Source organism: Microbispora sitophila, assembly GCF_014892245.1.
In the GTDB taxonomy this organism is placed as follows: Bacteria; Actinomycetota; Actinomycetes; order Streptosporangiales; family Streptosporangiaceae; genus Microbispora; species Microbispora siamensis.
This window is the reverse complement of record NZ_JADBGC010000029.1, coordinates 57,471-114,493: the sequence shown is the minus strand read 5'-3', so window position 1 is coordinate 114,493 and position 57,023 is coordinate 57,471. Positions and strand designations below refer to the sequence as shown.

The 57,023-nt window shown below is 72.2% G+C and carries 50 protein-coding genes and 1 pseudogene (2 of these 51 cut by a window edge); 26 read left to right on the top strand and 25 right to left on the bottom strand.

Going from position 1 to position 57,023, the window contains the following annotated elements; genetic code table 11:
- A protein-coding gene (locus tag IL992_RS38375) for a PucR family transcriptional regulator (protein WP_193208206.1) crosses the window boundary here: on the top strand, window positions 1–994 show its 3' portion. The gene continues 59 nt to the left of window position 1, outside the view; the window shows 994 of its 1,053 coding nt (coding positions 60–1,053); the start codon falls outside the window, past its left edge; the stop codon is at window positions 992–994.
- A gap of 177 nt (window positions 995–1,171) precedes the next feature.
- Window positions 1,172–2,383 carry a glycosyltransferase gene (locus IL992_RS48715; protein ID WP_193208205.1) on the top strand — a complete coding sequence of 404 codons (1,212 nt, stop codon included), beginning with the start codon at window positions 1,172–1,174 and terminating at the stop codon, window positions 2,381–2,383.
- Window positions 2,384–2,430: 47 nt separating this feature from the next.
- On the opposite strand, the gene IL992_RS38365 is transcribed toward IL992_RS48715, so the two are convergent.
- From IL992_RS38365 to IL992_RS38330, 8 genes are all read right to left on the bottom strand, one after another.
- Window positions 2,431–3,393 (bottom strand): quinone oxidoreductase family protein, encoded by a 963-nt coding sequence (locus IL992_RS38365; RefSeq protein ID WP_193208204.1) that lies wholly within the window; start codon window positions 3,391–3,393, stop codon window positions 2,431–2,433.
- Window positions 3,394–3,475: 82 nt separating this feature from the next.
- Window positions 3,476–4,510 carry a zinc-binding alcohol dehydrogenase family protein gene (locus IL992_RS38360; protein ID WP_226874561.1) on the bottom strand — a complete coding sequence of 345 codons (1,035 nt, stop codon included), beginning with the start codon at window positions 4,508–4,510 and terminating at the stop codon, window positions 3,476–3,478.
- A gap of 136 nt (window positions 4,511–4,646) precedes the next feature.
- The gene (locus tag IL992_RS38355) at window positions 4,647–5,018 is read right to left on the bottom strand and encodes a winged helix-turn-helix transcriptional regulator (RefSeq protein ID WP_226874560.1); all 372 of its coding nucleotides are present in this window, start codon (window positions 5,016–5,018) and stop codon (window positions 4,647–4,649) included.
- 78 nt (window positions 5,019–5,096) lie between these two features.
- Window positions 5,097–5,765 (bottom strand): HAD family hydrolase, encoded by a 669-nt coding sequence (locus IL992_RS38350; RefSeq protein WP_193208203.1) that lies wholly within the window; start codon window positions 5,763–5,765, stop codon window positions 5,097–5,099.
- Entirely contained in the window at window positions 5,755–6,837 is a 1,083-nt protein-coding gene (locus IL992_RS38345; RefSeq protein ID WP_193208202.1) for an ABC transporter ATP-binding protein, read from the bottom strand. The genes IL992_RS38350 and IL992_RS38345 overlap by 11 nt, the downstream gene beginning before the upstream one ends.
- On the bottom strand, window positions 6,834–7,727 hold the full coding sequence (locus tag IL992_RS38340) for an ABC transporter permease (protein ID WP_193208201.1): 894 nt from the start codon (window positions 7,725–7,727) through the stop codon (window positions 6,834–6,836). The genes IL992_RS38345 and IL992_RS38340 overlap by 4 nt, the downstream gene beginning before the upstream one ends.
- Window positions 7,715–8,551 carry an ABC transporter permease gene (locus IL992_RS38335; protein ID WP_319019089.1) on the bottom strand — a complete coding sequence of 279 codons (837 nt, stop codon included), beginning with the start codon at window positions 8,549–8,551 and terminating at the stop codon, window positions 7,715–7,717. Before IL992_RS38335 ends, IL992_RS38340 begins: the two co-directional genes overlap by 13 nt.
- A gap of 4 nt (window positions 8,552–8,555) precedes the next feature.
- Window positions 8,556–9,707 (bottom strand): ABC transporter substrate-binding protein, encoded by a 1,152-nt coding sequence (locus IL992_RS38330; protein WP_226874559.1) that lies wholly within the window; start codon window positions 9,705–9,707, stop codon window positions 8,556–8,558.
- 112 nt (window positions 9,708–9,819) lie between these two features.
- On the opposite strand from IL992_RS38330, the gene IL992_RS38325 reads away from it, so the two are divergent.
- On the top strand, window positions 9,820–10,557 hold the full coding sequence (locus IL992_RS38325; protein ID WP_193208199.1) for a GntR family transcriptional regulator: 738 nt from the start codon (window positions 9,820–9,822) through the stop codon (window positions 10,555–10,557).
- Window positions 10,558–10,568: 11 nt separating this feature from the next.
- Here IL992_RS38325 and IL992_RS38320 read toward each other — a convergent pair whose 3' ends face one another.
- The 5 genes from IL992_RS38320 to IL992_RS38300 are packed head-to-tail and all read right to left on the bottom strand — an operon-like array spanning window position 10,569 to window position 14,919.
- Window positions 10,569–11,354 carry a putative hydro-lyase gene (locus IL992_RS38320; RefSeq protein ID WP_226874558.1) on the bottom strand — a complete coding sequence of 262 codons (786 nt, stop codon included), beginning with the start codon at window positions 11,352–11,354 and terminating at the stop codon, window positions 10,569–10,571.
- Window positions 11,354–12,286, bottom strand: coding sequence for a 5-oxoprolinase subunit C family protein (locus IL992_RS38315; RefSeq protein WP_193208198.1), 933 nt, complete (start codon window positions 12,284–12,286; stop codon window positions 11,354–11,356). The genes IL992_RS38320 and IL992_RS38315 overlap by 1 nt, the downstream gene beginning before the upstream one ends.
- The gene (locus IL992_RS38310) at window positions 12,283–12,897 is read right to left on the bottom strand and encodes a 5-oxoprolinase subunit B family protein (RefSeq protein ID WP_193208197.1); all 615 of its coding nucleotides are present in this window, start codon (window positions 12,895–12,897) and stop codon (window positions 12,283–12,285) included. Before IL992_RS38310 ends, IL992_RS38315 begins: the two co-directional genes overlap by 4 nt.
- The gene (locus tag IL992_RS38305; RefSeq protein ID WP_193208223.1) at window positions 12,894–13,661 is read right to left on the bottom strand and encodes a LamB/YcsF family protein; all 768 of its coding nucleotides are present in this window, start codon (window positions 13,659–13,661) and stop codon (window positions 12,894–12,896) included. The genes IL992_RS38310 and IL992_RS38305 overlap by 4 nt, the downstream gene beginning before the upstream one ends.
- Window positions 13,662–13,677: 16 nt before the next feature.
- A complete protein-coding gene (locus IL992_RS38300; protein ID WP_193208196.1) occupies window positions 13,678–14,919 on the bottom strand; it encodes an NRAMP family divalent metal transporter in 1,242 nt (413 codons plus the stop codon).
- A gap of 188 nt (window positions 14,920–15,107) precedes the next feature.
- On the opposite strand from IL992_RS38300, the gene IL992_RS38295 reads away from it, so the two are divergent.
- Window positions 15,108–15,806, top strand: coding sequence for a GntR family transcriptional regulator (locus IL992_RS38295; RefSeq protein WP_193208195.1), 699 nt, complete (start codon window positions 15,108–15,110; stop codon window positions 15,804–15,806).
- 88 nt (window positions 15,807–15,894) lie between these two features.
- Here IL992_RS38295 and IL992_RS38290 read toward each other — a convergent pair whose 3' ends face one another.
- Entirely contained in the window at window positions 15,895–17,010 is a 1,116-nt protein-coding gene (locus IL992_RS38290) for a glycosyltransferase family 4 protein (RefSeq protein ID WP_193208194.1), read from the bottom strand.
- A gap of 193 nt (window positions 17,011–17,203) precedes the next feature.
- Between IL992_RS38290 and IL992_RS38285 the strand changes: the two genes are divergently transcribed.
- The 3 genes from IL992_RS38285 to IL992_RS38275 all read left to right on the top strand — a co-directional run bounded on the left by IL992_RS38285 (window position 17,204) and on the right by IL992_RS38275 (window position 22,480).
- Window positions 17,204–18,433 (top strand): hypothetical protein, encoded by a 1,230-nt coding sequence (locus IL992_RS38285; protein ID WP_193208193.1) that lies wholly within the window; start codon window positions 17,204–17,206, stop codon window positions 18,431–18,433.
- A gap of 161 nt (window positions 18,434–18,594) precedes the next feature.
- Entirely contained in the window at window positions 18,595–18,861 is a 267-nt protein-coding gene (locus IL992_RS38280) for a DUF6504 family protein (RefSeq protein ID WP_079314666.1), read from the top strand.
- Window positions 18,862–18,940: 79 nt separating this feature from the next.
- A complete protein-coding gene (locus tag IL992_RS38275) occupies window positions 18,941–22,480 on the top strand; it encodes a DNA polymerase III subunit alpha (RefSeq protein ID WP_193208192.1) in 3,540 nt (1,179 codons plus the stop codon).
- A 931-nt stretch (window positions 22,481–23,411) separates the two neighbouring features.
- On the opposite strand, the gene IL992_RS38270 is transcribed toward IL992_RS38275, so the two are convergent.
- Window positions 23,412–23,657: a hypothetical protein gene (locus IL992_RS38270; protein ID WP_193208191.1), complete on the bottom strand. Its 246-nt coding sequence runs from the start codon at window positions 23,655–23,657 to the stop codon at window positions 23,412–23,414.
- 27 nt (window positions 23,658–23,684) lie between these two features.
- Between IL992_RS38270 and IL992_RS38265 the strand changes: the two genes are divergently transcribed.
- The gene (locus IL992_RS38265; protein WP_226874557.1) at window positions 23,685–24,257 is read left to right on the top strand and encodes a hypothetical protein; all 573 of its coding nucleotides are present in this window, start codon (window positions 23,685–23,687) and stop codon (window positions 24,255–24,257) included.
- On the opposite strand, the gene IL992_RS38260 is transcribed toward IL992_RS38265, so the two are convergent.
- Window positions 24,244–26,487 carry a GDSL-type esterase/lipase family protein gene (locus IL992_RS38260; protein WP_193208190.1) on the bottom strand — a complete coding sequence of 748 codons (2,244 nt, stop codon included), beginning with the start codon at window positions 26,485–26,487 and terminating at the stop codon, window positions 24,244–24,246. The two genes, IL992_RS38265 and IL992_RS38260, sit on opposite strands and share 14 nt — an antisense overlap.
- A gap of 250 nt (window positions 26,488–26,737) precedes the next feature.
- Window positions 26,738–27,580: a LysR family transcriptional regulator gene (locus IL992_RS38255; RefSeq protein ID WP_193208189.1), complete on the bottom strand. Its 843-nt coding sequence runs from the start codon at window positions 27,578–27,580 to the stop codon at window positions 26,738–26,740.
- A 75-nt stretch (window positions 27,581–27,655) separates the two neighbouring features.
- On the opposite strand from IL992_RS38255, the gene IL992_RS38250 reads away from it, so the two are divergent.
- Window positions 27,656–28,366, top strand: coding sequence for a CTP synthase C-terminal region-related (seleno)protein (locus IL992_RS38250; RefSeq protein ID WP_226874556.1), 711 nt, complete (start codon window positions 27,656–27,658; stop codon window positions 28,364–28,366).
- Here IL992_RS38250 and IL992_RS38245 read toward each other — a convergent pair.
- Window positions 28,335–29,348, bottom strand: a complete 1,014-nt coding sequence (locus IL992_RS38245) for an LLM class F420-dependent oxidoreductase (RefSeq protein ID WP_193208187.1) — start codon at window positions 29,346–29,348, stop codon at window positions 28,335–28,337. The two genes, IL992_RS38250 and IL992_RS38245, sit on opposite strands and share 32 nt — an antisense overlap.
- Window positions 29,349–29,368: 20 nt before the next feature.
- Window positions 29,369–30,154, bottom strand: a complete 786-nt coding sequence (locus tag IL992_RS38240) for a FadR/GntR family transcriptional regulator (RefSeq protein ID WP_193208186.1) — start codon at window positions 30,152–30,154, stop codon at window positions 29,369–29,371.
- 92 nt (window positions 30,155–30,246) lie between these two features.
- On the opposite strand from IL992_RS38240, the gene IL992_RS38235 reads away from it, so the two are divergent.
- The 3 genes from IL992_RS38235 to IL992_RS38225 are packed head-to-tail and all read left to right on the top strand — an operon-like array spanning window position 30,247 to window position 33,004.
- Window positions 30,247–30,984 carry a (Fe-S)-binding protein gene (locus IL992_RS38235; protein WP_193208185.1) on the top strand — a complete coding sequence of 246 codons (738 nt, stop codon included), beginning with the start codon at window positions 30,247–30,249 and terminating at the stop codon, window positions 30,982–30,984.
- Entirely contained in the window at window positions 30,981–32,396 is a 1,416-nt protein-coding gene (locus IL992_RS38230) for a lactate utilization protein B (protein ID WP_193208184.1), read from the top strand. Before IL992_RS38235 ends, IL992_RS38230 begins: the two co-directional genes overlap by 4 nt.
- Window positions 32,393–33,004: a LutC/YkgG family protein gene (locus IL992_RS38225; protein ID WP_193208183.1), complete on the top strand. Its 612-nt coding sequence runs from the start codon at window positions 32,393–32,395 to the stop codon at window positions 33,002–33,004. The genes IL992_RS38230 and IL992_RS38225 overlap by 4 nt, the downstream gene beginning before the upstream one ends.
- 9 nt (window positions 33,005–33,013) lie before the next feature.
- On the opposite strand, the gene IL992_RS38220 is transcribed toward IL992_RS38225, so the two are convergent.
- Both IL992_RS38220 and IL992_RS38215 read right to left on the bottom strand, forming a co-directional pair.
- Window positions 33,014–34,087, bottom strand: a complete 1,074-nt coding sequence (locus tag IL992_RS38220) for a baeRF2 domain-containing protein (RefSeq protein WP_193208182.1) — start codon at window positions 34,085–34,087, stop codon at window positions 33,014–33,016.
- Between the two features lie 9 nt (window positions 34,088–34,096).
- Window positions 34,097–34,516 (bottom strand): DUF2795 domain-containing protein, encoded by a 420-nt coding sequence (locus IL992_RS38215; RefSeq protein WP_193208181.1) that lies wholly within the window; start codon window positions 34,514–34,516, stop codon window positions 34,097–34,099.
- 134 nt (window positions 34,517–34,650) lie between these two features.
- Here IL992_RS38215 and IL992_RS38210 point away from each other — a divergent pair, with 134 nt between their 5' ends.
- The 11 genes from IL992_RS38210 to IL992_RS38160 all read left to right on the top strand — a co-directional run bounded on the left by IL992_RS38210 (window position 34,651) and on the right by IL992_RS38160 (window position 49,096).
- Window positions 34,651–35,739, top strand: coding sequence for a GNAT family N-acetyltransferase (locus IL992_RS38210; protein WP_193208180.1), 1,089 nt, complete (start codon window positions 34,651–34,653; stop codon window positions 35,737–35,739).
- 218 nt (window positions 35,740–35,957) lie between these two features.
- Window positions 35,958–37,199: a sirohydrochlorin chelatase gene (locus IL992_RS47065; RefSeq protein WP_226874555.1), complete on the top strand. Its 1,242-nt coding sequence runs from the start codon at window positions 35,958–35,960 to the stop codon at window positions 37,197–37,199.
- A 42-nt stretch (window positions 37,200–37,241) separates the two neighbouring features.
- Window positions 37,242–38,327, top strand: coding sequence for a nicotinate-nucleotide--dimethylbenzimidazole phosphoribosyltransferase (gene cobT, locus IL992_RS38200; RefSeq protein ID WP_193208179.1), 1,086 nt, complete (start codon window positions 37,242–37,244; stop codon window positions 38,325–38,327).
- A 127-nt stretch (window positions 38,328–38,454) separates the two neighbouring features.
- Complete coding sequence (gene cobA, locus IL992_RS38195) at window positions 38,455–39,687, top strand: uroporphyrinogen-III C-methyltransferase (protein ID WP_193208178.1); 1,233 nt, start codon at window positions 38,455–38,457, stop codon at window positions 39,685–39,687.
- A complete protein-coding gene (locus IL992_RS38190; RefSeq protein ID WP_319019088.1) occupies window positions 39,684–41,819 on the top strand; it encodes a dynamin family protein in 2,136 nt (711 codons plus the stop codon). Before cobA ends, IL992_RS38190 begins: the two co-directional genes overlap by 4 nt.
- 58 nt (window positions 41,820–41,877) lie before the next feature.
- The gene (locus IL992_RS38185) at window positions 41,878–43,509 is read left to right on the top strand and encodes a GTPase (RefSeq protein WP_193208177.1); all 1,632 of its coding nucleotides are present in this window, start codon (window positions 41,878–41,880) and stop codon (window positions 43,507–43,509) included.
- Between the two features lie 227 nt (window positions 43,510–43,736).
- Window positions 43,737–44,507, top strand: coding sequence for a single-stranded DNA-binding protein (locus IL992_RS38180; protein ID WP_193208176.1), 771 nt, complete (start codon window positions 43,737–43,739; stop codon window positions 44,505–44,507).
- 287 nt (window positions 44,508–44,794) lie between these two features.
- Complete coding sequence (locus tag IL992_RS38175; RefSeq protein ID WP_193208175.1) at window positions 44,795–45,388, top strand: pyridoxamine 5'-phosphate oxidase family protein; 594 nt, start codon at window positions 44,795–44,797, stop codon at window positions 45,386–45,388.
- A 218-nt stretch (window positions 45,389–45,606) separates the two neighbouring features.
- The gene (locus tag IL992_RS38170) at window positions 45,607–46,908 is read left to right on the top strand and encodes a GGDEF domain-containing protein (RefSeq protein ID WP_193208174.1); all 1,302 of its coding nucleotides are present in this window, start codon (window positions 45,607–45,609) and stop codon (window positions 46,906–46,908) included.
- A gap of 10 nt (window positions 46,909–46,918) precedes the next feature.
- A complete protein-coding gene (gene ettA / locus IL992_RS38165; protein ID WP_193208173.1) occupies window positions 46,919–48,583 on the top strand; it encodes an energy-dependent translational throttle protein EttA in 1,665 nt (554 codons plus the stop codon).
- 78 nt (window positions 48,584–48,661) lie between these two features.
- Window positions 48,662–49,096, top strand: a complete 435-nt coding sequence (locus IL992_RS38160; protein ID WP_319019087.1) for an acyl-CoA thioesterase — start codon at window positions 48,662–48,664, stop codon at window positions 49,094–49,096.
- Between the two features lie 49 nt (window positions 49,097–49,145).
- Here the strand turns inward: IL992_RS38160 and IL992_RS38155 are convergent, their stop codons facing one another.
- The 4 genes and pseudogenes from IL992_RS38155 to IL992_RS38140 all read right to left on the bottom strand — a co-directional run bounded on the left by IL992_RS38155 (window position 49,146) and on the right by IL992_RS38140 (window position 52,885).
- Complete coding sequence (locus tag IL992_RS38155; RefSeq protein WP_193208172.1) at window positions 49,146–50,696, bottom strand: glycoside hydrolase family 13 protein; 1,551 nt, start codon at window positions 50,694–50,696, stop codon at window positions 49,146–49,148.
- Window positions 50,697–50,732: 36 nt separating this feature from the next.
- A pseudogene (locus IL992_RS38150) lies at window positions 50,733–51,092 on the bottom strand (globin); the annotation flags it as partial.
- A 52-nt stretch (window positions 51,093–51,144) separates the two neighbouring features.
- Window positions 51,145–52,155, bottom strand: coding sequence for a mechanosensitive ion channel family protein (locus IL992_RS38145; RefSeq protein WP_319019086.1), 1,011 nt, complete (start codon window positions 52,153–52,155; stop codon window positions 51,145–51,147).
- 469 nt (window positions 52,156–52,624) lie between these two features.
- Entirely contained in the window at window positions 52,625–52,885 is a 261-nt protein-coding gene (locus tag IL992_RS38140; RefSeq protein WP_030509616.1) for a hypothetical protein, read from the bottom strand.
- Between the two features lie 335 nt (window positions 52,886–53,220).
- On the opposite strand from IL992_RS38140, the gene IL992_RS38135 reads away from it, so the two are divergent.
- From IL992_RS38135 to IL992_RS38125, 3 genes are all read left to right on the top strand, one after another.
- Complete coding sequence (locus IL992_RS38135; RefSeq protein ID WP_193208171.1) at window positions 53,221–54,810, top strand: helix-turn-helix transcriptional regulator; 1,590 nt, start codon at window positions 53,221–53,223, stop codon at window positions 54,808–54,810.
- A gap of 21 nt (window positions 54,811–54,831) precedes the next feature.
- Complete coding sequence (locus IL992_RS38130; protein ID WP_319019085.1) at window positions 54,832–55,398, top strand: GNAT family N-acetyltransferase; 567 nt, start codon at window positions 54,832–54,834, stop codon at window positions 55,396–55,398.
- A gap of 247 nt (window positions 55,399–55,645) precedes the next feature.
- Window positions 55,646–57,023: the 5' portion of a tetratricopeptide repeat protein gene (locus IL992_RS38125; protein WP_226874554.1), read on the top strand. Its footprint extends 548 nt past the window's final position; 1,378 of the gene's 1,926 nt are visible here — the first part of the coding sequence; it begins with the start codon at window positions 55,646–55,648; its stop codon lies off the right edge, out of view.

Genomic DNA, 57,023 nt, shown 5'->3' with positions numbered 1-57,023 from the left:
CGGGTTCCTGTCGGTTCTGGCCGCGTCGGCCGCCACCGGCAGGCTGCCCGGCCGCGCCGACATGGACGGCCTGCGCGAGTGCGGCGCCCTCGCCGCCGAGCGCGGCATCCCGTTGCGGGTGCTCGCCGACGCCTGCCTGCACGCCGCCGAGATCACCGCCGGCGGTGCCTTCGGCGCCGTACGCCGCGGGATGGCCGCCTACATCGAGGGATACGAGGAGGCCCAGCGGGCCGCCCTCCGGCAGGAGGAGGAGGCCCGGCGCATGTTCGTCGACGACCTGCTGCAGGGCAGGGCGGACGCCGAGCGGGCCGAGCACTTCGGCCTGCGGCTCGCGGGGGCGTACGTCGTGACCGTGGCCAGGCCGGACACCCCGGTGGCGGCGGGCGACCCGCTGGCCGGGAGGATCGAGCAGGCGCTGGTGGCGAGGTTCGGGTCGCACAACATCCTGGTCGCCGTCCGCGACGGGCTGCTGGTGTGCGTGTCCCCCGGCGCGCTGACCGCCGCGAGCGGCGAGTTCACCCACCACGTACGCTCCGTGCTCACGGACTGGCGAGTGGGGGTGGGCCGCCCCCACCAGGGCCCCGGCGGCATCGTCACCTCCTATCGGGAAGCGGTCAACGCGATCGACCTCGGCGAGCGGCTGGGCCTGCGGGCCCAGGTGCTGAAGGCGGCCGACCTGCTGGTCTTCCCGGTGCTGCTGCGGGACAGGGAGGCGATCGTGGACCTCGTCTCCACCGTGCTCGGGCCGCTGACCTCCGCCCGCGGCGGGCCGGAGCCGCTGCTGGAGACGCTGGAGGCGGTCTTCGCCTCCCAGGGCAACCACACGGCGGCGGCGCGCAGGCTCGGCGTGAGCACCCGGGCGATCACCTACCGGCTGGAGCGGATCAGGAGGCTGACCGGCTTCTCGCCGAGCGACCCCACGCAGCGGTTCACGCTGGAGACGGCCGTGCTCGGGGCCCGCCTCCTGGAGTGGCCGGCCCACCCTCTGGCCTGATCGAGGCTTCCCGCCACTTTCACCGTACAGGCGGCGGGGGGACTTGCGGCAAGGCCCCGGTGACGGCGCACAATCGGGGGCCGTGAGCCGGACCGGTCCGCGGCGGACGCCGTACCGAGCCGCGAGCACGCTCACGGTCGCCGTGCCGTCACAAGGGGCCGACACAGGGGAGTGCACATGCGCGTGCTGTTGTCCACGATCGGAACGCGAGGGGAAGTCCAGCCGATGGTGGCGCTGGCCTTGGAGCTGCGGGAACTCGGCCATGAGGCCCGCCTGTGCGTGCCTCCCGACTTCCGCGACCGGATCGAGCGCCTCGGATTCCCCGTCGTGCCCATCGGGCCAGAGCTGCGCCCGACCGCGTCGGCCGCCCCACGGGTCCAGGCCCCGCCCACGCCCGAGCAACGCCGGCGGATGATCGAGGGCACGGTCGCGGTCCAGTTCGCCACGATCCCCGCGGCGGCCGAGGGCTGCGACGTCATCGTGGGTGGCGGAGCCATGTCGATGGCCGCGCACTCGGTGGCGGAGCGGCTGGGGATCGGCTACGTGTACGTGAGCTACTGTCCGGTCACGCTGCCGTCGCCGCATCACGCGCCCGTGCCCGTCTGGGGGCAGGCGCCGGCGGACGGCACGGCCGGCAACCGCGCGCTCTGGGACGAGGACGCGCGGCGCTGGAACGGCGCCGTCGGCGCCGCGCTCAACGCCCACCGGGCCTCGGCCGGCCTGGCCGCGGTGGCGGACACGCGTGGTCACATGTTCACCGACCGGCCGTGGCTGGCCGCAGACCCGACGCTTGCGCCCTGGCCCGAGCCCGCCGACCTCGGCGTCGTGCAGACGGGCGCCTGGATCCTGCCGGATCGGCGCCCGCTGTCACCGGAACTGGAGAGGTTCCTCGACGACGGCGAGCCGCCCGTCTGCGTCGGCTTCGGCAGCGTTCGCGCTCCCCGGGACATCGCCCGGACGACGGTCGACGCGGGCCGCGCGCTCGGACGTCGCGTCATCGTGCTCCGCGGCTGGGCCGGCCTGTCCCCGGCGGACGACGAACCCGATTGCCTGTCGATCGACGAGGTCAACCAGCAGGCGCTCTTCCCCCGGGTCGCCGCCGTCGTCCACCACGGCGGCGCGGGCACCACGACCGTCGCGGCGCTGGCCGGGGCGCCGCAGGTCGTCCTGCCGCAGCACTACGACCAGCACTACTGGGCGGGGCGGGTCGGCGACCTCGGGATCGGGATCGCGCACCCGCCCGCCGCGCCGAGCGCCGAGTCGCTGACCGCGGCTCTCGGCCGGGTCCTCCACCCCGATGTGGCCGCCCGTGCCGCGGCCGTCGCGAGCGAGGTGCGCACCGACGGCGCCGCGGTGGCCGCGCGGCGGCTGATCGCCATGGCGGCCTGAGGCCGGTTCCCCGCGGTTCAGGGATCAGCAGTTAGGGGATCAGCGGTTCAGGGGATCAGCAGCAACTTGCCGGTCGTCCGCCTGCCCTCCAGGTCGTCATGGGCGCGCCGGGCCTCGGCGAGCGGGTAGCGCTGGGAGACGTGCACCTTCAGCGCGCCGGAGGCGACCCAGCCGAGCAGGTCGTTCGCCCGCGACAGCAGCTCCTCCCGGGTGGCCGTGTAGTGCGCGAGCGTGGGCCGGGTCAGGAACAGCGAGCCGCCCGAGTTGAGCCGCTGCGGGTCGAACGGCGGGACGGGGCCGCTGGCCGCGCCGTACAGCGCCATCATGCCGCGCGGCCGCAGCGACGCGAGCGACCCGTCGAACGTCGCGGCGCCGACGCCGTCGTAGACGACGTGCACGCCGGCGCCGTCGGTGATCTCCTTGACGGCCTCGGGGAAGCCCTCGTAGCCGACGACCTCGTCGGCGCCCGCCTGCCGGGCGAGCTTCTCCTTCTCGGCGCTGGAGACCGTGCCGATCACGCGGGCGCCGCGGAGCTTGGCCATCTGGACGAGCAGCAGGCCCATGCCGCCGGCCGCCGCGTGCACGAGCACGTCGTCGCCCGACCGGATCGCGTACGTGGAGTGGGTCAGGTAGTGCGCCGTCAGCCCCTGGAGCAGCACCGCCGCGGCGAGGTCGGGTGACAGCCCGTCGGGCAGCCGGACCGCCCTCTCCGCCGGGACCACGACCTTGGTCGCGTACGAGCCCATGACGCTGGCCCAGGCGACCCGGTCGCCGGGCACGACGTCGGTCACGCCGGGCCCGACTGCCGTGACCGTGCCTGCGCCCTCGTTGCCGGGCACCAGCGGGAGCGGCATCGGGTAGCGGCCCTCGCGATGGTAGACGTCGATGAAGTTGACGCCCGTCGCCGCCACCTCGACCAGCACCTCACCGGGGCCGGGCTCGGGGTCGGGCCGCTCGGCGTACTCCAGCACCGAGGAATCACCGTAAGCGGGGACGACGATGGCATGCATGCGCAACTCCTGTCTTCGGGCTCGGTTCCTGTGGTCCCCAACCGGCCGGGCCTTGTCCGTTGTTCCCGTCGGAAAGGGTTGTTCAGAAGCCCGTAAGGGTGATCTTGCCGATCGCGGTGCCCGATTCGAGGATCCGGTGGGCCTCGCGGAGGTTGGCGGCGTTGACCGGGCCGAGGTCGCGGTTGGCGGTGGTGGTGACGACCCCCGCGTCCACGAGCCGTGCGACCCGATCGAGGATGCGGTGCTGGTTCACCTGGTGCGGAGTCCGGAACAGCGAGTGGGTGAACATGAGCTCCCAGTGGAACGAGATGCTCTTCGATTTGAGCACGCCGATGTCGAGGGAGTCGTGGTCGTCGATGGCGACGATCTGGCCGAAGGGGGTGAGCGCCTCGGCGTAGGCCGCGAGGTTGCGGTCGGTGCCGGCCGTGCTGAAGACGTAGTCCACACCGCCCGGCGCGACCTCGGCCAGTTGCTTCGCCAGCGGCCCGCGGTGGTCCACGACGTGGTGGGCGCCCATCCGGCGGGCGAACTCCACCGTCTCGGGCCGGGAGGCCGTGCCGATCACGGTCAGCCCGGTCAGGGCGCGGGCGAACTGCACGACGATGGAGCCGACGCCGCCCGCGGCCGCGGTCACCAGCAGCGTTCCGGTCTGGTCGAGCGCGTCGCCGCGCAGGCCAAGCCGCTCGAACAGGCCCTCCCACGCGGTGAGGGCGGTCAGCGGCAGCGCGGCGGCCTCGGTGAAGGACAGTGTGGCGGGCTTGTGGCCGACGATACGCTCGTCCACGACGTGGAACCGGGAGTTCGCACCGGGCCGGTCGATCGCGCCGGCGTAGTAGACCTCGTCGCCGACCTCGAACAGCTCCACCTCGTCGCCCACGGCGACCACGATGCCGGCGGCGTCCCAGCCGAGCACCTTCGGCTCGCCGCCCGGATCGCTGTTCTGCCGCACCTTGTAGTCCACCGGGTTCACGGCGACGGCCTCCACCCGGACCAGCAGATCGTGCGGGCCGGGTTGCGGCACGGGCACCTCCACGTCCAGGAGGCTTTCCGGGTCGTCGACGGGAAGGCTGCGCCGGAAGGCGACGGCGGGCATGGTCCGGTTCCGGTTCTCAGTCATGTCTGTCCCCTGCGCGATCGTCACTGATTCCGCGCCGGGCCGTACGGCTCGGCGGCGTGACCCGCACGGTATCCACCGACGCCTGGTTACCCGCAAGGGACACGAGTTCCCTTTGGGAACCATGCAGGTGAAGTGGTTAGTCCGGGTCGGGGAAGCGGTCGATGTTCCGCTCCACCCACGTCCGCAGGTGGGCGAGCGGGACGTTGGCGTCCCGGCCGAGCGGGGTGAGGCTGTATTCCACGCGCAGCGGTACTTCCGGATACACGTCGCGGTGGACGAGGCCGTGGTCCTCCAGGCGGCGCAGGGTCTGGGTGAGCACCTTGGGGCTCACGCCCTGGAGGCGGGCGCGCAGCGCGCCGAAACGCTGCGGCCCGTCCTCCAAGGCGCCCAGGGCCAGCGCGCTCCACTTGTTGGCCAGCAGGTCGAGCATGTTGCGGCACGGGCAGGCGGCCGAGTAGACGTCCTTGGGGTCGTCGCAAACGGCCTTCATGGTGTTCATGGCACGCATGCTGCGACGATACCCAAAGGGAACTTAGGTCCGTGGAGTGACCGGCGCCGGCTTGCAGCGACGGCTCACGGCACCGACTCACAGGGGGGCGCGGGAGACCAGCCGGCGCAGCAGCGGCACGTCGACGCTCTCCAGCGTCGGCACCGCCGTCACACCGCTGACCGCGCCTGAGGGGCCGACCACGATCACGGCGCACCCGGCGGACCGGGCCGAGGCGACGCCGGTCGGGCTGTCCTCGATCGCCACGCACGCGGCCGGATCGACGCCGAGCCGCGCGGCGGCGGCCAGGTACGGATCGGGCGCCGGCTTGTTCCTGGCGCTGTCCCCGGCGGCCACCGACAGCCGGAAGCGGTGCCCGCCGACGGTCTCGAGCACCAGGTCCACCACCGGACGTGGGGACGCGCTGACCAGTCCGGCCGGGATCCCGGCCGCGAACAGGGCCTCCAGCAGCGCGACCGCGCCGGGGAGCGTGGTCACCCCGTTCCCGAGCCGGTCGGTGAACGCCTCCGTCAGCATGGCCTCGACAGCCCGCGCCCCGGGACCCCCGGTGGTGTCCAGGGCGGCTGTGATGTGCAGGGCGGCGTCCTCGACCGACAGTCCGAACAGCGCCTCACGGTCGGCCTCCCCGAGAGGGGAGCCCAGGCCGTCCGCGACCTCCACGCAGGCGTCCCACCACAGGTCCTCGGTGTCCACCAGCGTGCCGTCCATGTCGAACAGGACCGCCGCCGGGCATTCCCTAGACGACATCGGGTTCGGGGACCGCCGCCGCGGCTCCGGTCTCCGAAGGGGCCGACACGAGCACGGGCCGCTCGACCAGCCCGACCCGTACGGCGGCGCCGGGCGCGAAGCGCGCCGAGTCGTGGCCGGGCACGTCGGCCAGCACCTCGGTGCCGTCGCCCAGGCGGACCCGCAGGCGGGCGGTGGAGCCGCGGAACGACGACACCATGACGATCCCGTCGCCCTCGGCGTCGGGCGTGACCAGTACGGCCTCGGGCCGCACCAGCACGTCCGCCTGCGCGATGCCGGGCGCCTGGCCCTCCACGGGCAGCGTCTGCCCGAGGACGGTGACCCGGTCGCCCGACACCAGGCCGGGCAGGTGGTTCATCGCCCCGACGAACTCGGCGACGAACGGGGTCGCCGGCCGGTCGTACAGCGTGGCGGGGTCGGCGACCTGCTCCAGGCGGCCGTCGCGCAGCACGGCGACCCGGTCGGCCATCGACAGCGCCTCCTCCTGGTCGTGCGTCACGAAGATCGTCGTGATGCCGAGGGAGAGCTGCAGGCGGCGGATCTCCTCGCGCAGCGTGACCCGCACCTTGGCGTCGAGCGCCGACAGCGGCTCGTCCAGCAGCAGCACCCTGGGCTCCAGGGCGAGCGCGCGGGCCAGCGCCACGCGCTGCTGCTGGCCGCCGGACAACTGGTGGGGGTAGCGGTCGCCGACCGAGGGCAGGCCGACCAGTTCGAGCAGTTCCTGCGCGCGGGCGTGCCGTTTGGCGGCGGGCACCTTGCGCACCCGCATGCCGAAGCCCACGTTGTCCCGGGCGTTGAGGTTGGGGAAGAGGCTGTAGGACTGGAAGACCATGCCGGCGTCGCGCCGGTTGGCCGGCACGCGCGTGATGTCGGCGCCGTCCACCAGCACCTCGCCCTCGTCGGGCTGCTCGAAGCCGGCCAGGCAGCGCAGCGCGGTGGTCTTGCCGCACCCCGACGGGCCGAGCAGCGCGATCAGCTCGCCGGGCTCCACCGTGAGGTCGAGCCCGTCCAGCGCGACCGTGCTGCCGAACCGCCGCCGCAGGCCGCGGAACTCGACCCGGGCGCCGTTCATGAACCACTCCTTTGCCTCGCGCCGGCGGACGACAGGGCGAGCAGCAGCAGCCAGGTGATCAGCAGGCTGAACACCGAGACGGCCACCGACACCTGAGCCTGTGAGCCGGAGATCCGGTAGATCCAGTTGGGGAAGGTCTGGAAGCTGAGCAGCCGGGCGATCGTGAACTCCCCGAGCACCAGCGCCAGCGTGAGGAAGGACGCGCTGGCCATCGCCGACCGCATGTTGGGGATGATCACCCGCAGCAGCACGTGGGGCCACGACGCCCCGAGGTTCCTGGCCGCCTCCGACAGCGTGCGCACGTCGATCGCGCCCAGGCCCGCGTCGAGCGAACGGTAGGCGAACGGCAGCGCCAGCACGACGTAGGCGAGCACGAGCACCACCGGGAAGTCCGGATTCTGTACCGCGATGATCGTCTGGTAGAGGGGCGTGCTCGCCAGGTAGTCGGGCCCCCAGCGCAGCACGGTGCTGATCCCGGCCACGAACGTGATCGGGGGCACCACCAGCGGCAGCGTGCAGACCACCTCGAGCACCGGCCGCAGCCCCGGCGCGCCGAGCCGTACGGCCACCGCGGCGGGCAGCGTCAGCAGCAGGACCAGCACGATCGTGGCGACGCCGAGCCCGAGCGACAGCAGGAGGCTGCCGCCGAAGCCCTCGGCAGAGAAGATCTGGCCGTACGCGTCGAGCGAGAAGCCCTGGCCCGGCACCTTCACCGTGAAGACGAACGACGCGATCAGCGGGACGAGGAAGTAGACGGCGGCGAGCACGAGGACCACGCCGCGCCACACCCGGGGACGCCGCGGCCGGCCGGACCGGGCGGGGGCCGGGGCGGCCCCGGGCGCCGTCCCGGGAGTCACCTGTGTGGTGACTTGGGGGGTCAGCGGAGCCATCGGGCGCTCCTTCGCTGCAGCGGGAGGTAGACGGCCATGACCAGGCCCGCGACCACGATCATGTCGAGGCTGAGGGCCAGCGCGACGTTCTCGTGGCCGATCAGGACGTTGCCGGTGAGCGCGTCGGCGATCTTCAGGGTGACCAGCGGGACGGTGGACCCGACCATGGCCTGCGCCGTCGCGTAGGCCGAGAACGCGCCGCCGAACAGCAGCACGACCCCGCCGAGCAGCGCCGGGGTCAGCACCGGGATCCCGACGTACCGCCAGAACTGCCAGGTGCTCGCGCCGTTGTTCTGCGCGGCCTCACGCCACTGCGGGCGCAGCCCGTCGAGCGCGGGCACGACCGTGAGCACTTGGAGGGGGATGGAGAAGTACAGGTAGACCAGGGTGAGACCCCAGAAGTTGTACAGGCTCCACCCGTGGGCGCCGAGGCCGAGCGTGGTGGTGACGACGCCCGAGTTGCCGAGCGTGGCGATCCAGGCGAAGGCCAGCGGCACGCCGCCGAAGTTGGCCAGCACGCCGGAGGCGGTCAGCACCGCCTCGCGCAGCGTCCGGAACCTGGAGGTCACCACGGCCTGGGCGAGGAAGGTGCCGAGCACCCCGCCCAGCACCGCCACGAGCGCCGAGATCTTGACGCTCCCGACCAGGGCGGTCAGGTACGCGCCCTGGAGCGACTCGGTGAGGTTGGCGGTGCTGAGCGTGCCCTCCTTGGTGAACGTGCCGCCGAGGAGGACCAGCATCGGCACGCCGAAGACGATGACGACGAAGACCAGCAGCGGCAGGGCCGCCCACCGGCTCTTCGATCGCGTACGGCTGTCGCGCACGATCTCAGCCCGAGACCGCCGCGCCCCACCCGCTCGCCAGGACCTCCTTGGCCTTGTTGACCTGGTCGGGCGTGGGGAACGTGGGGGTGCCCTCGACCTTGGGGAGCTGGGCGACCATGGCGGCGTCCGCGCTGCCGTCCTGCTGCATGGAGGGCAGCAGCACCGGGCGGGCGTAGCCCTTCAGCCACAGGTTCTGGCCCTCGGTGCTGTAGAGGAACTCCTGCCAGAGGCGGGCGGCGGCGGGGTGCGGCGCCCACTTGTTGATCGCCTGGGCGTAGAAGTTGGCGTACTGGCCGTCCGCGGGGATGGCGATCTTCCAGTCCACGCCCTTCGAGGAGAACTCCTTGGCGTAGCTGGCCTGCAGGTAGTCCCAGTCGAGGGTGATCGGGGTCTCGCCCTTCTCGACCGTGGCGGGGGTGGCCTCGACCGGGTTGAAGTTGCCGTTCTCCTTGAGCTTCTTGAAGAAGTCGATGCCGGGCTGGATGTCGTCGAACGAGCCCTGGTTGGCGAGCGAGGCGGCGTAAACGCCGGCGAAGGCGGCGCCGGCCTTGGTCGGGTCGCCGTTCAGGGCGACCATGCCCTTGTACTCGGGCTTGAGCAGGTCGGCGAACGTCTGGGGGCAGGTCTTGACCCGCTTGGCGTCGCAGCCGATGGAGATGTAGCCGCCGTAGTCGTAGTACCAGGCGCCGCTCGCCTCCTTCTGGCCGTCGGGGATCTTGTCCCAGCTCTGCACCTTGTAGGGCGCGAACAGGCCCTCCTGGGCGCCGCTGAGGGCGAAGGCGCTACCGAGGTCGAGCACGTCGGGGGCGCGGCCCTGGCCCTTGAGGGTCTTGACCGCGTTGATCTCGTCCTGGCTGGAGCCGTCGGGGTTGTCGTTGGTGATCTTGATGCCGTACTTGGCCTCGAACGCCTTGATGACCTCGCCGTAGTTTGCCCAGTCCGGCGGCAGCGCGATGGTGTTGAGCTGCCCTTCCTTCTTGGCGGCCTCCACCAGCTTGTCCAGCCCCCCGAAGTCCTGGGCGGAGGTCGCGGAGGCCGCCTTGGAGTCACCCGATTCCGAGCCGCCGCCGGCGGTCGTGGGGGCGGCGCCGCATGCCGCGATCACTGAGGTGGTTATCGTGAGCGCGGCCACGAGGCCGGCGGTACGTGTGGACAACGGTCCCTCCCACTGTGGTGCGTGGATCGAACTTAGGCGAACTTGTACAAACAAGCCAGAGCTAGTAAGTCGCATATCGATGTCAGTCGCGTGAACGGAAGGGCTCAGCACGATGGCGCGCTACGAACAGATCGCGAGTGACTTGCGGGACGCCATCGTCAGGGGGGACTACCGGATTGGCGCTCAGCTTCCCTCCGAGGCTGAGCTGGCCTTACGGTATTCGGCGGCGCGCGGGACCGTTCGCCAGGCCGTCGCCCTGCTCGCCGCCGAGGGGCTGGTCGGATCGCGGCAGGGCGCGCGGCGCATCGTGCTCGGCAGCGAGCGCAGCCAGAGCTTCGCCGAGTTGCACAGCTTCGCCCAGTGGGCCCGGTCGATGGGCTACCGCGCGAGCGGCACCGTGCTGTCCTCCCAGCGCCGCCCGTGCTCGCCCTCCGAGGCCGCACGGCTGTCGCTCGAGCCGGGGGAGGAGGTGCTCGACGTGTTGCGGCTGCGGCGGCTCGACGGCGAACCGGTGCTGATCGAGCGCACCGTCTACGCGGGTTGGATCGCCCCCGCCGTGGAACGGCTCGACCCCGACTGCGAGTCGGTGACCCAGGAGCTCTACGAGTCGGTCGGCCTCGTCTTCGCGTACGGCGAGCACCTGATCGACGCGGTGGCGGCCGGCAGCGAGGACGCCCGGCTGCTCGGTGTGCGGAGGGGCAGCCCCCTGCTGCGCCAGCGCCGCGTCACCACCACCCAGGAGGGCAGGCCCGTCGAGTGCTCCGACGACCGCTACCGCGCCGGCAGCGTGACCTTCAGCATCCGCAACTCCACCTCCGCCAACCCCCTCGTCCGCCGCGCCGGCGACTGATTCCGGCCGCCTCAGGGGACCAGGTAGGCGCTGTCGCGGGCGTCGGTGATCGCCATGTGGCCGGGCGCGTGGCCGATCGCGAACGGCGGCCGCGACCGCATCACCGCGGCCTGCGGCGTCACCCCACAGGCCCAGAAGACCGGCAGTTCGCCGTCGCGCACCTCGACCGGGTCGCCGAAGTCCGGCTTGGCGAGATCGGCGATGCCCAGCGCGGCGGGGTCGCCGACGTGCACCGGCGCGCCGTGCACGGCCGGGTAGCGCGAGGTGACCCGTACGGCGGCCGGCACCAGCTCGGCGGGGATCGGGCGCATCGACACCACCAGAGGCCCGGAAAGCTCGCCCGCCGGGACGCACGGCCGGTCGGTCAGATACATCGGCACGTTCGTGCCCGCCTCGATGTGGCGAATCGGGACGCCGGCCTCCAGCAACGCGGCCTCGAAGGTGAAACTGCAGCCGATGAGGAAGCCCACCAGGTCGTCGCGCCAGTAGGACGTCACATCGGTGACCTCGGCGACCTGCTCACCGTCCCGGTAGACGCGGTAGGCGGGCAGATCGGTGCGCAGGTCGCCGTCGAAGATCGACGCGAACGGCTCGCCCGGCTCGGTGACGGCGAGCACCGGGCAGGGGCGCGGGTTGCGCTGCGCGAACACCAGGAAGTCGTACGCCCTGTCTCTCGGCAGCGCGATCAGGTTGGCCTGCGCCCATCCCGCGGCCCAGCCGGAGGTGGGCGTGACCAGCCCTCCCCGGAACAGCTCTCGCGCCTCGCGCGGAGTCAGACGTGCGGGGTCGAGTTCCATCAGGGCCTCCTCGGATGAATGGGCCGGTGGTCTCCGGCCACCCGGAAACGGACGTGCTGCCCGGGGCGGGCCTGTGCCGCCCGGTCGACGTGGTGATCGCGCACCACGGCGATGACGGGATATCCGCCGGTCACCGGGTGATCCGCGAGGAAGAGCGTCGGCTGTCCCGACGGCGGCACCTGCAGCGCGCCGGGGACCATGCCCTCGCTCGGCAGTTCCCCGCCGCGTGCGCGTTCGAGGCGCGGCCCGCGCAGCCGCATGCCGACCCGGTCGCTGTGCGGGGTGACCTCGTACGGCTCGGCGCACAGGGCCGCCAGCGCCCCGGGCGTGAACCAGTCGTGGCGTGGTCCCGGTATCACGTCCAGCATGAGGACGCCGGACTCCGGCTCGGGCACCGGGGCGAGATCGGCCATGGGAAACTCCGCCGGCGCCGGCCCGACCGGGAGCACCGATCCGGGCGCCGGACGCTCCGGCCCGAGCCCGGAGAGCAGGTCGGTGGCCCGTGACCCCAGCACCTCGGGGACGTCGATCCCGCCGCGGACCGCCAGGTAGGTCCGCAGCCCGCGGGACGGCACGCCGAGCCGCAGCGTCGCCCCGTCGGGCAGGCGCTCGACCGACGCGTGCCCGATGCCGCGCGTGCGTCCCTCGGCGTCGGTGACGGTGGCGGGACAGGGCGCGCCGGTGAGCGTCACGAGCAGGTCGCCGGTGGCGCGCACCTCCAGCCCGCCCAGGGTGACCTCCAGGCAGGCGGTGTTCTCGGGATTGGCCAGCAGGCGGTTGGCCAGCCGCAGCGCACCCCGGTCGGCGGCGCCGGAGCGCCCGACGCCGAGATGGCTGTGCCGGCGCCGCCCGAGGTCCTGCACGGTGGTGAGGGGACCGGGGGCCAGCACCACCAGCGCCCGCCGAAGCTCGCCCACACTCGCCGCACTCACGACGCCTCCGCGAAGCGCACCCGTACCCCCGGACGCAGCAGGGCGGGCGGGTCGGCAGCGATGTCCCACACCACGACCTCGGTGCGCCCGATGAGCTGCCAGCCGCCCGGCGACTCGCGCGGGTAGACCCCGCTGAACTCCCCGGCGAGCCCTACGGCGCCGGTGGGCACGCGCACGCGCGACTCCGGCCGCCGCGGTACGGCGAGCCGGGGGTCGCCGCCGATCAGATAGCCGAAGCCGGGGGCGAACCCGCAGAAGGCGACCGTCCACGGTGTCCCGGTGTGCGCCGCCACGACCTCGCGTTCGGCGAGCCCGGTCAGCCGGGCCACGTCGGCGAGGTCGTCGCCGTCGTACACCACCGGGAGCACCACCTCCTCGGTCGTCGCGCGGCGGCCACCGGCCGGCCGTGCGGCCAGGACGGCGGACTCCACCTCGGCGTGGCGCGCCGGCGGCTCGAACCGGACGAGCAGCGTCCGGGCCGCGGGGACGATGTCGACGATTCCCCGCGGAGGGTCGGCCGCGAGGGCGTCGTAGAGGGCGACCACCTCCTCGAGACGGTCGAGTTCGACCAGGACCGCGTGCTCGCCACAACGGTGCAGCCGTGCGTTCACGGCTTCTCCTCCACGAACGGCGCCAGGCCGATGCCGTTCGCCTTGAGCGCATCACGGACTTCGAGGGCCATGGCGACGGCGCCGGGGCTGTCGCCGTGCACGCAGATCGAGTCCGCCGTGATGGTGAGCGGCGTCCCGTCGACGGCCTCGACCGGTTCGCCTCTGGCCATGCGCACGCTGCGCTCGGCGACCCGGGCGGGGTCGTGCAGGACGGCGCCGGGCACGCCGCGCGGCACCAGCCTGCCCTCCCGGGTGTAGGCGCGGTCGGCGAAGCATTCCGCGACCGTGGTGAGGCCGGCCCGGCAGGCCTGGCGCAGCCACGCCGAGCCGGGGAGGCCGAGCACGGGCAGGCCGGGGTCGTAGGCCCGCACGGCCGCGACCACCGCCGAAGCCTGCGCCTCGTGATGCACGATCGCGTTGTAGAGCGCGCCGTGCGGCTTGACGTACCTGACGCTGGTGCCCGCCACCCGCGCGAAGGCGTCCAGAGCGCCGATCTGGTAGATGACGTCGTCGGCGAGTTCGACGGGCGGCACGTCGACGAAGCGCCGCCCGAAGCCCGCCAGGTCGCGGTAGCCGACCTGGGCGCCGATCACCACCCCACGCGCGGCCGCGGTCTCGCAGGTGCGCCGCATGATCACCGGGTCTCCGGCGTGGAACCCGCAGGCGACGTTGGCGCTCGTGACGATCGACAGCAGCGCGTCGTCGTCGCCGAGCGTCCACTGGCCGAAGCCCTCGCCCAGGTCGGAGTTGAGGTCGATGCACATGGTCGGGTAGGGCACGTCAGCTCCAGAGCGCGCTGATTCCGCTGAGGGAGTTCCAGCCGAGGTAGATGGTCAGGGCCCAGGCGAGCACGCCGACGCCGAGAAGCCAGAGAGGGTAGCGGTATCCGCCCATGAGATCACGGCGGCGTGCGGCGACCCAGAGGATCACCGCCAGGCCGACGGGCAGGATGAGGCCGTTGAGTGCTCCGGCGAGGATCAGGAGGTTGGCCGGAGCCTTGCCGAGGAGGAGGAAGACCGCGGTCGAGACCACGATGAAGGCCACCGTGATCCACGAGCGGTAGCGGTCCGTCCGGGGCGAGAAGCTGGCGAGGAACGACACCGACGTGTACGAGGCGCCGATGACCGAGGTGATGGCCGCGGCCCACAGGACGACTCCGAACAGCCGCAGGCCCAGCTCGCCCGCCGCGCTCCGGAAGATGTCGGCGGCCGGATTCGCCGAGTCCGCGGCGAGCCGGAATCCCCCGGCGACCACGCCGAGCGCGGCGAGGAAGAGGATCACCCGCATGACTCCGGTGACGAGGATGCCGGTGACCGAACCGTGGGTGATCTGCCCGGCGTTCCGCGGCCCGGTCACGCCCGCGTCGATGAGCCGGTGCGCCCCCGCGTAGGTGATGTAACCCCCGACCGTGCCGCCGATCAGCGTCGTGACGGCGAGGAAGTCGACCGTGTCCGGCAGGACCGTCTGCCGCAGGGCCTCGCCGACCGGCGGGTGGGAGACGATCGCCACGTACAGCGTCAGCGCCACCATCACGACGCCGAGGACGACGACGATCCGGTCCACGGCGACCCCGGCCCGCCTGCTGAGGAAGATGGCGACGGCGATCAGGGCGGACACCGTGCCGCCGATCTTGACGTCGACCCCCGCGAGGGCGTCCAGGCCGAGTGCCGCGCCGCCGACGTTGCCGATGTTGAACACCAGGCCGCCGAAGGCCACGAGGACGGCCAGGAGATATCCCGAGCCGGGCAGCACCCGGTTGCCCAGCGTCTGGGCGCGCATCCCGGAGACGCCGATCACCCGCCAGACGTTCAGCTGGACGGCGATGTCGACGAGGATCGAGGCGACGATGACGAACGCGAACGCCGCCCCGAGCCGCGCCGTGAACGTCGTCGTCTGAGTGATGAAGCCGGGGCCGATGGCGCTCGTGGCCATGAGGAACATCGCGCCGAGCAGCGCCGAGCGCCGCCCTCCGCTCGTGATGCCCGCGGATGAAGCCGTCTGGGTGTCGGGGGGTCGGTTCATGCGAGACTCCTTTGCTCACCTCCCCTGGAAGCTAGAGGATTGTTCAACGATTCATCAAGCCTCTTGTAGGTTACTTCTGCGCTACAACTGGCTGTGATCGGGCGAAATCCAATGGTGATCGCGGAATTCGGCCGGCGTGCCGCGGCCTAAGCTGGGAGTGATCTGGCGGTCGAGGAGGGGTTAGGGCGATGACGGCTATGGCGGACTGGGCGGCACGGTTGAGCGCGGCTCGGCCGGTGCTCGATCGCGCCAGCGCCGCGGAGCTGGTCGCCGACGTCCTGCGGGAGAACGTCATCGACGGATCCCTGCCCCCGGGCACCCGCCTGTCGGAGGAGACGATCGGGAACCTGCTCGGCGTCTCCCGCAACACGCTCCGAGAGGCGTTCAGGCTGCTGTCGCACGAGAACCTGCTGGTGCACGAGCTGCACCGCGGTGTCTTCGTCCGGAAGCTCGCCGCGGCCGACGTGGCGGACATCTACGCGATGCGGCGCATCCTGGAGACGGCGGGCGTGCGGGCGGCCGTCACGGCCGCGCCCGAGGCCGTGAGGGAGGTGCGGCACCACGTCGAGGAGGGCCAGGCGGCCGCGGAGAGCGGCGACTGGGCGGCCGTCGGCACCGCCAACATGCGGTTCCATCGCGCGATCACCGCGCTGCTCGCCAGTCCCCGCGTGGACGAGACCATGGCGCGCCTGCTCGCCGAGCTGCGGCTGGCCTTCCACGTGATGGGCGAGCTGAGGACCTTCCACGAGCCCTACCTGGAAGACAACGCGCGCATCGCCACGCTGCTGATCGACGGCGATCACGAGCGGGCCGAGCGGGAGCTGCTCGCGTACTTCGACACCGCGGAGGCGCAGCTGCTGGCCGCCTACGCGGAACGCGCGCTCTGAGCCCTTGTACGAGAGGGGCGCGCTCCGCTGAGCGGGCCCCGGCCCGCCCGCACGTACGGCAGGGCGCGGTCGGGCCGGGAGTCGCCGGTCAGCCGGCGAGGGCGGGGGCTGGGGCGGGGGTGCGGCCCCGCGGGGCGGCCCCCGCGATCACCTGCTGGTAGATGCGCTCGTATCCCTCGGCCATGACCGAGACGTCGAAATGCCGCTCGACGTGAGCGCGGCAGGCGCGCGGGTCCAGGTCGCCGGCCCGCTCGACCGCGTCCGGCAGCTCGTCCGGCGAGGTGCGCACGAAACCGGTGACGCCGTCCACCACGACCTCGGGGGCCGCGCCGCGGCGCAGGGTGACCACCGGCGTGCCGCACGCCATCGCCTCGATCATCACCAGCCCGAACGGCTCCTCCCACTGGATGGGAAACAGCAGGCAGCGCGCCCGCGACAGCAGGTCGCGCTTGCGGGCGGCGTCGGCCTCGCCCACGTACTCGGCGTCCGCGCCCAGGCGAGGTCGGACGAACCGGGAGAAGTAGTCGTGCTCGGACGGCTCGGTCAGCTTGCCTGCGAGGAGGATCCTCCGCCCGGCGGCGCGGGCGGCGTCGATGGCCAGGTGAGCGCCCTTGTCCGGGCTGAACCTGCCCAGCCACAGGAGCCAGTCCTCCTTGTCCTCCCGGTAGGGGAAGGCCGCGGCGTCCACGGCGTTGTGCACGACCCCCGCCCAGTTCAGGTCGGCGGCCGACCTGCGCTGGGAGCCGGAGATCGCCGCCAGCGAGACGGCGCCGCCGAGCCGGCGGTAGAACTCGCCGAGGTCGCCGTCGATTCTGCCGTGCACGGTCACCAGCGTCGGGGCCGTACGGGAGGCCGCGGTGAGCGGGCCGGCCAGGGAGTGGTCGTGAACGATGTCGACGTCGAGGGAGGCCAGCGTGGCCGCGGCGGCCGCCGCGTGCACCACCTCGGGCAGCGGCTCTCCGATGCGCGACGAGGGGGCCTCCGGATAGGTGGCGACGTAGTCCGCCGGGGTGTCCGCGCGTCCCGCGCCGATCAACGTCACCGTGTGACCACGGCGCACGAGGGCGGTGGTCAGGTCGGACACCATGGCCTCGATGCCGCCATACCCGCGGGGCGGCAGTTCGTACCAGGGCGGGGCGACCATCGCGATCCGCAGGCCGCCGGAGCGGAACCGGGCGGGGTGAAGGTCGCTCACTGAACGCATGACGAGTACACCTCCGATGCGCATCCACGGTCTTCGGCGTAGGAATCCACCGCCGCCGCGTACGCGTCGTAGTGCCCGGTCCCAGCGCCCGCGCCGGCGACGTCAATACTGTTAGCACTCTCCTGTCCCGAGTGCCAAACAGGCCCCTCCTGTTCCGGCAGAACCGGATGCCGGACCGCCGCGTCTTACGGTTATGCGGACGCGGATTCTGCGGGTGACGGCGGCGCTGGCCGCGATGGTGCTGCCGGCGGCGTGCGCGTCGACCACGCCTCGCGATCTCGAGACCTGGAACGAGACCGACGCCGCGGCCGCCACGGCCGCCCCGCGGGAGCGGCCCTCGCCCTCCTGCCTGACCGGCTCGCCCAGGCCGGAGCCGAGCCCTGACCGGGCCGGCGGGTGGCGCGTCGCCCACTACGACTACCGTGACCGCCTCACGAGCCTGGCCGTGACCCGAGAGGGGACCGTGTGGGCGGCCGGCACCCGCGTGCCCGAGCCGTGCGGGCGCGAGGCGAACGCGCCGCTGCTGCTGCGCGGGGACGGGGGGCGGTGGCGCGAGGTTCCGGCCCCGCCGATGGAGCCGCGCGCCGTGGCCGCCTCCTCCGACCGCGACGTGTGGCTGTTCGGCGAGAAGACCGCCGCGCGCTGGAACGGGCGGAGGTGGACCGCGGCGCCCGGCCCGGGCGCGGACCTGAAGGGGGTGCACGCGGCGGCACCCGGCGATGTGTGGGCGGTCGTGAACGCCAACTTCCTGGACGGGGCCGGGGGAGCCGAGGAGCCCTGGAGCTCCCGGGCGGATCTGCGGCACTGGGACGGCAGGGCCTGGCGTACGGCACGGCCGCCGCTGGTCGCCAAGGACGTGGACGGCCTGCCCGGCGGCGCGGTCTGGGCGGCCGGTTCCAGTCGCGGCAGGGCCGCCGTCGCCCGGTGGAACGGCTGGTCCTGGAGCACGGTCCCGCTCCCCGCGGTCCCCGCGCTGCACCGCGACCAGCTCTCCGAGCTCGTGGACCTCGCGGTGGACGAGGCGGGCAGGGTGGCGGCCGTCGGCTGGGTCGCGTGGGTCTGCGGCGGCGAGGAGGAGGATGTGACCTTCTGCGGCCGCACCCTGTTCCTGCTGCGTGAGAACGGACGGTGGAGCTACAGCCTGCCGGGCGAGCCCGAGCTCGATCCCCACCTGCGGCTGGAGGCCGACGGCCGGGGCGGGTTCTGGCTGTTCTACTCGAAGAACGAGTGGAGCACGGCGGTCGGCCACCTGTCGGGCGGCCGGTGGACGCACGGGACGTTTCCGGCGGGCCCGCTCGGGCACACCCGGGTGGCGGCCGTCGTCAGGGAGCCGGGGGCGGCGCGCGTCTGGGCGGCGGTGACGGACGCCACCGAACGAGAGGAGCCGCCCTACCGGGGCGGTGGGATCTGGCTCGGCGAGTGATCCGCCGGCGGACGCGCTTCCTGGGCTTTCGTTCCCGGGAACGGGCCGCGCCGACTTGCGTTCGATCTCCTGGGAACGTATGTTCGAAGTAGCGGCGATTCTGCCCGAATCATCCGCCCGTCTTCCCCCGGGTGGCCACGAAGCCACAGGGAGAAGGAGTCTTGAGCAGACTTTACGGCGATCCGATCGAGGTATGGGTCCGGGACGGGCACCCTGCTCAGTTCGTCTGGCGTGACCGGCTCTACACCGTCCGCGAGATCCAGGACCACTGGGTGGTCGCCAGGGAATGGTGGAAGACCTCGGACGCCGATCCCGGCGAGCGGCGCTTCTGGCGACTGGGGGCCGCGGCCGGCAAGGAGGTCGGGACCTATGAACTGCGCTTCGACACCGCCAGCGGCGGCTGGCTCCTGCTGAGGGCCTGGGACTGATGGGAACGCTCCAGCTACCCACGACGATCGGGGGACGGGCCGCTGGAGGACGGACCGGGGGACGGACGGGGGCGCGCCTGTGACGCACGCCTTCGCCCACCTGCACGTGGCGTCCGCCTTCTCACTGCGGTACGGCACCGCGTTCCCGGCCGCCCTCGTCCGGCGGGCCGCCGAGCACGGCATGGACACGCTGGCGCTGACCGACCGCGACGGCCTCTACGGCGCGATCAAGCACGTCATCGCCTGCCACGAGCAGGGCGTCCGCCCGGTCGTCGGCGTGGACCTCGCCCTCGACAAGGGTTCTTCCACGTCGGACGACCTGTTCGGAGGCGGCCTGCCGTCCGGCCGCCGTACCGGACACGGACGCGGGCACGGCCGGGGGACGGCGGGCGAGCCGGCGCGGGTCGTCGTGCTCGCGCGCACCGGTGGCTGGGCCGCCCTGTGCCGCCTGGTCACGGCCGCCCACCAGGCGGGGGAGCGCGGTGAGCCGTACGTCACACCGGGGATGGTGGCCGAGCACGCGACCGGCCCGGACGGCGGGCCGCGGCTGACCGTGCTGCTCGGGCCCCGCTCGGGCGTCGGCCGTGCGGTGGCCGAGCGGCGCGACGACCAGGCCAGGGCCCTGCTGTCCGCCTGGCGCGCGGTGGTCCCCGACCTGGTCGTCGAGGTGTCCGACCTGTACGGCTACCGCGACGCGAACACCGCCGCCCGCATGATCGCGCTGGCCGACTCGACGGGCGTGCCGGTCGTGCTGACCAACGCGGTCCGCTACCTGGACGCCGCCGACCACCAGGTCGGCAACGTGCTCGACGCGGCGCGCAAGCTGGTGCCCCTCGACGGGCGGCACCTCGACGACCCGACGGCCCACGCGTACCTGAAGGACGGCGCCGAGATGGCGCGGGTGGCCGCGCGGATCTGCGGCGGCGACACCGGCCGGGCGGCGCGGCTGCTGGCCGAGACGCGCCGCGTGGCCGGCAGGTGCGTGCTCGACCCCGTCGAGATCGTGCCCCTGCTCGAACCCGAGCGGCCCCGGCTCCACCTGCCCGAGGTCGGCGAGGACCCGGTGCCCCTGCTGCGGCGCCGCTGCGAGGAGGGACTGGAGCGGCGGGGCCTGGAGCGATCGGCCGAGGCCCGCGACCGGCTCGCCGCCGAACTCCACGTCATCGAGAAGAAGCGGCTGTCGGGCTACTTCACGTCCGTCGCCGGCATCACGGACATGATCCGGGCGATGGGTGTGCGGTGCGCGATCCGCGGCTCGGGGGCGGGCAGCCTGGTCAACTACCTGATCGGCATCGGCGAGGTGAACCCGCTCGAACACGGCCTGCTGATGGAGCGTTTTCTGTCGGAGGGCCGCAAGGGCCTGCCCGACATCGACATCGACGTGGAGTCGGCCCGCCGCCTCGACTGCTACCGCGCGATCCTCGACAGGTACGGCGAAGACCGGGTGGCCTGCGTGTCGATGATGGAGACCTACCGCGCCCGCAGCGCGATCAGGGACGTCGGCGCCGCCATGAGCCTGCCGCCGCACGAGATCGACGTCATCGCCAAGGCGTTCCCGCAGGTGCGGGCCAGGCAGATCAGGGCCGCGCTGTCGGACCTGCCCGAACTGCGCGACAGCGGGCTCAACGACCGGTCGCTGGAGACGGTGTTCCGCCTGGCGGAGCGGCTCGACGGGCTGCCCCGGCACATCGCGCTGCACCCCTGCGGCGTGCTGGTCGGCAACTCCACGCTGCGCGACCGCACGCCGGTCGAGCGCAGCCTGCTGGAGTTCCCGATGTCGCAGTTCGACAAGGACGACGTCGAGGAGGCGGGCCTGCTCAAGCTCGACGTGCTCGGCGTGCGCATGCAGTCCGCCCTGGCGTACGCCCTCCAGGAGGTCGAGCGGGTCGAGGGGCGGCGCATCGACCTGGACGCCGTCCCGCGCGACGACGGGGAGACCTACGACATGATCCGCCTCAGCCGCACGATCGGCTGCTTCCAGATCGAGTCGCCGGGGCAGCGTGAACTGGTCGCCAAGCTGGAGCCGCGCACGATGCACGACCTGATCGTGGACATCTCGCTGTTCCGCCCGGGACCGGTCAACTCCGACATGGTCACGCCCTACCTGGAGACCAGGCACGGCTTCCGCGAGGCGCGCTACCCGCACGAGTCGCTGCGCGAGGTGCTCAGGGAGACCAACGGGGTGGTCGTCTTCCACGAGCAGGTCATGAAGGTCATCGACGTCATGACCGGGTCGGGGCTGTCGGAGGCCGACCGGGCCCGCCGCGCCCTCGGGACACCGGAGGGCCGCGAGGCCGTACGCGCCTGGTTCGTGCCGCTCGCCAGGGAGAACGGCTACGCCCCCGACGTCGTCGAGCGGGCGTGGAAGGTGCTCGACGCGTTCGGCGGGTTCGGGTTCTGCAAGGCGCACGCGGCGGCGTTCGCGCTGCCCACCTACCAGTCGGCCTGGCTGAAGCGGCACCACACCGCCGCGTTCCTCGCGGGTGTGCTCACCCACGACCCCGGCATGTACCCGAGCCGGGTCATCCTCGACGAGGCTCGCCAGTGCGGGGTGGACGTCCTGCCCCTCGACGTCAACCACTCGGGGAAGACCTGGCTGGTCGAGCGTACGGGTCCGGCGGAGGAGAGCCCCGGCGGGTACGGCCGCGGCTACGGCCTGCGGGTGCCGTTCTCGGCCGTCCGCGGGGTGAGCGAGGCCGAGGTGGACCGCATGGTCGCGGGCCGGCCCTACACCTCGCTGGCCGACTTCTGGGAGCGGGCCCGGCCCTCACGCCCGGTCGCCGAGCGGATCGTGGAGGTCGGCGGGTTTGACGCGCTGCACGGCCTGCGGCCGGGGGAGCCGCGCTGGCGGCCCGGACGGCTCACCAGGCGCGACCTGATCGCTCAGGTCGGCGCGCTCGACCGCGGCTCTCCCGTGGGCACGGCGGGGCAGCTTCCGATGGGGTTCACCGATCGGGTCACGCCCGGCGAGCTGCCGGAGATGACCGAGGCCGAGGCCGTCGAGGCCGAGCTGGAGATCCTCGGGATGGACGTGAGCCGCCACGTCATGGACTTCTACAGCGACCTGCTCGACGCGCTCGGCGTGACGCGGGCCAGGGATCTGCTCCGGCAGCGCAACGGCGCGGAGATCCTGGTCGCGGGGGTGAAGGTCGCCACCCAGACGCCCGCCGTGCGGTCGGGGCAGCGGGTCATCTTCACCACCCTGGACGACTCCACCGGCCCGATCGACCTGACGTTCTTCGAGTCGGTGCAGGCGCACACGGCCGCGACCGTGTTCGGGTCGTGGCTGCTGGCCGCCAAGGGAGTGGTGCGGCGCACCGGGGTCAGGGCGGTCTCGCTGCGCGCCGTCCACTGCTGGAACCTCGCCGACCTCGACCGCGTGTGGCGCACCCAGGGGCTCGACGCCGTACGCGCCGTGATCAGCGAGGTGCCCGCGCCCGGCGCCGGGGTGGGCGGACGGCCCATCGAGTACGGCAACGGCTTCCGGGTGTCGCCCTACTCCGACAACGGCGCCCCGCCGGCCGTACGCGAGGGGCGGTTCCTCGGCCATCCGGCCGCACCCCAGCGGCGGCTCTGGCACGCCAGCTCCGGCAGCTCGGGACCGCCGCCCGGCCGGTGATCCTCCCCGCCGCCGTCCGCGAGGGCGGCGCCTGCCTGGCTTCCCGCCGGTGCCGTATTAGGGGTGCCGGACGAAGGCATGCCGGACGGCCGTTCGCCGTGGCCGAGGCGGACCCGCGGCCGGGCGGCGGGCCCTGCCGCCCGCTTTCGCCCGGGGCCCGTGTGCCGGGCGGTGACCTCGTGGACGGCCGAGGCGCACAGGAGCGCCGCGACGGCGACCGCGGCGGCCTGTGGCGTGCCGAGGCCGGTCAGCCCGTCCCGCGCCGGGCCGGCGAACACCAGCCCGAGCGCGGCCAGCCAGCTCACCCACCAGCAGGCGAGGACGACCAGCCAGCGCGTCCGGTCCCTGCCGCCGTACGGCACGCTCCGCCCGATGCCGCCGCTAAGCACAGGGCCGCCGCTTCGTATAGGGCCGCCGCTCCGCACGATGCCGCCGCTCCGCCGCGTGCGCGCCGACGGGCCCTCGCGCCAGGCCAGGTCGGCGAGGAACGGCGGGACCACGAGGTTGACCCCGGGCACGAGGCACGCCGCCGCGAGCGCGACGGGCGGCGTGGCCGGGCGCACCAGCCGCAGCCAGGACAGGTAGGCGGCGGTGCACGTCACGGTGGCGCCGATCATCACCAGGACCAGCACGGCGAACGCCGTCGCCGCGCCGCTGACGGTCCGGGCGGCGGGAGAGGCGGGATCGCCGCCGAAGGCCGCGATCTGCGTGGCCAGCCGCCTGCCCCGGGTCTCCTCGAACACGGCGAGCGCGGCCACCGAGACGACCTGGGCGGCGAGGGCCGCGTACACGCCGGCGGCCGCCCGGCTCACCGCTGACGACGTGGACCGCATGTGTTCTCCCCCCGGCACCGGTGCTGTGACCTTCCTCACTCTTATCCCGTCCGCGATGCCGCTAATCAGGCCTCGGCCTGCCGGTGAATATGGGAGGTCTACGACATTTGCGGAATCTCGCACGCACGCCGGATGAACGGCTCAAGCGCGTCCCACGCCCTGCTCGCGCGATATCCGATCAGCGGGATGACGAGACTTTCGTCCGCCATTCCCCGGCAGACGAAGTGGCCGAATCCGCTGAAGTAGCCGACCACCTTGTCGACGGCGATCCTCGCCTCGTCCGGCAGCGCTGAGCGGATGTTTCGGCGGGCGTCGAAACGCCGCGGCTCTAGCCTGCCCGGCATATCCCCTCGCACCTCTGGAGGACGCGCATGACGGACGCCCCGCTGACCGACGACCGCGAGCCCGCGCGGGTCGTGGCCGAGATGATCGACCACGTGCTCCGCCTGGCGGCGACCTGGACCGCCTGGGACGGCCGTCCGGTGCCGTCGGGCGACCGGATCTACACCCCGCACAAGGCGATCCGCCGGGTGGCCGACCATCTCGTGGACCACCTGGCGGAGATCGAGGACCGGCTGGCCGGCCGCGTACCGCTGCCCGACCACTGGCACGCGTCAATGATCACCACTGCGGCCGACCTCGCCCCGTTCACCGAGCACGACCTCGACGAGGCCCGCAGCAGGCTCACCCGGCTCGCCCGGATATGGACGGCCCGCCTGGAGGCGCTGACCCCGGACCAGCTCGACCACTCGCCGGGGGAGGGCTGGACGCTCCGCCAGGTCGCCTTCCACCTCGGCGGGTCGTGTACTACGCCGACGCGGTGGGCGACCTGTCCGGCTGATATCCGTCGCCACGCGCAGTGGCGCTGTTCTCCTTTCGGCGCTCTCGGTGCGGACACCGGACAGCGGGTGTCCGGTGTCCGCTGTGTCCTCAGCCGAAGTTGATCCAGGCTCGGGTGGAGCCGGTCTGGGGGTCGACGTCGAGGTAGTCGGCCCGGCCGTCGCCGTTGAGGTCGGCGAACTGGATCCGGGCGCCGTCGACGCCGACACCGCTGGCGACCTGTCCGCCGGGGAACCAGTACCAGTCGCCGCCGCTGGGCTTGGGGCCGCCGTTCTGCCAGACCTGAACGGAGCTGTCGTACTTCACATAGTTGCTCAGGTGGGGGTCGGCGGGGTTGGTGCTCCCCAGGTGGGGGTCGATGGGGTTGTCGTTGCCGAGGTCGGGGTCGACGGGGTTGTGGTTGCCCAGATAGGGGTCGACGGAGTTGGCGCCGCCCATGAGGATGTAGTCGGCGGACCGGGTTCCGTAGAGCGGGGCGAAGCGGATACGGCTGCCGTGTGCGCCGACGCCGCCGGCGATGGTGCCCTGCGGGAGCCAGTACCAGTCGCCGCCGCTGGGCTTGGGGCCGCCGTTCAGCCAGGCCTGGACGGAGCTGTCGTCGTTGACCTTCAGGTAGTCGGCCCTGCCGTCGCCGTTGAGGTCGGCGAAGCGGATGTTGCCGCCGGGCGCGCCGACGCCGCCGGCGATGGTGCCCTGCGGGAGCCAGTACCAGTCGCCGCCGCTGGGCTTGGGGCCGCCGTTCAGCCAGGCCTGGACGGAGCTGTCGTCGTTGACCTGGAGGTAGTCGGCCTTGCGGTCGCCGTCGATGTCGGCGTAGACGACCCTGCTGGTGGCTCCGCCGAAGGTCCCGGACGCGATCGTGTTTTGGGGGAACCAGCCCCTGACGGGGCCGCCGGCCGGGATCCCGCCGTCGGACGCCGCTATCCATCCGGCCCGTCCCACGTCCACCAGACCGCGGTAGAACAATGCCGCCATCTTCAGGTAGCCGGAGTCGTTGGGGTGCAGGAGGTCGGCCAGATCGGTGAGCGTCACCGGGTTCATGTTGACCATGTAGACGTGCTTGCCGGCGACCCACCGCGCCCCTGTCTCCGACCGGATCGCCTTGTTGAACCGCAGGATCCGCTCCTGGGTCGGCCCCCAGTTGGACGGGACGATGGTCGAGACCAGGAGGGTCACCTTGGGATCGGCCCGGAAGATCTGGTCGATGAGGCTGCCGAGCCTGGCCGGCGCGCCGTCCGGGTTGTCGTTGTTGTTCATGTCGTTGGTGCCGATGTGCAGCAGCACCACGTTGGGCCGATAGGTGGCCATCGCCGAGTCCGTGATGCCGGCGATCTGGGAGATCGTCCAGCCGGAGTGTCCCTCGTGGGCGTCGGGCGCCGGGCCCGAGTGCTGTGAGCCGACGAACGTGACGGTGGCCCCGTCTTCTCTCAACATGTTGCTGAGAGTCGGCCGGTAACCGCCTCCGTTCGAACTGCCCGCGCCGTACGTGATCGAGTCGCCCAACGCCATGATCCGCAGATTCCGCTGAAGGTTCGAGGAAACCCCGGCCCATGCCGCCGTCTCTTCGGCGATGAGGTCTTCCAGCTCCTGGAACCGCCAGCCGAGCTGCTCCACCCTCTCGGCGACTACGCCTCCGAACCAGGAGTCGACCCAGGGCACCTGTGACCTGATCCAGGTGCCGGCCCTCTTGATGGCATCGGCGAGATTGGCCTTCGCCCACGGAGAGAGGTATCTCTCCCAGATGTAGCCCCCGGCCAGTCCGAGTATCCCGGCGATGATGATGTCCCTGGTCGCCTCAGGGGTGCCCAGGTCTCCCGCGAACGCGTGCGACACGAGCGCCGCCATGATGCCGGTGACGGTGGTTTGAAGGGGGGTGCAGATCAGCGGGATGGTCGCGGCGAGCACCCCGCTGGCTGTGAAGGACGCGATGCACAGCATCCTGAGCCCGTATCCGACGACCCAGGCGATCGCCGTGGTGGCGACCTGCTGCCAGAAGCTGGAGGTGGTTATCTCCGCGGCCGGGATGGTGAGGACCAGGCCGGCGCCGTTGGGAGTCACGTTCACCGTGCCGCCGAAATTCGGCCACACCGAGGTGTCGACGGTGGGGCTCACGGGGGTCGGGCTGTCCGCGACCGCCTCCTTGAGCGTGTCGCCCAGTCCGCCGTGCTCTCTGATTTCCGCCTGCATCTCCGGGACCATGTCCCGCAGGACGGAAGGGTTCACGCCGAGGTCGGAGGCGTTGAGGGTGATGGTGAGGTCCCGGGCCGCCGCTCGCGCCGCAGTTAGGGGAGCGAGGGACACCACCATCGCGGCGGCCACCACGATGGACAGCATGGAGATCAGGACACGATGGGGCGATAATGTCAATCCATGCGCTCGATACATATTCCACCCATAAGAGGAGTATCCGGCGAGAATGGGTAACTGCGGCTCTACTGGGACAATTGCCACCGGTGGAAAAGTATCGCTGTTCAACTGATGGTGATCATGCGCTGAATGGCCACGAGGTGAATTCTGCGAGTGTCGCCGGGGCGGCTCACACGACAAATGAGCATCCGTCCAGCCGGTTGGCGGTCTGGACGTCTCAGGACGTGAGGGCGCGGACGACCTCGGCGGCGGGGCCGGGCGGGAGGGCCGCGTGCACCAGTTCGACCCGGTGGACGATCCTCGGCGCGACCAGCGGCACCCGCACCCCGCACGGCGCGGCGGACGCGGGCAGCAGGGTCAGGCCGTGCCCGGCCGCGGCCAGGCGCGCCGCGACGGCCGGGTCGTGGCCCTCGTATCGGATGCCCGGCCGCAGCCCGTCGAGCCGTGCCGCCGCGCGCAGGCGGTCGAGCGGCATCACCTCCGGCGCGTCCACCCACAGGGCGTCGGCCAGGTCGTCCAGTCGCAGGCCGCCCCGGCCCGCCAGCGGATGCCCCTCCGGCAGCACGACCACCAGTTCCTCCTCGCGTACGCCGACGGTGGTGAGCGGCCCCGCGTCGGGGAGGTTCAGCGGGTCGGAGGGCGCGGCCGGGCCGTCGGCCAGCGCGAGGTCGGCCTCGCCCGAGGCCACCAGCGCCACGGCCGCCGCCGCGCCGGCGATGCGCAGCGTCGTCACCCCGGCCAGCGCCGCCGCCGTACCCGCCGTGAGGGCGAGCGGGCCGGCGGCGACGGTGAGGGTCCGCGGCTGCGCGGACAGTCGCGCCACGTCCGCCCGCGCGGCCCGCAGTCGCAGCAGCAGCGGCCCCGCGTGCTCCAGCAGGCGCTCGCCCGCCCGGGTCGGCCGTACGGGGCGGCGGGTGAGCAGCGGCACCCCGAGGTCGGCCTCCAGCGCGGCGATCTGCTGGGACACCGCGGGCTGGGTGTAGCCGAGCCGATCCGCGGCGGCCGAGAACGACCCCTCGGCGACCACGGTCACGAACGTGCGCAGCAGATGAGGGTCCACGACATCAGCATCGCTTATGCAGACCCCAGAAATCATCATTTGTCATTAAGTTCGCACGTCGTCAGCATGGAGGTCATGAGACCCCGCATCGCACTGGTGGGCGACCGGTCACCCGCCGTCCGCTCCCACACCCGCATCCCGCTCATCCTCGAGGCGCTGCGCGAGCGTGAGGGGCTGGACCTGGACGCCTACTGGATCAGGACCGACGAGGTCGCCGATCTCGGCGGGTTCGACGGCATCTGGATCCTGCCCGGCAGCCCCTACCGCAGCGAGCAGGGCGCGATCACGGCCGCCAGGACCGCCAGGGAGAACGCGCTCCCGCTGCTCGGCACCTGCGCCGGATTCCAGCACGCGCTGCTTGAGTACGCCCGCCACGTGTGCGGGCTGAGCGTGAGCCACGCGGAGAACGACCCGGACGCCCCGAACCCGCTGATCAGGCAGCTCGCCTGCTCCCTCGCCGGGCACGAGGCGGCGGTGCGGCTCGTCCCCGGCTCGCTCGCCGAGCGGATCGTCGGCGCCGACCGGACCGTGGAGCGCTACTTCTGCTCCTACGGCCCCGATCCCGCCTATCTGGAGACCCTGGAGGCCCACGGCCTGCGCTTCACCGGCCATGACGAGGAGGGGGAGACGCGGGTGGCCGAGCTGCCCGGCCACCCCTTCTATCTGGTCACGCTGTTCCAGCCCGAGCTGGCCGAGCGCCGGCCCCATCCGCTCGTGCGCGCGTTCGCCGCCGCTGCCGCCGACCGGGCCGCGCTCAGCCGAGGACCAGATCCCGTACGGCTCTGAGCGTGGGCTCGTCGCGGGGGCCCATGACGAGCAGCGTGGTCACCGGGCTGCGCCGCCACAGTTCCAGCCGCTCCCGGATGCGGCCGAGCGGCCCGAGGAGCGCGATGCCGTCGGCCAGCTCGTCGGGGATGGCGGCGAACGCCTCGTCGCGGCGGCCGGCCAGGTACAGCTCCTGGATGCGGCGGGCCTGCTCGGCGTAGCCCATGCGGCCGATGATGTCGGCGTGGAAGTTGCGGGTCTTGGCCCCCATGCCGCCGATGTAGAGCGTCAGCATCATCTTCACGCCGTCGAGCGCGGCCCGCAGGTCGTCGGTGACGACCACCATGACCATGGCGGCGACGTCGAATCCCGGTTTCGCCCGGGTCAACGCGTCGCCGTACATCGCCTCGATCTTCTCAGGGAAGGCGAACAGCGGCAGCCAGCCCTGTCCGATCTCGGCGGCGAGCGCGACGTTCTTCGGGCCCTCGGCCCCCAGGTAGACCGGAATGTCGGGCCGCAGCGGATGGGTGATCAGCTTGAGCGGCTTGCCGAGGCCGCCGGGCAGCGGCAGCGGATAGTGCGGGCCGGGGTTCGTCACCGGCTCATCCCGTCGCCACACCCTGCGCATGATCTCGACGTACTCCCGGGTGCGGGCGAGCGGCGCGGCGAACGGCCGGCCATACCAGCCCTCGACGACCTGCGGGCCCGAGGCGCCGACGCCGAGCAGCAGCCGCCCGCCGGTCAGATGGTCGAGCGTCATCGCGGTCATCGCGGTCGTCACCGGCGGCCGGGCGGACAACTGGGCGACGCTGGTGCCGAGCTTGATGTGGCTTGTCCTGGCGCCATACCAGGCCAGCGGGGTGAACGCGTCGCTGCCGTACGCCTCGGCGGTCCACACCGACTCGTATCCCAGCCGCTCGGCGGTCCGCACGACCTCGGTCGCGTCGTCGGCGTTCCGCTGCCAGTACCCGAGGTTCAGCCCGAGTCTCAGATCATCGGCCACACGCGTGATTAGAACACGTTCTACGAATCCGGGCCAGACTCCGGATAGGCACGTGCGAGGTGCTCGGCGACGGCGGCCGCCGCGGCCCCGGCGTCGCCGTCCTCGATCGCCCGGTGGATGCGCCGGTGGTCGTCCTGCAGGCCGCCCGTGTCGCCGAGCCGTACGACCGCGTCCACGGCGTAGCGGCGCAGGGCGTCGCGCAGCGCCCGCATGACCGCCACGATCAGCCGGTTGCCCGCCGCCTCCGCGAGAGCCAGGTGGAACGCGATGTCGTGCTCGACGAACTCGGCGGGGTCGTGGGCGGCGTCCATGGCCGCGATCGCCTCCGCCATCCGCGCCGTCGCCATCCGCGTGGAAGCCATCCGCGTGGAAGCCATCCGCGTGGAAGCCATCCGCGTGGAAGCCGTCCGCGTGGAAGCCGACAGCGCGCCAGCCGCCGCCCGGGCCGCGGCCCACTGCTCGATCATCAGCCGGGTGTCGATCACCTCGCGCATCGAGAGCGTCGCGAGGCCGAGGTGCAGCCGGAGCAGGTCGGTGAGCGCGTTTCCCGGGCGGGAGGTGAGCACCGCCCCGGCGTCCGGGCCCCGGCCGGCCTGCGACGCGACCACTCCGAGGGTCTCCAGCACGCGCAGCGCCTCCCTGACCGACGACCGGCCGACGCCGAGCTGCTCGGCGAGCTGCCGTTCGCCCGGCAGGCGGTCGCCCACGGTCAGGCCGTCGGCCGCGATCCGCTCCTCGATGCGGGCGAGCACCTCCTCGAAGGCGCGGGGGCGGGCGTCCGGACGCCGGCGTTCGTCGGTGGTCAACTACGGCTCCTCGCGATGCCGGTGTCGCCGGGGGCGAACCAGGATGTATGGTCTGACCATATTTGGTCTGACCATACACGCCGGGAGGGCATGTGCGGGTAGCCCTGTTCGTCACCTGCGTCAACGACACGCTCTTCCCGGACACCGGGCGGGCGGTCGTGCGCCTGCTGCGCCGTCTCGGCGTGGAGGCCGACTTCCCCCGCGCCCAGACCTGCTGCGGCCAGATGCACGCCAACACCGGCTACCGGGACGAGGCCGTACGGCTGGCCCGGCGCACCGTGGCGGCGCTGCGCGGCTACGACGCGGTCGTCGTCCCCTCGGGCTCGTGCGCCGCCATGATCCGCGAGCAGTACCCGAAGCTGGCCCACTCGTCCGGGCCCTTCGCCGACGCGGTGGCGCAGGTCGTGCCCAGGACGTACGAGCTGACCGAGTTCCTGGTCGACGTGCTGGGGATGACCGACGTGGGGGCCTACTTCCCGCACCGGGTCACCTACCACCCGACCTGCCACTCGCTGCGCGGCATCCACCTGGGCGACCGCCCGCTGACGCTGTTACGCCAGGTCAAGGGGCTCGAACTGGTGCCGCTGCCGGGCGCGGAGGAGTGCTGCGGCTTCGGCGGCACCTTCGCGCTGAAGAACGCCGACGTGTCCGCGGCGATGTGCGCCGACAAGGTGCGGGCCGTCCTCGACACCGGCGCAGAGGTGCTGTGCGCGGCCGACAACTCGTGCCTGATGCACATCGGCGGCATGCTCGGCCGGCAGAAGTCGGGCGTACGGGTCATGCACCTGGCCGAGATCCTCTGCGCGACCGAGACGGCGGGAGTCCGATGAGCGTCACCTTCCTCGGCATGCCGGCGACCCGGCCCTTCCCTCGCAACGCCGCCAGAGCCCTGCGGGACTCGCAGCTGCGGTTCAACCTGCGCAAGGCGACCAGAACGATCAGGGCCAGGCGGGCGAGCGTCGTCGCGGAGGCGCCCGACTGGGCCGAGCTGCGCGAGGCCGGCCGGGCGATCAAGGAGCACACGCTCCGCAACCTCGACAGATACCTGGTCCAGCTGGAGGAGGCCGTCACGGCGGCCGGAGGCCATGTCCACTGGGCCGCCGACGCGGCCGAGGCCAACCGGATCGTCACCGATCTGGTGAAGGCCACGGGCGAGACCGAGGTCGTCAAGGTCAAGTCGATGGCCACCCAGGAGATCGGCCTCAACGAGGCGCTGCTCCAGCACGGCATCACCGCCTACGAGACCGACCTCGCCGAGCTCATCGTCCAACTGGGCGACGACCGGCCCTCGCACATCCTCGTCCCGGCGATCCACCGCAACCGCGCGGAGATCAGGGAGACCTTCGCCGAGCACATGTCCGGCTGGGGCCGGCCCGCCCCCGAGGACCTGACCGACGACCCCGCGGCGCTGGCCGAGGCGGCCCGGCTCCACCTGCGCGAGCGCTTCCTGAAGACCAAGGTGGCGATCTCCGGGGCCAACTTCGCGATCGCCGAGACCGGCACCATGGTCGTGCTGGAGTCCGAGGGCAACGGCCGCATGTGCCTCACGCTGCCGACCACGCTGATCAGCGTGGTCGGCATAGAGAAGGTGCTGCCGACATGGCGCGACCTGGAGGTCTTCCTGCAGCTGCTGCCCCGCAGCTCCACCGGGGAGCGGATGAACCCCTACACCTCGACGTGGACCGGCGCCGCCGAGGGCCAGGAGTTCCACCTCGTGCTGCTCGACAACGGCCGCACCGGCGTGCTCGCCGACGAGGTGGGGCGGCAGGCGCTGCGCTGCATCCGCTGCTCGGCCTGCCTCAACGTCTGCCCGGTGTACGAACGGGCGGGCGGCCACGCGTACGGGTCGGTCTATCCCGGGCCGATCGGGGCGATCCTGACGCCGCAGCTTCGCGGCATGGGCTCCGAACTCGACCGCTCGCTGCCGTACGCCTCCTCGCTGTGCGGCGCCTGCTACGAGGTCTGCCCGGTGGCCATCGACATCCCGTCCGTACTGGTGGACCTGCGGGCCCGGGCGCGCCACCCCTGGCCGGAGCGCGCGGGGATGGCGGCGGCCGGGTGGGTGTTCGAGCGGTCGGGACGGCTGGCGCGCCTGCAGCGGGCCGGGGGACGGCTGCGCCGGCTCGTGCCCCGCAGGCTGCCCGGGCCGCTCGCCGGATGGACCGACACCAGGGACCTCCCCGAGGTGCCCCGCGAGTCGTTCCGCGAATGGTGGGACCGCACGGACGGAGGCCGCCGATGAGCTCCCGCGACCTGATCCTCGCCCGGGTCCGCCGCGCCTTGGCGGGCGTGCCCGACGTCGAGATCACCCGCGCCTACCGCGGGCCCTCGCGGACGCCGGGCGAGATCCGCCTGTTCGAGGAGCGGGTCCGCGACTACCGCGCCGTGGTCCACGTCGTGGACGAGGCGGGCGTGGCCGAGCGCGTCGCGCTGTCTCTCTCCGGGCGCGGGGCGCGGCGGGTCGTCGTGCCCGCCGGGTTCCCCGCGCCGTGGCTCGCCGCCGCGGACGTGGAGGCGGTCGCCGACGACCCGCCGCTGAGCGCCGCCGACCTCGACGCCGTGGACGGCGTGCTCACCACCTGCGCGGCCGCGATCGCCGAGACCGGCACGATCGTCCTCGACACCGGGCCGGGCCAGGGCCGGCGGGCGCTCACGCTGGTGCCCGACTATCACCTGTGCGTGGTGCGGGCCGCCCAGGTCGTCGCGGGGGTGCCGGACGCCGTCGCCCTGCTCGCCCCCGCGCGGCCCCTGACCTGGATCAGCGGTCCCTCGGCGACCAGCGACATCGAGTTGAACCGGGTCGAGGGCGTCCACGGCCCCCGCACGCTCGAAGTGCTGATCGTGACCTGAGCTTCCGGATCAGAAACGCAGCAGCGCGCCGATGCCGTCGGGTGAGTCGAGGCGCGGGACGAACCACAGCTCGGCGTCGGTCGCGGCCACCGCCCGCGCGAGGGCGGCGTCCGCGCGTTCCCGCATCGGCTCCTCGACCCCCCAGGCGGCCAGCTCCGCCGGGTCGGTGGACAACTGCGTGGGCTCGGGCCCGATCCACATCATGGCCGTGGAGGACGGGTCGTCGTGCATCAGCACCGTGCCCACCCGCCGATCGCGGAGCGCGCGTGCCGTCTCCGTCAGGCCCGCCACGGCGTTGCCGGACGCGTACGTGTTCAGCAGCTCCTCGTAGCGTCGCTCGGTCCAGGCCCGGCAGGCCCCTTCGACCTCCTGCCGGAAGTGGTCCAGGTCGGCGCCCGGGGCGCGGCTGCCGTGCTCGGCCACCGTCAGCCGCCGTACGACGTCCTTGGCGAGATAGTCGGTGACGAGCGCGCGGGCCTTGGGGTCGCCGGCCAGCACCACGACCTCCGCGCCGATGCCGTGCGCCTCCTTCTCGACCACCTCGGCGAGGGCCACGGCGTTGCGGCGCCATCCCTCCTCGACCTCTCGGTCGAAGTTGGCCTGCGACCAGCCGCCCTGGCCGGTCTTCTGGAGCGACCGGTCCGGGTCCGCCACCTCCACCGTCAGCTCACGCCGCCGCCCGTCGGCCACGACGGCGACGTCGCCTCCGGCCCGGTCGGCCAGCACCTCGAGGTGCGGGACGTGCTCGCCGCGCTGCGCGAGCAGCGGCACCACGTGGGGGAGCGGCGACCACCGCGCGGTCTGGCGGCGCGGCCGGTGGGCGAGCGGCTCGGTGAGCACGACCTCGCCCTCCCTGGCGAAGGCGGCGCGGCCGGGCGCGGCCCACACGGGATCGAGCATCAGCTCGCTTATCGGGTCGAGGGCCGAGGCCGGCGCCCCTTCCTCGGCGAGCCGCTCCCTGAGCTGGGCCCACCGCCGCTGGATCACGTTGGCCGCGCCCTCGGACGACCGGTCGGTGTCCACGTATACCGAGGCGTACGGGCCGCCCCGCTCGTACAGCCCGCGAATGAAGTCCAGTCTCACGGGGCCTCCTTACCAGCGCTGCCGTTCCACTCCGAGCCCGAGCGCCTCCGCCACCTCCCCGATGTTGTGGAACCTCATCTCGGGCAGCCGCCGTACGGCGTCGATCACGGCGTCGGGGGCGTTCTTGCGTTCCGCGTGGGCGAGCAGTTTGGCCGGGTCGGCGGGGAAACCGGCGTCGCTGAGCCAGGTGGCGAGGTGGCTGCGCCGCTCCACGTCGGCGGGGGTGATGCCGAGCGGCGTTCCGGGTTCGCGGCCGGGCGGCTGCCGGCGCGTCGGCGACATGTCCTCCTCGGGCTCCTGCGTCGGCTCGGGCTCACGCCACTCCTCGGCCCGGCTGCTCCCGGCGCCCTGCACGAGGCCTTGCGTCTCGTGCTTCTGCTGCTCGTCGAGCCGGCGGCCGTGCTTGGCGCTGCCGCGTTGGATACTCATGACCTCACCTCCCGATTAGGGTCACTGACGTGCCTCGTACCCGGACCGCCTGCCCCAAACATCGAGAGCGGTGAGGCCGTGTCCCACATAATCTGCGGCGGGCGAAAAATCCGCTTATGTGATGGAGTGACGCATTGTTCGACGAGCGGTTGACGATCAACACCGAACGGCTGATCCTGCGGCCGTTCGGCCCCGGGGACGCGGGCCAGGTGCGGGCCATCATCGAGGACGGCGCGCATCCCACCGCGCTGCCGCCGGGCGCGCCCGGGCACGCGTCCGGCATCGCGCAGTGGCTGTCGTACGGCGTGCACGAGCTGTGGCGCTCGGGCCAGGGCATCCACCTCGCGATGCACGCGCGGGACGGCGTGGTCGGGTCGATCAGCGTCTTCAAGGCCCAGTGGGGCGCGGGCACCGCGGAGGTGGGATACGGCGTGCATCCCGCCTACCGCCGCCGGGGATACGCCACCGAGGCCGTCCGCGGGCTCGTCGGCCGCCTGCTCGGGGAGGGCCCGCTGAGGCGCGTCGAACTGCGGGCCAACGCCGACAACCTCGCCTCGATCAGGGTCGCGGAGAAGGCCGGCTTCACCCGCGAGGGACTGCTCCGCGGCGCGGGATTCGAAGACGACGGCCCGCACGACCTGGTGGTCTTCGGCCGCCTGCGCGGCGACGAGCGGTCGGTCCCGCGCCGCAGGATCGAGAGCGAGCGGCTGGTCCTGCGGCCGTTCGCCCGGCAGGACGCCTTCGACGTCGTCGACGCGGTCAAGGGCGATTCCGAGATCGCCCGCTGGATGCCGTGGGCCGAGGGGTACACGCTGGAGCGCGCGCTGGAGTGGTGCACCCGGCTCGCGCACGCGAACGGCCCCGGCTATGGTGGCAACTTCGCGATACAGCCGAAGGACGGGGAACGGCTCGCCGGAGCCATCGGCGTGCAGCGCGAGGACCACGAGCGTGGAGACGCCGAACTGGGGTACTGGATCGCGCCGTGGGCCCGCCGCAGGGGGTACGCGGTGGAGGCCACGCGGCTGGCCACGGCCTACCTGTTCGACCTCGGCTTCCACCGGGTCCACCTGCTGGTCGCGACGGGCAACCGCGCGAGTCAGGCGGTCGCGAGGAAGGCCGGGTTCATCGAGGAGGGCATCATGCGGCAGGCGCTGCCGGTCCCGGGGGGCTGGGCCGACGCCGTCCTGTTCGGCATGCTCAACGGGGAAATTTCATGGCATTAGGTAAAGAATCCCCCTAGTCGCTGTGCCCATCGGTCAAGCGACCACCATGATTGAGGGCCGGAAGGCTATCCTCGCCAGCCGTGACCTCCCGCCGGCCGGTGAGCGCGCGTCCCTGAAGCGGGAGACCCCGCCCCGGCATGCACACGGGCGGCGCCGGCCCGGACGGGAGCGGGGGATTGTGAACGACACGCAGGTCAACTGCAGGGGAGATCAGCTAGATGAAACCGCCGCTGCTGCTCATCGGCCACGGCACCCACGATGAGACCGGCGCCGCCGAGTTCGGCAGGTTCGTTCACCGCCTTCGCTGCCGCCTCGACGGGCTTCCCGCCGAGGTGAGCGGCGGCTTCATCACGAACGCCCGCCCCCCGCTCGGCGACTCCATCGCCTCTCTCGTGGCCCGGGGGCACCACCATCTGATCGCGGTGCCGCTCAGCCTGACCGGCGACCGGCGCGCGCTCGGGGACATCCCCGGCACCATGGCCCTGGAGCAGGAGCGGCACCCCACGCTCGAATACGACCTCGGCCGCCCCCTCGGGCCCGACCCGCGCGTGCTCAAGCTGCTCGCGGAGCGGCTCGCCGACGCCCGCGCGGAGATGCCGCGGTTCGTGACCGACGAGCCGCCCGCCGAGATCGCGCCCGGCGAGACCGCGGTCGTCCTGGTCGGGCACGGCTCCACCGACCCCGCCGTCAACGCCGAGGTCCACCGGGTCTCCCGGCTGTTCTGGGAGACCCACGCCGCCGACCTGCTGACGGTGGAGACCGCCTACGTGTCGCACACCCGCCCCGGCGTGCCGGGCGGCCTGGAGCGCTGCCGCAGGCTCGGCGCCAAGCGCGTGATCGTCCTGCCGTACGTCCTGTTCGCCGGCGGAGTCCTCGAACGCATCTGGGCGCAGGCGCTGGCGTACGGCGCCAACCACGAGGGCCTCGACATCCGCTGCGCCGAGGTGATCGGCGACTGCGAGGGCCTCGCCGACGTGGTGATCGACAGGTACGAGGAGGCGCTCGCCGGGGGCGGTCAGTCCTCGGCGCCGGCCGCGCGCCGCCCGTCCGCGGTGCTGCCGGTGACCCGGCCGTTCCCCGCCGGGCGCATGCCGCACGTCGAGACCGGCGCAGGCCTCGTGACCGCCATCGCCCCGCGCCTGAACACGAGCAGGGACGCTGGCGCCGAGCCGCCGAGCCCCGGGCCGTTGGACTCTGAGCCGCTGGGCCCCGAGCCGCTGGGCGCCGAGCCACTGGACTCTGCGCCCCTGGAGCTGGAACCGCTCGACCTGGACGCCTTCGACGCGGAGACGCTCGATGCCGAGACGCTCGATGCCGAGACGCCGGAACCGCAGACGGACGGCGAGATCGAGGCCGATAGCATGATCGGCGTGGCCGGCCGCGGCGAGGCGGGGGAGGAGCCCCGCGGCGATGCGCCGGACGGGCCGCTCGCCCAGCCCGGAGTCGCCAGCGCGGTGTAGACACCGCGCAGGCGGCGTAGACACCGCTCAGAAGGAGAGAGCATGACGTCCCTCGGCGAGACGATCGGTGCCATCCGCCCGGTCGAGCCCGGCCCCATGGCGGAGGCCAGGGCCCACCAGGACAGGCTCACCAAGCCGAGCGGCTCGCTCGGGGTGCTCGAGGACGTCGCGGTGCGGCTCGCCGGCATCGCCGGGACCTGCCCGCCGCCGCTCCCGGTCCCGGCCGCCCTGGCGATCTTCGCCGCCGACCACGGCGTGCACGCGCAGGGGGTGAGCCCCTGGCCGCAGGAGGTCACCGCGCAGATGGTGGCCAACTTCACGGCGGGAGGAGCGGTCGCCAACGCCTTCGCCGCCGAGGTGGGCGCGTCGGTGACCGTGGTGGACGTGGGCGTCGCGGCCGACCTGCCGCCCGCGCCCGGATTGCTCGACCGCAAGGTCGCGTACGGCACGGCCGACCTGTCGCAGGGACCCGCGATGACGCGGGAGCAGGCCACGGCCGCCCTGACGGTAGGGATCGAGGTCGCTCGCGATCTGGTGGACGCGGGCGGGCGCTGCCTGGTCAGCGGCGACATGGGCATCGCGAACACCACCGCGTCGGCCGCCCTGATCTGCGCCTTCACCGGCAGGCCCGCCGTCGGGGTCACCGGGCGGGGGACCGGCGTCGACGACGCCACCTACGCGCACAAGATCGAGATCGTACGGCGGGGCCTGCGGGCCAACGGGATCACCGAGGCGGGAGCCGTACCGGAGGGACCAGACGAGGCGCTGCGCGTGCTCGCGGCGGTCGGCGGCCTGGAGCACGCGGCGATCGCCGGTTTCGTGCTCGGCGCCGCCGCGGCCCGGGTGCCCGTCATCCTCGACGGGGTGATCGCCGGAGCAGCGGCCCTGGTGGCCGGCGCGCTCGCGCCCGACGCGATCGGCTACTGCCTGGCCGGGCACCGCTCGGCCGAGCCCGGCCACGCGGCGGCGCTGGCCCGCCTGGGCCTCGACCCGCTCGTCGACCTGCGGCTGCGCCTCGGGGAGGGAACCGGCGGGCTGCTCGCCCACCCTCTGGTCAGCGCGGCGGCGCGGGTCATGCACGAGGTCGCCACCTTCGACTCCGCGGGTGTGGCGGACAAGGGCGAGTGAGCCCGGTGCGGGCCCGCGGGCGCCCGCCCGTGGACTCACAAGTCTCATCCTGTGAATGTCGCCCGAGCCCAGCGGGTAGGTTTGCCTCCTAACAATGCACGCTTGACGCAATAGGGAGACAGGGGTCATGGCGCCCTACCTGCTCGGCCTCCGCCTCGACGGGCGGCGTGTGCTCGTGGTCGGCGGCGGACGCGTCGCTCAGCGACGGGTCCCCGCACTGCTCGACGCCGGAGCCTCCGTCACCCTGGTCTCGCCCAGTGTCACCCCGGCGCTGGACGACCTCATCGCCACGGGCCGGGTGACCTGGGAGCGGCGGCCCTACCAGGTCGGCGACTGCGACGGCGCCTGGCTGGTGCACGCCTGCACCGACCACCGCGACGTCAACACCGCGATCGCCGCCGAGGCCGAGGCCAAGCGCATCTGGTGCGTGCGGGCCGACGACAAGGACGCCTCGGCGGCCTGGACCCCCGCCAGCGGGCGGGTGGACGAGGTCGGCGTGGCGGTCACCGCCGGTGGCGACCCCCGCCGCGCGGCCGGCATCCGCGACGCGATCGTGGGCGCGCTGCGCGACGGCACCGTGGACGCCCGGCGGCACCGCACCAAGCCGGTCGGCGTCGCGCTGGTGGGCGGCGGTCCCGGCGACCCCGGCCTGATCACGGTGCGGGGACGCCAGCTCCTGGCCCAGGCCGACGTGGTCGTGGCCGACCGCCTCGCCCCCCGGGCGCTCCTGGACGAGCTGTCGCCCGACGTCGAGCTGATCGACGCCGCGAAGGTGCCGTACGGCCGGTCGCTGCCCCAGGAGAAGATCAACGAACTGCTCATCGAGCACGCCCGCAAGGGCAGGTTCGTCGTACGGCTGAAGGGCGGCGACCCGTTCGTCTTCGGCCGCGGCGGCGAGGAGATGATCGCCTGTGCCCGGGCGGGCATCCCGGTGACCGTGGTGCCCGGGATCACCAGCGCGGTCGCGGTCCCCGGGGCCGCCGGGGTCCCGGTCACCCACCGCGGGGTGAGCCAGGAGTTCCACGTCATCTCCGTGCACGTCGCGCCCGGCGACCCCAGGTCCACCGTCGACTGGCCCGGATTGGCGAGATCGGCCGGAACCCTGATACTTCTCATGGCGGTCGAACGGATCAAGGAGATCGCCGAAACGCTGGTGCGAGACGGACGTTCACCGGAAACTCCCGTGATGGTGGTACAGGACGGTACTCTTCCGACCCAGCGAGCCGTTGCCGCCACGTTGTCGACCGTGGCGGAACGGGTGACCGCGGCCGGAGTGCGGCCTCCGGCGATCGTGATCGTCGGCGAGGTCGTCAAGGTCGGCCAGGAGATCGAAATGGTGCGAGCGGAGCGGATCCCGTGAGATCGGCAGCCAGGAACACGCCCGACCACGGGACCGGTGCGGGTTCCGGCGACGCCGTGACCGAGGAGCCGGACATCGAGGAGCACCCGGAGTCGCCGGGTGAGCAGACCATCGCGTTCCGCCCGATCCGCGACGACGAGCCCGGGCCGGAGCCCGCTTCGGATCCCTCGGGCTCGCGTGGGCGGCCGTCTGCCCCGTCCGACGGGTCCGCCGGGGACGCGGCCGAGGGCGACTCCGTACGGCCCGGCGGGGATTCCGAGGGCGAGCCGGCGGACGGCGACGGCGAACAGGACGCCGAAGACGCGGCAGACGCCGAGAACGCCGAGAACCTTGAGGTCTCGGAGGACCTCGAGGACGACTCGGAGGGCGCCGAAGACGCGGAGCACGCAGAGGACGACGGGAACGCCGATGAGGCCGGGAACGCGGAGGGCGCCGACGACGACGGGGTCCGTTCGTTCCCGATGCCGGAGCCGGTCTCGGCGGCGCTGACCGAGGCGCTCAACCAGCTCCGTACGGCGGTGAAGGGCCTGCACTTCGGCCTCGACGTGCCGGGTTCCGAAGAGGCGCGCAAGGCGCAGGCGGCGGTCCTGGCGCAGCTCGACGACTATGTCATCCCTCGCGTCCACATGAGCACCGCGCCCGCGCTGATCGCCGTCGCCGGTTCTACGGGGGCGGGCAAGTCCACCATCGTCAACTCCCTCGCCGGGGGGAAGGTCTCGGCCACGGGGGTGCGCCGCCCGACCACGGCGACGCCCGTGATCGTGTGCCACCCGGACGACCACGAGTGGTACGCGCGGGGCGATCTCCTCGGCGGCCTGGAAAGGCTCGAAGAACCCACGCGGGACGCCGCGCCCGGCAGTGTGGTGCTGACGTCGAGCCCGTCCCTGCCCCGGGGGCTCGCGCTGCTCGACACGCCCGACATCGACTCGGTCGTGGAGGAGCACCACGAGATCGCGCACCGCATGCTGGACGCCGCCGACCTGTGGGTGTTCGTCACCACGGCGTCCCGGTACGCCGACGCGCCGTCCTGGGGCCTGCTGCGCCGGGCCAAGGAGCGCGGGGCGCGCCTGGTTATCGTGCTGTCCCGCGTGCCGCCGAAGTCCCGCGAGGTCGTCGTCAAGCACTTCGGCCGGATGCTGAACGAGTACGGCCTGGGCGAGGTCGAGCGCTTCGTCATCAACGAGACATCCGTACAGGACGGACGGCTGCCCGAGATCGAGATCGCGGATCTTCGCATGTGGCTGTCCGCGCTGTCGGTCGACGACGAGCGGCGGGAGGCGGCGGTCACGGCCACGCTCAACGGCGTGCTGAACAGCTTCCGCACCCGGCTGCCCGCGCTGGCCCGGCACCTCGAGACCCAGGTCGCCCTGCGCGCCGATCTGCGTTCCGACGTCGACGCGGCCTACATGGGCGCCCTGGCGCGGATCGACGAGGCGACCAGGGACGGCTCGCTGCTGCGCGGGGAGGTGCTCGCGCGGTGGCAGGACTTCGCCGGCTCCGGCGACCTCATGCGCACGCTCCAGTTGCGCCGCGGCGCCAAGGGCCACCAGCAGGGCCCCGAGCGGGTGCGCGGGCTGAAGACCGCCCTGCGGGCGGGCCTCGAAGCGCTGGTCAACTCGGCCGTCCAGCAGGCCGCCGAGGAGGCCGTGGCGCGCTGGCGGCAGCGGGCGGGCGCGGGCGACCGCCTGGCCGCGACACCCGGGCTCGGCCGCCCCTCGGAGGAGATCGCCCGCAGGACCACCAGGACCATCACCGCCTGGCAGGACCACGTCACCGAACTGATCCGCACCGAGGGCGTGACCAAGCGGTCGGTGGCCAAGCTGATCTCCTTCGACGTGGAGTCGCTCTCGCTGATCTTCATGATCGGCCTGCTCGGCTACGGGGCCACGGACGCGCCGGCGGGCGCGGGCGCCGCCGCGCTGCCCCAGCGGCTGCTGCGCGGCCTGCTCGGCGCCGAGTCGCTGCGCAACATCAGCGCCAAGGCCCGCAGCGACCTGCGCGCTCGCGTCGGCCTGCTCTTCGACGAGGAGACTCTCCGGTACGTCGACGCGCTCGACAGCGCCGGCATCCCGGACGAGGCCGCGGCGACGCGGCTCTACCAGGCAACGTACAACCTCGAGGTCGCACGATGACGGAGCCGATCCGGCAGATCACGCCCGGGTACGCCTCCGCCACAACGGTGAGGAATCCATGACGGCTGTCAGCACCGCCGAAACCCAGCACGGGCTCGGCTCCAGGCTCGCCGCCCTGGCCAAGATCGTCGAGCTGGGACAGGGCCGGCTCGACCCGGCGCTGGTCACGGAGGCCGCCCAACTCCTGCTGCGCGCGGGCGACCGGCTCAAGCTGTCGTCCGACCACACGGTCGTCGCGCTCGCCGGTGGCACGGGGAGCGGGAAGTCGTCCCTGTTCAACGCCGTCTCCGGGCTGGAGCTCTCGCCCATCGGCGTACGCAGGCCGACCACGGCGCGCACCCACGCCTGCGTGTGGGGCATCGACGGCGCGGGCCCGCTGCTCGACTGGCTGCAGATCCAGTGGCGGCACCGGTTCGCCCGCGCCAGCGCCCTCGACAAGGGCGAGAGCCAGTTGCACGGGCTGATCCTGCTCGACCTGCCCGACCACGACTCGATCCGCGCGCTCACCGACCACGAGGCCCACCGGCTGATCCAGGTGGCCGACCTCATCGTGTGGGTGCTCGACCCGCAGAAGTACGCCGACGCCTCGGTGCACCGGCGTTACGTGACCGAGCTGACCGGGCACGACGCGGTGACGGTCTTCGTGCTGAACCAGTCCGACCGGCTCACCCCGGAGGAGCAGGCGGAGTGCGTGGCCGACCTGGAGGATCTCCTCCGGCGTGAGGGCGTCACGCATCCCCGGGTGGTCGCGACGTCCGCCACCACCGGCAAGGGCGTGGACAGTCTGAAGGCCGTCCTGGCCGAGTCCGTGGCCGCCCGGCGTGCGGCCTACCAGCGCCTGGAGGCCGACCTCGACCGGCTGGTGCTGCGCCTGGTGAAGGACGTGCCGGAGTTGCTGCGGGTCGAGCCCACGGTGGACGGCGCGCGGCGCGCCGGGCTGGTCGACGCGCTGTGCGACGCGATCGGCGTCTCCGCGCTCGGCGAGGCCCTCGAGAACGTGTACGCCGTCAGGTCCGGCGACTGGGTCGGCTGGCCGTACGCGCGCTGGGCGGCGCGGCTGCGGCCCGACCCACTGAAGAGCCTGCGCCTGGGGGCCGTGAAGGACGACATCCGCGGCCTGGTCGCGAGTGCGGTTACCGCCCAGCCCGCCGAGGTGGACAACGCGGTGCAGGCGCTCGCCGACGGGCTGACGGGAGGCATGCCCGAGGTGTGGCGCGACGGCGTGCGCGAGGCGGCCCGCTCGCGGGTGGACGAGCTTCCCGAGGCGCTGTCGGAGGAGCTGTCGGAGGTGGCTCCGCCGCTCGACCGGGTGCCCGTCTGGTGGTGGCTGCTGAAGATCTGGCAGTACCTCCTGGTGGTCATGTTCGTCGCGAGCCTCGCCTGGGCGGGCGCGATCCTCGCGTACGGCGTGTTCAAGGCGGGCCGTCCGCCGGCCGAGGTCCTCGGCGACGTGGCCGTGCTGCCCTGGGTGGGGCTGATGATGATCAGCGTCCTCGGGCTCGGCCTGTTCTCGGCCATGGCGAGCAGGAACTTCGTGGTGCTCGCCGCGGGCAAGGAACGCGACCGGCTGGAGCACGACATGAGACGTCGCGTGGGCGTCCTGGCGCAGGACATGGTCGTCCAGCCGGTCGAGCGCGAACTGAGCCGCTACAACGAGTTCTTCGGCGCCATGGCGGCCGCCCGGCGCTGAACGCCTGCGACCGGGGGCCGAACGCCTGCGACCGGGGGCTGAACGCCTGCGACCCGGAGTTGGACGCCTGCCGTCCGCCCGTGCCCGGCGACCGCGTGCACAAGCCGGAGCGTTGTCCACAGGCGCGGCTTCGTCCACAGAACGGGTTTCTGGCCCGTACGGCGGTGGGCTGCGCGGCCAGTGTGTCCCCCGAGCCCGGCGAGTGACCGGGCCGGGGAGGCACTTCGATGAACGACATCTACGTCACGCTGAGCGGGAACGTCACCGACGACCCCCGGCAGTACCAGTTCCGCGACGGCTCGCGTGTCACCTCGATGCGGATGGCCGTCAACAGGCGCGTCCTCGACCAGCAGACCAACACCTGGCAGACCAGGGACACCACCTACTACACCGTGCGCTGCTACCGAGGCCTGGCGGACAACGTGCAGCAGTCGATCCGCAAGGGCCACCCGGTCGTCGTGTACGGCAAGCTGCGGATCAAGCAGTTCGAGCGCGACGGAGAGCAGCGGTTCTGGGCGGAGATCGAGGCCAGCTCGGTGGGCCATGACCTGAAGTGGGGCATCGCCACCTTCGAGAAGCCGATCCGGGCCTACTCGGCGGGCGCCCCGAGCGACGACGAGCGCCATGCGATGGAGGACGCGACGCGGGAGTGGGAGCTGACCGGTCCCACCGTCCTCGGCGCCGCGCCCGTCGTCGACGGAGGCGGCGACGAGGCGTTCGACGCCCTCGTCGGCGAACGGGGCACGAACGGCACGGCCTTGCCGGCGGCCGGAGCGCGGGGAACCGCCGGCGCCGACCACGCCGACGGAGCCTGGCAGGGCGACGAGACACCGCAGACCGGCGGCACTGAGCAGACCGGCACTGAGCAGACCGGCACGCAGACCGCTACGGAGGAGACCGGCACGGAGGAAAGCGCGACGGACGGAGCGACGGGCCCGGAGCGCGGGCCGCGGGAAAGCGCCGAGGCCGCCTGGCTCCCACCCGCACTGGCGGCCTAGCGGCGCTTCGCCGGTCAGCCGTGCGCGGCCGATCGGTTCAGGCAGGGACAGGCAGGGAGTAGTGCGATGCGGGCGTGATCCCGGGAAACCCGCGCGTGTCCGGCAGCGGCCGGAGGCGGTTGCCGCTGAGATGTTCGCTTCTTTGGCCCGCCGGGAGCCGGCGGGCCAAAGAGCAGAGCTGTCCTTCGGGCCCCTGCCTGCGGCCGCCATCCGCAGGTCACCTCGGGCCGCTTCCGCTGCCCATCCCCGCTCCTGCCCGGCCGGATCACCCCGGTCATAATCGGGTCATGGGAAAGAGCTATGAACGGATAGACGGGAGATTGCGTGCCTTCATCGAGGCGCAGCACATCTTCTTCACCGCCACGGCGCCGCTGGACGGCGATGGCACCGTCAACCTCTCGCCCAAGGGGCTGAGCGGCTCGTTCGCCGTGCTCGACGAGCTCACCGTGGCCTACCTCGATTTCGCCGGCAGCAACGCCGAGACGATCGCCCATCTGCGCGAGAACGGCCGCATCACCCTCATGTGGTGCGCCTTCGACGGCCCTCCCAACATCGTGCGGGTGCACGGTCGCGGAGAGCCGGTCTTCCGCGACGATCCGCGTTGGGCCGGCCTGATGCGCCACTTCCCGCACATCGACCCGAGCCGGCACGGCCTGCGCGCGATCATCGTCGTGACCGCCGAGAAGATCCGTGACACGTGCGGGTACGCCGTCCCGTTCATGACCTATGAAGAGGACCGCCCGCTGCACGGGTCGCGTTTCGAACGCGAGACCGATGAGTCGCTCGACGCGTATTTCCACAAGAAGGAGCACGTCGCGACCAGCATCGACGGCCTGCCGGGTCTGCCCCTGCCGCTGCCGCCGCTTCCCCGCATCCCCTAGCACCCGGCGGGAGCCGGCCTGCTCGCCGCCCTGGGCGGCACCACGGCCTCGGCTGGAGCAGCACGAATGCCGGGTCGGGCAAACCGCCGCAGATGCCTTCTTAGCCCATCAGATGCAGATGGCCATCGTGCCAAGGTAGCGGTTCCCGTCGCGCATCGCACCCTCCGCAACTATTGTGTTACTCATCGTGAGATGGGCTTCGGCTACTGGGGGGCGGGATGACGGCAACCGGTCAGACCTCGGCCAGGCCGCGAAGCGCGATCTGCTCGCGAAGTCGCTGGCCGCTGCTGGCCCAGCCGCCCGCCCTCGTGTCCTACGTGTGCGCGATCGTGGCGTTCGACGCGGTCCTGATCGCGGTGCTGGCGAAGTCGACCCCGCTCCACGCTCACCACCTCGCCATGTTCGGGGCGCTCACCGTGTGCGGTGCGGTGTGCATCGAGGCGACCCGCCGCCTCGGCATGCCCGCCGGCGTTTCCCGTGACCTGCTGTCCGCCTGGTGGTTGCCGGTGGCGTTCCTGCTTCCGCCGGTCTACGCCCTGCTCGCGCCCATACCGATGCAGATCCTGCTGCAGCTCAGGGTGCGGGCGACCGTGCTGTATCGCCGCGTGTTCAGCGCGGCGGCGATCGGGCTCGCGGCGGCCTCCGCCTCGGCCGTCTTCCATCGCTCGGTCTCCGTCCCCGCGCACCTGTCGGCGGGAGAGGGCCGGCCGATCGCGATCGCGGCGGCCTGCGCGGTGCTGTTCACGGTGCTCAACACCGCGTTGATCGCGGTCGCGGCGCACGCCTCCGACCCGGAGGGCCGCTGGGGCGAGGTCCTGTGGGACCGCGAACGCGTCCTGCTCGACGCGGTCGAGCTCTGTCTCGGCGTGCTCGTCGCGGTCGTCTGCGGCCTCAACCTGGCGCTGCTGCTGCTCGTGCTGCCGCCCGTCGTGCTGCTCCAGCGGAGCCTGCTGCACGCCCAGCTCCAGGCCGCGGCCCGTACGGATCCGAAGACGGGCCTGCTGAACGCGGCCGCCTGGCAGCGGGAGGCGGACACGGAGATCGTCAGGGCCCAGCGGACCGGGGACGCCCTCGCGCTGGTCCTGGTGGACATCGACCACTTCAAGAAGGTCAACGACACCTACGGCCACCTGGTGGGCGATCAGGTCCTCGCCCAGGTGGCGGCCACCCTCCGTACGCAACTGCGCGAGTACGACGTGGTGGGGCGGTTCGGCGGCGAGGAGTTCGTCGTGCTGCTGCCCGGCGCCGACGTGCACGAGGCGAGGCGGGTGGCCGAGCGGCTGCGCGCCCGGGTGGGCCGGATGGTGGTCCCCGCCGAGCAGGCGACGATCACGGTCACGGTGTCCGCCGGAGTGGCCATCATGAACGTTCACGGTGAGGACCTGATCGAGCTGCTGGCCGCCGCCGACCTCGCCCTCTACCGTGCGAAAGAGCTCGGCAGGGACAGGGTTTGCCTCCCGGCCGCCCCACTGGCCCCACCTCCCCGCAGCGCGGACGGCGCTGCCGGTGCGATCCCCTAGGCTTGAAGGTATGCCGGAGTACATCTACACGTTGCAGCGCGTGCGCAAAGCGCACGGTGACAAGGTGGTTCTCGACGACGTCACGTTGTCGTTCCTGCCAGGGGCCAAGATCGGTGTCCTGGGCCCGAACGGCACGGGCAAGTCGACGCTGCTCAAGATGATGGCGGGGCTGGAGCAGCCGTCCAACGGCGAGGCCCGGCTGATGCCCGGCTTCACGGTCGGCATCCTGCTGCAGGAGCCGTCGCTCAACGAGTCGAAGACCGTGCTCGGGAACGTCGAGGAGGGCGTCGCCGAGACCAAGGCGATGCTCGACCGGTTCAACGAGATCGCCGAGCAGATGGCCACCGACTACAGCGACGAGCTGCTGGAGGAGATGGGCCGCCTGCAGGACGCGCTCGACCACCGCAACGCCTGGGACCTCGACAGCCAGCTCGAACAGGCCATGGACGCGCTGCGCTGCCCGCCGCCCGACGCCGAGGTGACCACGCTCAGCGGTGGCGAGCGGCGCCGGGTCGCACTGTGCAAGCTGCTGCTGGAGCAGCCCGACCTGCTGCTGCTCGACGAGCCCACCAACCACCTCGACGCCGAGAGCGTCCAGTGGCTGGAGCAGCACCTGGAGAAGTACCCCGGCACCGTCCTGGCCGTCACCCACGACCGTTACTTCCTCGACAACGTGGCCGGCTGGATCCTGGAGCTCGACCGCGGTCGCTGCTATGCCTACGAGGGCAATTACTCCACCTACCTGGAGGCCAAGGCCGCGCGTCTGAAGGTCGAGGGCCAGAAGGACGTCAAGCGCAAGAAGCGCCTGGAGGAGGAGCTGGAGTGGGTGCGCTCCAACGCGCGCGCCCGCCAGACCAAGAGCCGCGCCCGTCTCCAGCGCTACGAGGAGATGGCCGCCGAAGCCGACAAGTACCGCAAGCTCGACTTCGAGGAGATCCAGATCCCGCCGGGCCCGCGTCTGGGCACGACGGTCATCCGGGCCGAGAAGCTGAGCAAGGGCTTCGGCGATCGGCTGCTCATGGACGAGCTGTCCTTCGACCTGCCGCGCAACGGCATCGTCGGCATCATCGGCCCGAACGGCGTCGGCAAGACCACGCTGTTCCGGATGATCACGGGGTCCGAGACTCCGGACACCGGGTCCATCACGGTCGGCGAGACCGTCAAGATCTCGTACGTGGACCAGGGCAGGGCCGGCATCGACCCGAGCAAGAACGTCTGGCAGGTCGTCTCCGACGGGCTCGACCACATCAAGGTCGGCAACGTCGAGATGCCCTCGCGGGCGTACGTCGCGGCGTTCGGCTTCAAGGGCCCCGACCAGCAGAAGCTCGCGGGCGTCCTGTCCGGCGGCGAGCGCAACCGGCTCAACCTCGCGCTCACCCTCAAGCAGGGCGGCAACGTGCTGCTCCTGGACGAGCCCACCAACGACCTCGACACCGAGACGTTGTCCAGCCTGGAGAACGCGCTGCTCGACTTCCCGGGCTGCGCCGTGATCACCTCGCACGACCGGTGGTTCCTCGACCGCATCGCCACGCACATCCTGGCGTGGGAAGAGGGCTCGAACTGGTTCTGGTTCGAGGGCAACTTCGCCGACTACGAGAAGAACAAGGTCGAGCGGCTGGGCGCGGACGCCGCCCGTCCGCACCGGGTCACCTACCGCAAGCTCACCCGCGACTGAGCCGAGTTCACGTCCGCTGTCCGCGGGCCCCCGTCCCCCGCCGCCGGGCGGGGGACGGGGGCCCGTTAGGTTTGACCGGTGACCGAGCTACGCCATCCTCCAGAGCAGCTGACCCGCTTCGTCTTCGAGCGCAAGGTGCGCTTCGCCGACATCGACAGCTTCGGCCACGTCAACAACGTCCGCTTCCTCGACTACCTGGAGGACGCGCGGGTGTCCATGCTGTGGGAGCGGCCGCGTGAGACCGCCGGCCGCCGGCAGGACCTGGTGGTCGCCCGGCACGAGATCGACTACCGGAGGCCGCTGACCTTCCGCGCCGATCCCGTCCGCGTCGAGGTGTGGGTCACCGAGATCTCCAGGGTCCGGTTCACCCTCGCGTACGAGATCCGCGACGACGAGACGCTCTACGTCGAGGCGCGCACGGTCATGGTCGCCTACGATGCGGCGGCGGCCCGCCCCCGCAGGCTCGACGAGGACGAGCTCGCGTACCTCAAGCGGTTCTCCACCGCTCCGTGACCGGCCGCGACGGCGCGAGCCGGCGGCCGGTCACGGAGACGGGGCGAGGTCAGCCGGTGAGCAGCCAGGCCGCGGTGTCGGCGGGGAGGGCGGTGCCGTCGAGCGGACCGCTGGTGATCAGCACCTGGTCGTGGGGCGGGAGCGCGACCGCGCCCTCACCGCAGTTGATCACGCAGATCAGCCGGCCCCGCTGGAAGAACAGCGTCTCCTCGGGCGACTCCAGCCAGGTGATCGCGTCGGGCAGCGTGCCACGCAGCTCCCGGCGCGTCTGCAGCACCCGGCGGTAGAACCACAGCGTCGAGGACGGGTCGGCCGCCTGCCGTTCGGCCGTGAGGTTCGCCCAGTTCGCCGGCTGCGGCAGCCACGACCCGCCCGGCCCGAAGCCGTACGGCGGCTCGGTGCCCGACCAGGGCAGCGGCACCCGGCAGCCGTCGCGCCCCGGCACCTCGCCGTTCGACCGCGCGAAGATCGGGTCCTGCCGCGCCTCCGGAGGCAGGTCGGTGACCTCGGGCAGCCCCAGCTCCTCGCCCTGGTACAGGTAGGCCGACCCGGGAAGGGCGAGCATGGCGAGCAACGCCGCGCGGGCCCGGGCCAGACCGGCCCCCGGGTCGAGCGACCCCTGGCCGTAGCGGGTCACGTGCCGTACGACGTCGTGGTTGGACAGCACCCAGGTCGGCGAGGTCACGGCCTTGAGGGTGTCGTCGATGACCTTCCGGAAGGCCGTGGCCGACCAGGGGGCCTCCAGCCAGGCGAAGTTGAAGCTCTGGTGGAGCTCGTCGGGCCGCACGTACAACGCGAGGTCCTCGGCCGAGTCGGTCCAGACCTCGCCGACGGCGACCCGGGTGCCGGGATAGGAGTCGAGCACCCGCCGCCAGTCGCGGTAGATGTCGTGCACCTCCGGCTGACTCCAGATCGGTGAGTTGGAGGTGAAGCCCGGATCGGTGTCGGGCAGCCCCTCCGCCTTGATCAGCCCCATCGCGACGTCGATCCGGAAGCCGTCCACCCCCCGGTCGAGCCAGAACCGCAGGATGTCGAGGAACTCCTCCCGCACCTCCGGGTTGCGCCAGTTGAAGTCGGGCTGCTCGGGCGCGAACAGGTGGAGGTACCACTGCCCGTCGGGCACCTGCGTCCACGCCGGGCCCCCGAAGGTCGACAGCCAGTTGTTCGGCTCTCCGTGGCCGCTTCCGCCGCCCTCGGGACCGCCGTCCCGGAACATGTACCGTTCGCGCTCCTGGGAGCCCCTGAGGGACGCCAGGGCCTTCTGGAACCAGGGGTGGGCCGACGAGCTGTGGTTCGGCACGATGTCCACCATCAGCCGCAGGCCGTGCGCGTGCGCGTCGGCGACCAGGTCGTCGAAGTCGGCCAGCGATCCGAACAACGGATCGACGTCGCGATAGTCCGCCACGTCGTAGCCGCCGTCGGCCATGGGGGAGGGGTAGAAGGGGGTCAGCCAGATCGCGTCGACGCCGAGCTCGGCGAGGTACGGCAGGCGGTCGCGGATTCCCGCCAGGTCGCCCGTACCGTCGCCGGAGGCGTCGGCGAAACTGCGGACGTAGATCTCATAGACAACGGCATCACGCCACCAGGGGGTTGTTTCCATGAGTCTTGGGCTGCCCGCTGCTTCCGTTACTTATGCGTTGACCATGCTGTGGGCGGCGTAGACGAGGTAGTCCCACAGCTCCTTCTCACGCTCGGCCGGCAGGCCGAGGGAACGCACGGCGTCGCCCATGTGCCTGAGCCAGGCGTCTCGTGCCGCCTCGTCGATGACGAACGGCACGTGCCGCATCCGCAGCCGGGGGTGGCCGCGCTGCTCGCTGTAGGTCCTCGGGCCGCCCCAGTATTGGATGAGGAACAGGCGCAGCCGCTCCTCCGCCCCGGTGAGGTCCTCTTCGGGGTACATCGGGCGCAGCAGCGGGTCTTCCGCGACGCCCTCGTAGAACCTGCGGACGAGCCGCTCGAAGGCCTCCTCGCCGCCGATCGCCTCGTAGAAGGACAGGGTCTGCTCGCTGGTCACGATTTCAGCCTAAGTCAGCTACCGATCGGTAAGGTCAGGCGGCGAAGGTGAGGCTCTTCTCGTCGAAGGCCCGCTTCACCCGCAGGCGCAGCTCACGGGCGACCTCCAGGTGCCGCGCGGGCACGGTCTTCGCGCTGATCCGGAAGATGACGGACGAGCCCGAGACCGACTCCAGGCCGAAGACCTGCGGCTCCTCGACGATGACCGTGTCCCGGTACTCCGGGTCCTCCCATAGGTCGTGCGCGAGGTCGTTGAGCAGCTCGCGGACCGTCGCCACGTCGCTGTCGTACGGCACCGGCACGTCCACCAGGGCCCTCGACCAGCCCTGCGACTCGTTGCCGATCCGGGTGATCGTGCCGTTGCGCACGTACCAGACCTTGCCGTCGGCGTCGCGCAGCCGGGTGATGCGCAGCGTGACGGCCTCCACCGTGCCGACGGCCACCCCGGTGTCGATCACGTCGCCCACGCCGTACTGGTCCTCCAGCAGCATGAACATGCCGGCGATGAAGTCCTTGACCAGCTCCTGGGCGCCGAAGCCGACCGCCACACCGATGATGCCGACACTCGTGAGCAGCGGCGCCAGCTCGACCCCGAGCTTCGCGAAGACCATCAATGCCGCGGTGCCCAGGATCACGACCGATGCGAGGCTCCGCAGCACCGAGCCCATCGTCTCGGCGCGCGCCCTGCGGCGCTCCGTCATGATCGCCACCGCGGCCTCCGTGCTGCTCAGCACGGTCTTGCCGCGCAACCGCTCCGGCAGCACGCCGACGCTGGCCCGCATGGTGAGCCGGGTGATCAGCCGGTGGACGACGTTCCGGATGATCAGCGCTCCGGCCAGGATCAGCACGAGCATCACGAGCACGTCGACGACGCCGGCCACGAGCTGCACCCAGGCCGGGAACTCCCGGTCCGGGAAGGCGCTGTTGAGAACCGTGCAGAAGACGCCCTCGCTCTTCTCGCACGCCTTCGTCACAGCCGCGGCCGCCTCGGTCAGGTCGGGCACGGTCGGCGCAGGACTGGGCGTCGCGGGCGACAGCGGTAACACGAGGTGGATCCCCCCCGGATCGGATCAACGGCAGTTCTTGAACGTAGCCAATACTGCCGACTGATCCGGCCTCCGTCACATCGCCGGGGAAGACGGAAGCGCGTCCCGTCCGGGGCCGCGGAGGGCGGACCGGACACGCTCCAGTGACGGTGTGGCAGGACGCGGGCGCGCACCCGGAAGCGCGCCCGACGCGTTCTCCAAGCGGGGATCCCCCTCGATCACCGTCCGGCCCCACCTGCTCGACAGGGCCGGACGGCGGTCCATGACGACCGGCGAACCGGTCGGCCGCGAGATGCGGACGGGGTCGGGGCGGGCGGGACGCCGCAGCGTGGCCGTCGCGCCGGGGCGGCGCGACGGCCACGCTCCGCACCGGGCGTCTCGCCCGCCCCCTGAGGCCGCGGTGGATGCGGCGGCCCACGGCGACTGCGCTTTCACTCTCGCTTTCACCTTGGGTGGCCGCCGCCTTCCCCTACTCGCTCACCGCGGCAAGCACGCGGGCCACCTTCGTGGCCGCTCCGGCGGGGTCGTCCGCCCGGTGCATCCGCTCACCCCAGGACCACCAGTAGTCGGCCGCCTGGCAGACGACGTTCTCCGTGAGGCTCGTCGCGTCGGGATTGATCACGCGTACGTAGGCGCGGCCCGACGGGGTGCGCACGACTCGCGCGAGTAAGCCCCGCGCGTCGAGTTCGGCCACCAGATGTTCCAGGCGCCGGAAATCGTCCTCCCCCACCGTAGGTCCTCCTTAATTTCCGTTCGCGGGCGGAATGTGTACTTTGCGTTCCCGTCTGTTCACTCTGGTGCGCCAAAGATGGCTCACGGAACTGCTCGGGTCAACGAGGGCGACAAGCGGCCGCGGTGAAGGAAAGCCCATGTTGGTTGAAAGAAAACCCCTATCGGGAGACGATCCTTAGTCGGCACGTTCAAGTTGGGGGCTTGGCCGCGCCAACTATGGTCCATCATTATGGTGTGGTCGGAGCGCGACGAGTAAGTCACTCTCCGTCACGAAGCGAGGACCGCTCGAGACCACGGGCTGCGACTGCGGCCGGCCACGAGAGAGGGGCCGGAATGTCCGGTCGGCAACACAGGGAGACGGAGATCGCGCGCCGGATCCGGGCGCGGGGCTTGGCCGCCGGGCGCAGCCTGGCCGAGATCGCCGAGGAGATCGCCAACGACTGCGGACCACAGTTCGGCACGACTCGGATCAAGGCACATCGCCTCTCGCACGGTGTGGCGCTCGCCGACGTGATCGAGCAGGTGCGCGCTCTCTTCGAGAGGGACGGAAAACCCGTCCCCGGCATCGGCGAGACGCTACTGTCCGCGTACGAGTCGGGCATGAAGCGGCCCGGCCCGGAGTATCTCCACTACCTGTGCTCGGTCTACCGGGTGGAACCGCTGGCCCTCGGGTTCGAAAGCCCGTGCATCTGCGGCCACGGACACCTGGCCGAATCAGGTGGTGGCGATCCAGAACAGGACAGACCTATCACTTCACCCGCTCCGTGGGGTGCGCCGACCCCGTCGGGCGTCGGCACCCCGCCTGTGGACGGGGGCGAGGAGGACGAGAACGTGCTACGGAGGACGCTGTTGAGGCTCCTCGCCGGCGGCACCGTCGGGGCGGTTGGGCTGAAGGAGCTCAACGAAGAGGTGCTCGGCGCGGTGGAGAACCTCCGCCGGCGGATGGACGAAACCATGGTCACGGCCACCGTCTCGCCGGCGATGCTCGACCAGTGGGAGCAGGCCACGTTCGGCTTCGGGCGGCAGTACATGAACACCCCGCCCGTGCGGCTGCTCTGCGACGTCATGCTGGAGTTCACCGCCGTACGGAAGGCCCTGGACCGCCGGCAGCCCATCGACGTGCAGGAGCGGCTGTGCCGGATGGCCGCCCAGCTCGCCGGGCTCTCGGGGATGATAATGATCGACCTCGGGGACCAGCGGATGGCCCGCTCGTTCTTCCGGACGGGCCGGATGGCGGCGGACGAGACCGGCGACCGGGCCCTGCGTGCGTGGGTCACCGCCCGCGAGGCGCTGGTCCCGCTCTACTACGGCGACCCGCGTGAGGCGCTCACGCTGGCGAAGAAGAGCCGCGACCTGGCCGGCCACACCCCCTGTGCCGCGCGGACCATGGCGCCCGTCGTCGAGGCGAGGGCGCTGGCGAAGATCGCCGGTATCAACGGCTCGCGGCACGAGGTGGTCGAGCAGGCCAAGCGGGCCCTGCATCGCGCCAGGGCGGCCTTCCAGCAGATGAACGACAGCGACCGGGAGGACCCGGCGTTCGGCTACACCGAGCGGCAGCTCTACTTCTACCAGGGCGACGTCCTGGTGAAGCTGGGGCAGACCGTGGAGGCCGACGTGATCCTGCAGCAGGCGCTCGACAAGTACACGGACGAGGACCTGCTCGACCAGACCCTGATCCGGTTCGACCGGGCGATGTGCCGGCTCATCGACGGCGACGTCGAGGCCGCGCTCAAGCTCGGCCAGGAGGCCATCGAGCTGGTCGACAAGGACTACCGGACCGACCTGCTGCTCAAACCGGCGTACGACCTGGCGAAGGAGGTCAGGGCCAAGCACGGCGACTCGGCCCGGCTGCAGGCCTTCTGTGAGGTGATCAAGCAGAGCCGGGTCACGATCCCGCCGGAACTGCTCCGGGACGCCGGGTGACGTGGGTACCGAGGAGGACGTGTGGCAGGAGACGCGCTGGCGGGAGATCTCGAGCCGGGAGATCCCGTGAGAGGCGGGGAGAGCGGGACCGCGCCGCTGAGGATCCGGCGATACCGCTGGTCCGACCTCGACGCGGTGTGGTCCCTCCATCAGATCGGCCTGGCCCAGGTGGGCGTCGTGCCGGGCGACGGCGTCTACTACGACGACGACTTCCCCCGGATCACCGAGGTCTACCTGGCTGCCGGGGGTGACTTCCTGGTGGGAGAGGTGCCGGGGTCGGGGCTCGTCGCGATGGGTGGCCTGCGGCGCATCGACGCCGACACGGCCGAGATGTGCCGTCTCCGGGTCCACCCCGATCACCAGCGGCGCGGCTACGGCGCGCGGATCACGCAGGAGCTCGAGGATCGGGCGCGCGGGCTCGGCTACAGGACGTTGCGCGGTGACACCACCCTGCGTCAGGTCGCCGCGCTGGAGCTCTATCGCAAATCCGGGTGGCGGGAGCTGCGGCGCGAGGTACGCGGCGACAACGTGGTGATTTACATCGAGAAGCAGCTAAATGCCGTAGTCTCGCCACTTTTCTCCCGATAGATAATGCTTCCATCCCTTGGCGGATAGCTGATCCCTGCGAATACTTGTGCCTTGTCCGCAAGAGTGGGGAAAGAGGCATGATGAAGAAGATCATTATCCGTAAGCCGGGGACGACCAAGCTGAGCGGCACCTCGAGCGTCATCCACAAGGGGTGAGGGACCACCCGAGCCACATCTGGGTCCGGGGAGACCTCTCCCGGGACCGCGTAGCGGCCCTCCGAGCGCTTGCTCTGGAGATGCCGCCTCTCATGGCGCCCGTCGTCAACGGGCACCGCCGGCTACGCGGTCCGTACACGGTCGGTGGCGCGATCCTGCGCGCCCTCGTCCCGGTCGCCTTGGAGCGTTCCCCGGGCCTGGTGGCGGAACACGACATCGAGATCCGCGCCGTCGCTCCCAGCCTGCGCCCTCGGGTGCCGGCGCGGCGGCAGACCATCGAGGCCCGCCTGACGGAGGACGAGCGGATTCTCGTGCCCGCGCCGCGACGCACGCTGCGCATCGCCAACGGGATCGCCGAGTTCGTCCGCGACTGCCTCGAAGAGCCGCGGACGCTGCTGGTGGACAACCTGCACGAGGCGGATCCGGCCGACCGCGAACTGCTGCGCGTCCTGGCGCGCCGGGTGCCGGATCTGACGCTGGCCCTGGGCTCCGCGGAGTCCCGACGGGAGGGCGCGTGGGAGGGCGCGCGGCTGGTGGAGGCGCGGGCCCAAGGCGGGCCGCCCGACGACTACGTCGCCTCGGACTGCACCTCCGACGACCCGCGGGCCTACCGGGCGTACCTGTCGCTGCCGCCGGAGGAGCGGGCGCGCCGGCACGACCGGCGCGCCGCCGAGCTGAGGGCCCACGCCGCGGCGGCGGAGCACGCCCTGGGCGCGGTGCCCTACCACCTGGAGCACGGCGGCGACCTGGAGGCGGCGGCGCAGGCCCTGTGGGCGGCGGTGGACCACTGCGTCACCGAGGGCTTCCTGCACGCGGTCGTGGAGCTGGGCTCGCGCGGCCTGCGGCTGGTGGAGCCGGGTTCCGACCTGTGGTGGCGCTTCACCCACCGCACCGCGACCGCCCTGGCGGGGCTGGGCCGGCGGGCGCACGCGCAGGAGCTGTACGACCAGGCCCGGCGGGTCAGCGTCGATCCGGCCGTGCACGCCGCCGCCGCGTACGGCACGGCGATGCTCGACGCGCGCGACCGCGATCCGGCGCGGCGCGATCTGGCCAGGGCCAGAGGCTGGATCAACGAGGCGATAGCGATCTCCACGCTGCTGCCCGACCGGCGGACCCGAGCCTTCAAACTCGGGTTCGACCAGAACGGCCGCGCGCTGATCGAGCTGCGCGAGGGGCGGGTCGACGAGGCGCTCGGCCTGGTGCGCTCGGCCATCGACCTGGCCGAGCGCGACCTTCCGCCGGACGCCCACCCCGTGCACCGGATGGTGCTGTTCGCCAACCGCGCGCAGCTCCTCGCGCGAATGGGCCGCAAGGAGGAGGCGCTGGCCGACTTCGACCGGGCCGTCGCGATCGACCCGGGCTTCCCCGACCACTATCTCGACCGGGGCAACCTGCTGTTCGAGCTGGGACGTACGGACGAGGCGCTGGCCGACTACGAGACGGCGATGCGGGTGAGCCCGCCGTTGCCCG

Excerpts from the sequence above, each read along its gene's own strand:
- IL992_RS48715 (WP_193208205.1), top strand. The coding sequence starts at position 1,172 with ATGCGCGTGCTGTTGTCCACGATCGGAACGCGAGGGGAAGTCCAGCCG.
- IL992_RS38365 (WP_193208204.1), bottom strand. The coding sequence starts at position 3,393 with ATGCATGCCATCGTCGTCCCCGCTTACGGTGATTCCTCGGTGCTGGAG.
- IL992_RS38360 (WP_226874561.1), bottom strand. The coding sequence starts at position 4,510 with ATGACTGAGAACCGGAACCGGACCATGCCCGCCGTCGCCTTCCGGCGC.
- IL992_RS38355 (WP_226874560.1), bottom strand. The coding sequence starts at position 5,018 with ATGCGTGCCATGAACACCATGAAGGCCGTTTGCGACGACCCCAAGGAC.
- IL992_RS38350 (WP_193208203.1), bottom strand. The coding sequence starts at position 5,765 with ATGTCGTCTAGGGAATGCCCGGCGGCGGTCCTGTTCGACATGGACGGC.
- IL992_RS38345 (WP_193208202.1), bottom strand. The coding sequence starts at position 6,837 with ATGAACGGCGCCCGGGTCGAGTTCCGCGGCCTGCGGCGGCGGTTCGGC.
- IL992_RS38340 (WP_193208201.1), bottom strand. The coding sequence starts at position 7,727 with ATGGCTCCGCTGACCCCCCAAGTCACCACACAGGTGACTCCCGGGACG.
- IL992_RS38325 (WP_193208199.1), top strand. The coding sequence starts at position 9,820 with ATGGCGCGCTACGAACAGATCGCGAGTGACTTGCGGGACGCCATCGTC.
- IL992_RS38320 (WP_226874558.1), bottom strand. The coding sequence starts at position 11,354 with ATGGAACTCGACCCCGCACGTCTGACTCCGCGCGAGGCGCGAGAGCTG.
- IL992_RS38305 (WP_193208223.1), bottom strand. The coding sequence starts at position 13,661 with ATGTGCATCGACCTCAACTCCGACCTGGGCGAGGGCTTCGGCCAGTGG.
- IL992_RS38300 (WP_193208196.1), bottom strand. The coding sequence starts at position 14,919 with ATGAACCGACCCCCCGACACCCAGACGGCTTCATCCGCGGGCATCACG.
- IL992_RS38295 (WP_193208195.1), top strand. The coding sequence starts at position 15,108 with ATGACGGCTATGGCGGACTGGGCGGCACGGTTGAGCGCGGCTCGGCCG.
- IL992_RS38290 (WP_193208194.1), bottom strand. The coding sequence starts at position 17,010 with ATGCGTTCAGTGAGCGACCTTCACCCCGCCCGGTTCCGCTCCGGCGGC.
- IL992_RS38285 (WP_193208193.1), top strand. The coding sequence starts at position 17,204 with ATGCGGACGCGGATTCTGCGGGTGACGGCGGCGCTGGCCGCGATGGTG.
- IL992_RS38270 (WP_193208191.1), bottom strand. The coding sequence starts at position 23,657 with ATGCCGGGCAGGCTAGAGCCGCGGCGTTTCGACGCCCGCCGAAACATC.
- IL992_RS38265 (WP_226874557.1), top strand. The coding sequence starts at position 23,685 with ATGACGGACGCCCCGCTGACCGACGACCGCGAGCCCGCGCGGGTCGTG.
- IL992_RS38260 (WP_193208190.1), bottom strand. The coding sequence starts at position 26,487 with ATGCTGTCCATCGTGGTGGCCGCCGCGATGGTGGTGTCCCTCGCTCCC.
- IL992_RS38250 (WP_226874556.1), top strand. The coding sequence starts at position 27,656 with ATGAGACCCCGCATCGCACTGGTGGGCGACCGGTCACCCGCCGTCCGC.
- IL992_RS38230 (WP_193208184.1), top strand. The coding sequence starts at position 30,981 with ATGAGCGTCACCTTCCTCGGCATGCCGGCGACCCGGCCCTTCCCTCGC.
- IL992_RS38225 (WP_193208183.1), top strand. The coding sequence starts at position 32,393 with ATGAGCTCCCGCGACCTGATCCTCGCCCGGGTCCGCCGCGCCTTGGCG.
- IL992_RS38215 (WP_193208181.1), bottom strand. The coding sequence starts at position 34,516 with ATGAGTATCCAACGCGGCAGCGCCAAGCACGGCCGCCGGCTCGACGAG.
- IL992_RS47065 (WP_226874555.1), top strand. The coding sequence starts at position 35,958 with ATGAAACCGCCGCTGCTGCTCATCGGCCACGGCACCCACGATGAGACC.
- cobT (WP_193208179.1), top strand. The coding sequence starts at position 37,242 with ATGACGTCCCTCGGCGAGACGATCGGTGCCATCCGCCCGGTCGAGCCC.
- cobA (WP_193208178.1), top strand. The coding sequence starts at position 38,455 with ATGGCGCCCTACCTGCTCGGCCTCCGCCTCGACGGGCGGCGTGTGCTC.
- IL992_RS38185 (WP_193208177.1), top strand. The coding sequence starts at position 41,878 with ATGACGGCTGTCAGCACCGCCGAAACCCAGCACGGGCTCGGCTCCAGG.
- IL992_RS38180 (WP_193208176.1), top strand. The coding sequence starts at position 43,737 with ATGAACGACATCTACGTCACGCTGAGCGGGAACGTCACCGACGACCCC.
- IL992_RS38175 (WP_193208175.1), top strand. The coding sequence starts at position 44,795 with ATGGGAAAGAGCTATGAACGGATAGACGGGAGATTGCGTGCCTTCATC.
- IL992_RS38170 (WP_193208174.1), top strand. The coding sequence starts at position 45,607 with ATGACGGCAACCGGTCAGACCTCGGCCAGGCCGCGAAGCGCGATCTGC.
- ettA (WP_193208173.1), top strand. The coding sequence starts at position 46,919 with ATGCCGGAGTACATCTACACGTTGCAGCGCGTGCGCAAAGCGCACGGT.
- IL992_RS38155 (WP_193208172.1), bottom strand. The coding sequence starts at position 50,696 with ATGGAAACAACCCCCTGGTGGCGTGATGCCGTTGTCTATGAGATCTAC.
- IL992_RS38135 (WP_193208171.1), top strand. The coding sequence starts at position 53,221 with ATGTCCGGTCGGCAACACAGGGAGACGGAGATCGCGCGCCGGATCCGG.